The organism is Leisingera sp. ANG-Vp (assembly GCF_000813725.1).
Classification (GTDB): domain Bacteria; phylum Pseudomonadota; class Alphaproteobacteria; order Rhodobacterales; family Rhodobacteraceae; genus Leisingera.
This window is the reverse complement of the sequence record NZ_JWLD01000002.1, coordinates 1-57,671: the sequence shown is the minus strand read 5'-3', so window position 1 is coordinate 57,671 and position 57,671 is coordinate 1. Positions and strand designations below refer to the sequence as shown.

The window sequence follows — 57,671 nt, the reverse complement described above, 5'->3', positions numbered from 1 at the left end:
GATCACAGCAGCGCTCATCGTTTTCCCCGCGGGCGCCTGCCTGGCCGAAACGACCTGGAACGAGCCCGGCAAGGGCACCGGGATTCTCAAGGCCTCCTCTGTGGAAATTGCCCGAGACCATACCCTGATGCAAATCAGCAGCACGTACGACGCCCTTGAAATGCAAAATCCCAGCCATCCGCTGCACGGCGCTTCCGGCCCCTGCTTCGGTGCGGTGGAAGTTCTCGGGAAAACCGTTTCAGGCAGCGGTGTCTGCGCCTTCACCGACCGCAACGGAGACAAGGCTGTCCTGCGCTGGACCGCAGAGCGCCTGGGCACAGATGGCGCCATGTCCGGCCGATGGACCCTGACCGGCGGAACCGGCAACTGGGAAATCGCGCAAGGCAGCGGAACGTATTCCTCGCTCGCCGATCCTGCCAGCGGAGCGCTGACCAACAAATTCACTGGCCGCGTGACTTTTCCCTAGGCCCCCGGCAGCGACAGAGCCAGCAGCCGGCCGGCTCTGCCGCTGCCGGTATCATTTCCGGCTGTGCTGGCGCGCGAAACTGAGCAACGCGCAGGTAGAGCCGTCCTTGCCCTCTGCAGGAGTGCCCCCTGAAAGCATCGGCAGCAGTGAATCTGCCAGCTCCTTGCCCAGTTCCACCCCCCATTGGTCAAAGGAATTGATGCCGAGGATCACCCCTTCGGCAAAAACCCTGTGCTCATAAAGGGCAATGATCTGCCCCAGAACATACGGAGTCAGCTGCGGGTACATCAAAGTGGTGGAAGGCCGGTTTCCGGGAAAGACCCGGTGTCTGGCTTGCTGCTCCAGTTCGGCTCCCTCATAACCGGCGGCCTGCATCAGCTTTCTCGCCTCTTCCAGGCTCCGCCCGCGCATAAGCGCCTCGGACTGAGCCAGGCAGTTCACCACCAGAAGCTGGTGATGCGGCTCCAACTCGGGCTCATGCCCCTTGGCTGCTACCATGAACTCAGCCGGCACAACCGAGGTGCCCTGATGCAAGAGCTGGTAAAACGCGTGCTGGCCGTTGGTTCCAGGCTCGCCCCAAACAACCGGGCCGGAACTGTAAGACAAGGTCTCGCCGTCCATGGCGACGGATTTGCCATTCGACTCCATCTCCAGCTGCTGCAAATAGGCAGGCAGCCGCCGCAGGCGCTGGTCGTAGGGAAGCACCGCGCGGGTCGGGTGTCCGCAAACCTGATTGTGCCATATCCCGGTCAGCGCCAGCATCACCGGCATGTTCTGTTCCCAGGGCGCGGTGCGGAAATGATCATCCATGGCTTTGCCGCCGGCCAGGAAGTCCCGGAAATGCTCGGGCCCGACGGCCAGCATCACACTCAGCCCGATTGGACCCCAGACCGAATAACGGCCTCCAACCCAATCCTCGAAACCGAAAACATGCTTCGGAGGGATTCCAAAGGCACCGGTTTCCTCTTCGGAGGTCGACAAGGCCAGAAACTGGCGTGCAGGTTCACCGCCGCCGCGCTCAACCCAGCGCCGGGCCGTCGCCGCGTTTGTCATTGTCTCGACCGTTGTAAAGCTCTTGGAAGAAACGATGATCAAAGTTGTCTTGGGATCAAGCCGCTGCAGGATGTCGTGAATGTGGGCTCCATCCACGTTCGAAACAAAATGGCAGCGCGGGCCGTCGTGATACGGTGCCAGTGCCAGCGCGGCCATAACCGGCCCCAGATCGGAGCCGCCGATTCCGATGTTGATGACATCGGTGAAGGTCCCCCCCGGTGCGGCCAATTCGCCGGAACGCACCCGGCGGGCCAGCTTCTCCATACGCTGCAAAGTCCGGCGCAACGGCGCCCGGACATCCTGCCCGTCCACCAAAAGCTCCGGCCCCTCCGGATCTCGCAAGGCCGTATGCAGGACCGCGCGCTGTTCTGTTTCATTGATCCGGCCGCCTTGGAACATCGCTGCGCGCCTGTCCGCAACTCCCCGGCTTTCGCAGAGCGCAACCAATTCCGCACGCACCTCGGCAGTGATCCAGGTTTTGGAATAGTCAAACAGCAGCGAGTCGTGCCGCACGCTGAAATCTTCAGCGCGGTGCGGATTTTCTTCAAACAAATCAAACAATTTTCCGCTGCAGTTCTTGGAGTGCAGCGCTTTCAACACCGTAAACATGTATTTCTTTCCTGAATTCAAGGCGCCCAATGGACGGAAGCCTCGGACAAAACCGCTTGGATGGGCGCATTTTCCGGAGGCATCGACATCGCCCGCTCCAGCGCCCGTCTCTTGGCATCGCCAAAGATGACAAGATGTTTGGCAATCGCCGCGTCCAGCACCCGGGCTGTCAGGCTGACACGCGCTTCAGGCTGACTGTCCGGCCGCATCACTGCCAGCACCGGAGCGTCCGGCGCCAAAGCGGCCTCAATCCCCATTGCTCCGGGAAACAGCGATGCAGTGTGCATGTCTTCACCCATTCCCAGAAGCAGCACCGACAGCGGCAAATGCGGCGCCACTTTGCTTTCCAGTTCAGCCGCCGCATCCTCGGGCGATTGGCCCTCGGTATGAAACGGCAGAAACTGCGCAGCGGCGGCCCGGTCCTGCAGCAGCCGCGATTTGATCATCCGCGCATTGGACCGGTCACTGTCCACGGGCACCCAGCGTTCGTCAGTGGCCAGAACCTGCACCCGGTCCCATTCCAGATCAGCCGCGCAAAGATCATCAAAAACCGGCCCTGGCGTCGACCCGCCCGCCACCGCAAAGGAGGCGCCGTCGTGGTGGAAAAGGTGAGTCTTCAAATCACCTGCGATTTCATTTGCCACTTCGATCGCCAGCATATCCTGATCAGGGTATTCGTTGAATTTCATGGGTTTATCCCCCTCCATTCACGCCCGTCCCGGCGCATCAGCAAATCGGCATCGCCGGGTCCGGTGCTGCCGCTTTCATAGGGTTTAGGCACATCTCCGCGGGACTTCCAGCCCGCAATCACCGGATCTGTCCAGGCCCAGGCCGCCTCCACCTCGTCGCCCCTCATAAACAACGTCTGGTTGCCGCGCACAACATCCATGATCAAGCGCTCATAAGCATCCGGCGGGTCTCCGCCTTCCGGCCCCAGCGCCTCGGCAAAGCTCATATCCAAAGGCACGTCGACAAGCCGCATTCCGCCCTGCCCCGGCTCCTTGATCGTCACACTCAAGGTGATGCCCTCGTTCGGCTGCAGGCGGATCTTCAAGTGATTGGCGTGCCGCCCTGCTTCAGCGCCGAAAATGGAATGCGGCGCATCCTTGAACATCACGTTGATCACCGATGACCGGTTCACCAGCCTCTTGCCGGTACGCAGGTAGAACGGTGTGCCCGCCCACCTCCAGTTGCTGATATGCGCCTTCAGTGCCACGTAGCTTTCGGTGGTGCTGCGCGGGTTGCTGACCAGTCCGCGGTAAGAAGGGTGCGGATCTTCAGGGTCCAGCCGGGCCTGATACTGGCCGCGCACGATGTGGTGCGGCTCCACCGGATCCAGCGCACGGATTACCTTCAGCTTTTCGTCGCGCACCGCATCGGGATCGAATTTCGCAGGTGGCTCCATAGCTATCAGGCATAAAAGCTGCATCAGATGATTTTGCATCATATCGCGCATGGCGCCTGCGCGTTCGTAATACTCCTCACGCCCTTCTACACCGACGGTTTCCGCGACAGTAATTTGGATATGGTCGACATATTGGCTGTTCCACAGGGGCTCGAAAAGCATATTGCCAAACCGCACCGCCATCAGGTTCTGCACAGTTTCTTTGCCCAGGTAATGGTCGATCCGGTAGATCTGCCCCTCGTGGAAATGGCTGGCCAGCGTCCGGTTCAGTTCCTGCGCCGAGCCGAGATCGCGGCCAAAAGGCTTTTCCACAACGATCCGGGTGTCATCCTTTGCCAGCCCATATTTCTGGAGACGCTCGGCAAGAGGTCCAAACAGCCCCGGCCCGACCGAGAAATAGAACAGGCGTACTGGTGCATTGTCTTGGGTGTTCAATTCCGTCGCAAGCGCGTCCCAGCCCTCGTCACCCAGTGCATCCAGCGCAACATAGCTGACCCGGTCCAGGAAGCTTTCCAGGGTGCCGCCTCCGCAGGCCTTGGGACCGGCGTGGCTGCGAATGGCTTCGGCCACAATGGTGCGGTACTCAGCGCTGGTCAGCGCAGTGCGCGCAGCGCCGATGACCCGCTCACCGCCCGGCAGCTGGCCTGCGCAGTGGCGGCGGAACAGCGCCGGCAGGATCTTGCGCTGCGCGAGATCGCCCGTACCGCCAAAAATTACCAGGTCGAACGGATCAACCGGTATGACTCGCGAAACCATTCCTACTTCTTCCCGCGTTGGTCCGGTGCAGAGGCGGCACACTGCCGCTCACATCCCTGTCATATGCCTGCCCGGCTGCTTTCATTTCCTGCCCAGTATAAGGTAGCTTCCTGCGAAAGGAACTGCCCCAGAGGACATCCGCATGAAAGACCTGCAAAAATCCGTCGCAAACTTAGGCAAGTTTCAAGACGCCTTTGTGACGGCCAATGGTCAGGAGCGCGCCTCTGTCCCGCTCAGCAACCCGGAAACCTTGTGGTTCAATACCGGCACCCTGTGCAATATCGAGTGCAGCAACTGCTATATTCTGAGCTCCCCCACCAATGACGCTCTGGTCTATCTGACCGAGGCAGAAGTGCAAAGCTATCTGACCCAAATCACCGAGCGCAACTGGCCGGTGCGGGAAATCGGCTTCACTGGCGGCGAGCCTTTCATGAATCCAGAAATGATCGCCATGACCCGCGCGGCCCTGGAGAGCGGGTTTGAAGTTCTGATCCTCACCAACGCCATGCGCCCGATGATGCGCAAAACCGTGAAAGCCGGCCTTCTGGAGCTGCGTGAAAGGTTCGGAGACAAACTGACCTTGCGGATCTCAGTCGACCACCACAGCGAGGCGCTGCATGACAAGGAACGGGGTGCAGGCAGCTTTGCCAAGACCATTGCAGGTATGGAATGGCTGCGCGACAACGGTTTCAAAATGGCCGTCGCCGGACGCACTGTCTGGGAGGAAAGCGAAGCGGAAGCACGCACCGGCTACGCTGCGCTGTTTGCCAAGCACGGTTTCGCCATAGACGCGCAGAACCCAGGCCAGACCGTACTATTCCCCGAAATGGACGAGACTGTTGAAGTTCCCGAGATAACAACCGCTTGCTGGGGAATTCTTGGCAAATCACCGGACAGCGTCATGTGCGCTTCTTCGCGCATGGTGGTCAAACGCAAAGGCGCTGAAAGACCGGCTGTTCTGGCCTGCACATTGCTGCCCTATGCACCGGAGTTCGAAATGGGCGCCACCCTGGCAGATGCCGAACTGCCGGTGCAGTTGAATCACCCGCATTGTGCCAAGTTCTGCGTATTGGGCGGGGCCAGCTGCTCGGCGTGACCGGCGCGGCACCTAATGGATCTGAAATTCTCCGACAACATTGCGCCACTCGCCCGGGCCAATCATCTTGCGGTGGGTAAACCTCACTGAATGCAGGGGACCTTCGATCTCCCGCTGCCAGAATTCGATGAACTCAAACAGCCTTGGGTGATCCGGCGCCAGATCGTATTCCTGCCAGACAAAAGTATTCAGGACATGGATGTAGTCAGGCATGCGGTAGGTGAATTCCGCCGTGGTCAGCCCATATCCTTTTAGCATCAGTTCGGTTTCGCTGCTCTCCATTTTCAGCCTCCAATTTTTGCCCTCTACTTATGATGCTAGGCTGCAAATGGTTAATTTCCGCAAAAACAGTGCGTTACCCCAGCGTGAACGCTTTGACGACGGCCTCCCGGGCTGTTTGCTTGCGCCCCATATACGGTATCTGATAGGGTGCAAACACAAGATATAGACCTCAGAAGAAGAGCAGATATCCAACGTGAGCGATACGCCGGAAACTCCTGAAAACATGGAAGAAAATCTGCCGGAACGTCCGGCGTACGATGGCCCCACTGTGTCCATCGAGACAGAGATGCGCAATTCGTATCTCGACTACGCGATGTCGGTCATCGTCAGCCGCGCGATCCCGGATCTGCGCGACGGGCTGAAACCGGTGCACCGCCGCATTCTCTATGCCATGCACGAATCCGGCAACACCCATGACAAGGCCTACCGCAAGTCGGCCCGCCCGGTTGGCGACGTGATGGGTAAATACCACCCACATGGCGATAGCGCGATCTACGACGCGCTGGTTCGGATGGCACAGGACTTCTCGATGTCGCTGCCGCTGCTGGATGGCCAGGGCAACTTCGGCTCGATGGACGGCGATAACCCGGCGGCAATGCGTTACACAGAAGTGCGCATGGACAAGCCGGCCGCGGCGCTGCTCGCGGATATCGAAAAAGAGACCGTCGATTTTCAGGACAACTACGACGGCAAGGACCAGGAGCCGACCGTTCTCCCGGCCCGGTTCCCGAACATGCTGGTCAATGGCGCCGGCGGTATCGCGGTGGGCATGGCCACCAACATTCCGCCGCATAACCTGGGCGAAGTGGTGGACGCCACTCTGGCGCTGATCGAAGAACCGGATCTAACCAGCGAACAGCTGATCGACTATATCCCGGGTCCGGACTTTCCGACCGGCGGCGTGATGCTGGGCCGCTCCGGTGCCCGCAAGGCCTATCTTGAAGGCCGCGGCAGCGTGATCATCCGCTCGAAAACCCGGGTCGAGGAGATCAGGAAAGACCGCTATGCCATTGTTGTGGATGAGATTCCCTATCAGGTCAACAAGGCCGCAATGATCGAGAAAATCGCGGAGCAGGTCCGTGAGAAGAAGATCGAAGGCGTCGCCCACGTGCAGGACGAATCCGACCGCAACGGCGTGCGGGTTGTGGTGGAGCTGAAACGCGATGCAACGCCTGAGGTGGTGCTGAACCAGCTTTACCGCTTTACCCCGATGCAGACCTCCTTTGGCTGCAACATGCTGGCGCTGAATGGCGGCCGGCCGGAGCAGTTGACCCTGCGCCGGTTCCTCACCTCCTTCATCGACTTCCGCGAGGACGTTGTTGCCCGCCGCACCGCGCATCTCCTGCGCAAGGCGCGCGAACGCAGCCACATCCTGTGCGGCCTGGCTGTCGCAGTCTCCAACGTTGATGAGATCGTCGCCACCATCCGCTCTTCCGCTGACGCGGCTGAAGCGCGTGAAAAACTGATGACCCGCCGCTGGCCGGCGGCCGATATTGCGGATTACATCCGCCTGATCGACGATCCGACCCACACCATGAACGACGACGGGACTTATAACCTGTCGGAAACACAAGCGCGTGCCATCCTGGAACTGCGCCTGCAGCGCCTGACCCAGATTGGTGTGAAAGAGGTTACCGACGAACTGGAAGAACTGGCAGCCAAGATCAAGGAATACCTTGAGATTCTGTCTTCCCGCGAACGCATCATGGGCATCATCGGCGATGAGCTACGCGAAGTGCGTGACAACTTCGCCGTGCCCCGCCGCACCCAGATCGTCGACTGGTCCGGCGACATGGAGGACGAGGACCTGATCGAGCGCGAGGACATGGTGGTGACCGTGACCTCCGGCGGCTACATCAAGCGCACTCCGCTGGCTGACTTCCGCGCCCAGAAGCGCGGCGGCAAGGGTGTCTCGGGCATGCAGACCAAGGAAGAGGATGTGATCACCACCCTCTTCGTGGCCAATACGCATACCCAGCTTCTGTTCTTCACTACCGACGGCATGGTCTACAAGCTGAAGACCTGGCGCTTGCCGCAGGGCGGCCGTACCTCCAAAGGCAAGGCGATCGTCAATATCCTGCCGATCCCGACCGGGGTTTCCATTGCCGCCATTATGCCGGTCGATGTGCCGGACGAGGAATGGGAAAACCTGCAGGTGGTCTTTGCGACCTCCGGCGGGGATGTGCGCCGCAACCGCCTGTCAGACTTCACCAATGTTCGCCGCAACGGCAAGATTGCCATGAAGCTGCCCGAGGACGGCTCCGTCCAGCTGGTCAATGTGCGCATCTGCTCGGAAGACGACGATGTGATGCTGTTCACCAACTCGGGCCGCGCCATCCGCTTCCGCTCCACTGACGTGCGCGTGTTCAACTCGCGTGAGTCGACCGGCGTGCGCGGCATCAAGCTCAGCGGCGAAGACCGCGTGGTGTCGATGTCGGTGATCCGCCACTTCACCGCCAGCCCGGAAGAGCGCGCCGCCTATCTCAAGATGCGCCGTGCGGTAGCTGGTATTGCCGATGACGGCGAGACGGATGAGGAAGAGGCCGCGCCCGGCCTGATTACTCAGGAACGCTATGCCGAGATGTCGGCGGCGGAAATGCTGATCCTGACGATCACCACCGGCGGTTCCGGCAAAATGTCTTCCTCGCATGACTACCCGGTGCGCGGCCGCGGCGGTATGGGTGTCACCGCGATGGACAAGGCGATGCGCGGCGGCGAGATCGTGGCCTCCTTCCCGGTCGAGCTGGATGACCAGATCATGCTGGCAACTTCCAAGGGCCAGTCGATCCGGGTTCCGGTGGATGGCATTTCCTTCCGCTCCCGCTCGGCCGGCGGTGTCCGCGTGTTCAACACCGGCAAGGGCGAAGAAGTTGTATCGGTCGCCTGGATTGCCGAGAATGGCGATGATGAGGAAGAAGAGAGCTAAGGCTTTCGCTCGCATGCTTATGGCGCCGCCCTCCTTTAGGGCGACGCTTTGCGTTTAACCGCAGCCTAATCTTTTTCTGCCAGACTGCCCCTTGAGTTGTTTTTCAAGGGGACGTGTGATGAACCTCTACCATTGCTCCATCGATCTGCATCATGAAGCCAAAGCGCTGAGCTTTGCCAGCGCGGTTGATCAATGGATGAGTTATTTGCAGGAACGCGGCGTTGTGCTTGGCTGGCGCTTGCTGCGGCGCAAGCTGAACATGGCCAGCGACACTTGCCGGGACTTTCTGCTGGAGATCGAATTCAAGGACATGACGCAGCTCGACCAGGCCTTCAGGGTGCTGGGAGAGCACGACGAAGAAGTTGAACGTCTCTATTCAAACGTCTCGGCCCTGATCGCCAAGGCTGAGACCGGTCTCTACCGTCCGTTCCCGGACCCTGAGAGGGCGGAACGGATGGCCTTGATCTGAGAACGAAGCGCCCTCAGATCAGGGTCGGCGCCAGCACAAAGCTGGCAAAGATCAGGTATGATACGGCTGTATGCATCGGTTCACTCTCTTACTCACATCCCCATGAGTTTCAGAGAATATACTTAAAATGCGGCATTTCCGGGGCAGCGGCATTTCCGCCGCCCCGCTGCCTTGGACAGCCTGTCGTCAGAGCCCGTAGATCAGGCTGAATTTCTCTTCCAGATAGGCCAGCAAGGGCGCGTGCCCGGGTTCTGCGCCTGCAGCGTGAATGATGGTATCGCGGGGGCTGCGCAGGCCTCCATGCTGCTGGAGGTTTGCCTTCAGCCAATCCGTCGCACCAGAGGTGTCACCGCCGGCCAGCTGCGCATCCAGCCCCGGCACGTCCCGGCGCAGCGCTTGATACAGGCAGCCGGCATAGACATTGCCCAGACTGTATGTCGGGAAGTAGCCGAACAGGCCCACTGACCAGTGAACATCCTGCAGGCAGCCGTTGGAAGGCTTATCCACGGCATAGCCGAAATCCGCCTCGAACCGGTCGTTCCAGGCCGCTTCCAAGTCCTGCACCTGCAGGTCGCCGCTCATCAGCGCGCGCTCCAGGCCGAAGCGCAGCATGATGTGCAGGTTGTACTGCAATTCATCGGCTTCAGTACGGATGTAGCCCTTATGCACCGCGTTCACCGCGGCATAAAACTCATCGGCATCTGAGATGCCGAAATCTCCAAAGGCTGTTTTCATCTCCTCAAACAGCCATCCGGTGAACGCCCGGCTGCGGCCGATCTGGTTTTCATAGATCCGGCTCTGGCTTTCATGCACGCCCATCGACACACCGCTGCCCAGAGGGGTCAGCAGGTAATCGCGGCTGATGTTCTGCTCATAAGCGCCGTGACCGACCTCGTGGATGGTCGAATAGAAACAGTTGAACGGGTCGGTTTCGCTGGTTCTGGTAGTGATCCGCACATCCAGCCCCGAGCCTGAGCTGAATGGATGCACCGCCTTGTCGACGCGGCCATGGGCCATGTCGTAGCCGAAGGTTTTGGCAATCTTGCGGGTAAGCTTCATCTGCGCAGCTTCGTCAAAGCTGCCCTCCAGCCCCTTTGGCGCAGGCTTCTCAAGCACCTTGGCGCGCAATTCAACCAGACCGGGGCGCATGGCATCAAAGATCTCTGCGATCCCTGCCCCGGTCATGCCCTGCTCATAATCCTCGACCATGGCGTCATAAACGTCACCGCCGGCCGCCAGCGCCTGGCCTTCCTCGCGCTTCAGCGCAACAACCTCTTCCAGCACCGGCAGGAAGGCGGCCACATCCTCATCTGCGCGAGCGGCAGCCCATTTGCCCTGTGCCTCGGATGTCACCTGAGCGATTTTCTTGGCCAGATCCGCAGGAACTTTGAAGGTGCGCTCATAGCTGCGGCGGATTTCCCGCAGCTGGGCGGCCCCGGCTTTATCCGGGGCTTCCGCCTTCTCAAGCCACTCCGCCACCCGCGGGTCGGAGCGGCGCGCATGCAGAACAGCCTCAATTGCGGCCATTTCCTCGCCCCGCTGCGGCGCTGCTCCGCGCGGCATCATGGTTTCCTGGTCCCAGCCCAGCCGGCCCGCAATCTGTCCCAGCGCCTGTGTTTCACGCTGGAAGGCCATCAGTTCGTCAAATGCGCTCATCAATCAATGATCCTTAATCGAGGTTGCAATCGGATAGGCAGACAGGAAACGCGCCCGCAGGATCAGCGCCCAGATGCCAATCGCCACAATCTGATGGGTGATCGCCGCGTGCAGCGGGGCTGCGTAGACCACGGTAAAGATCCCAAGGAGAACCTGAACAGAAAGTGCCGCAAAGACTGCGTTAAAAGCGAAACGGGTGCGGGTGTGGGCCGAACCGCGGCCGCGCAGCCAGGCCACCACGCCAAAGGCAAACAGCAGATAGCCCGCCATCCGGTGGATGAACTGCACCAGGCCAGGGTTTTCAAAGAAATTCTTCCACAGCGGCTCGATCATGAAAGGGTTCGGCGGGATCACTTGCCCGCCCATCAGCGGCCAGTCGGTATAGGAACGGCCCGCGTCGATGCCAGCGACCAGCGCGCCCAGCAGGATCTGCAGGAAGGCGAAATGCATGAGGCCCGTGGAGAGGCTGAACAGCTTGGCTTCTTTGGCCCGGCGCGCTTGCATCAGTTCGCGTTCTTCCCGGCCCAGCATCAGCACATACCAGGCGATGAAGCCGAGGATCACAAAGGCAAGCCCCAGATGCACCGCAAGACGGTAAGAGGCAACCGCCGTCATCCCCTCCCCCTGGGTCACACCGGAGGCCACCATCCACCAGCCGATGGCGCCCTGCACACCGCCCAGGATACCGGGCAGCGCCAGGCGGGTGGTCCAGCCCGCAGGTATCTTGCGCGCAACAAGGAAGCCGAGAAAGCCAATGGCCCAGATCAGGCCCATAACACGGCCGAGCTGCCGGTGTCCCCATTCCCACCAGTAGATTTCTTTGAAATCAGACAGTTCCATCCACTGGTTCTGGATTCGCCACTGGTCGATCTGCTTGTACTTGTCGAACTCCGATTGCCATTCGACCTCGGACATCGGCGGGATAGCCCCGGTCACGGGCCGCCACTCGGTGATCGACAGGCCGCTATCCGTCAAGCGTGTCAGGCCGCCCACAACGATCATCGCCACCACCAGCGCAAACAGCACCATCAGCCAGGCACGGATCGCCTTGCGGGCGCCGCCGCGGCCGCGGTCAATCAGACCCGGCTGCACTGCGGGCGTGTCTTTCTTCTCGCCCTCGACCTCTTCGAAAATGCTGCGCTTGCTCATGCTTGCCTCGTCTTCTTTGCTGCCAAGCTAGGGGCGGAATTGGATAGGGTCCAGTGCGGTTTACTCGCCGCCGCGTTCTTTCCAGCGGACCATCTGCCGCATGACCCCGTGCAGCATCTGCACATCAGAGCGGGTCATCCGCATCCGGGACCACAGGTTGCGCAGGTTGGTCCTCATGCCCACGGCCTTTTCCGGCGGGTAGAAGAAGCCCGCTTCTTCCAGCCGGTCCTCGTAGTGTTCCACCAGTTTCTCAACCTCAACTCCGGTGGCCCAGTCGCCCTTGCGGCCCAGGTCCGTGGTCTCATGCACCACCTCGCCGGATTGGCGCATCCATTCGTAACCGGTGAGCAGCACGCATTGGCCCAGGTTCAGCGAGGCATAAAGCGGGTTCACCGGCACCGAGATGATGGCATTTGCCTTGGCAATATCGTCGTTCTCCAGGCCAGCGCGTTCCGGGCCGAACATCACGGCGACCTTTTCGCCTGCGGCAATCTTTTCCGCCGCGATCTGCATGGCGCGTTCGGGGCTGTAGACCGGCTTGGTCAGCCCGCGCTGGCGGGCAGTGGTGGCAAAGACATAGGTGCAGTCGCCCAGCGCCTCGGGCACATCGGCGCAGAGCTGCGCCTCGTCCAGCAGGCGGCCCGCACCCGAGGACATGGCAACCGCCTTGGGGTTCGGCCAGCCATCGCGCGGCGCCACGATGCGCATCCGGTCCAGGCCGAAGTTCCACATCGCCCGCGCGGCGGCGCCGATATTCTCGCCCATCTGCGGGCGGACCAGGACAAAGGCGGGCTGTGGCGTATCGGTGGGCATTGCGGCAGGCATCCGTTGGTTGGCGCGTAAAATCCGCCCTGCTGTAATCCCCGCAAGCGCCCGGGGCAAGGTCCGGCACCCTGAACAGCGGCATTTACTGCCTGCCGCAGGCCTGCAAATCCTTGCGTCCTGCAGCAGATGCGCTAAACACCGGCAAATGCCTGAACAATGGAGCACCGCCATGGGAAGCCCTGCTGAAGCACCCGAGCAGCCGCAGATCTATCTGATCTCCCCGCCGAGTTTCGAGCTGGGCAAATTTCCCGGGCTTTTGGCACGCGTGCTGGATGAGGTCGATGTGGCCTGCGTGCGCCTGGATCTGGCAAGCCGCGACGAGGACACCCTGAGCCGTGCGGGCGATGCGCTGCGCGAAGTCACCATGGAGCGGGACGTTGCGCTGGTGATCTCGGACCACCAGATCCTGGCCGAGCGTCTGGGACTGGACGGCGTCCACCTGACGGATGCCTCCAAATCCGTGCGCGCTGCACGCAAGGCGCTGGGTCCGGATGCCATTGTCGGCTCTTTCTGCGGTGCGTCGCAGCATGACGGCATGGTCGCAGGCGAAGCAGGCGTGGACTACGTGAGCTTTGGTCCCGTAGGTACCTCCGGGCTTGGCGATGGTGCGCAGGCCGAAGCGGATCTGTTTCAGTGGTGGTCGCAGATGATCGAAGTGCCGGTGGTTGCCGAGGGCGGCCTGACCGAAGAGCTGGTGCGCGAGGTCTCTCCCTATACCGACTTCTTTGGCATTGGTGACGAGATCTGGCACGCCGAAGACCCGCTGGCCGCGCTCAAGGTGCTGATGCGGGCCATGGGCTGAAATCCTCGCTGGACTTCACTGGCGGGCGTTTACAGGAACACCCGCTCCACAAACCAGTAGCTGCCAATCATCGCGATGGTAACCGAGGCCGGAATCGCCACCCGGCCACGGTATTTCGGGTGCCGCCCGAACCATAGCCGAACACCCAAATAGGCCGCTGCAATCACGGTAAGCTGGCCAAGTTCCACGCCCACGTTGAATCCGATCAGAGCGGGCAGGAATTGACTGGGCGGCAAGCCAAACTCTCCCAGCACCGAGGCAAACCCCAACCCGTGCAGCAGTCCGAAACCGAAGATGACAAAAGTCCGCCAGCTGTGCAGCCTGCGGACGAAAATGTTCTCGACCGCAACAAAAACAATCGACAGCGCAATCAGCGGCTCGACGATGCCAGGGTTCACATTGACCATGCCCAGCGCGCCCAGTGCCAGGGTGATGGTATGGGCAACGGTGAACACGCTCACCTGCAGCAGCAGCGGCCGAACCCGCGGGCTGAGGAAGAACAGCCCCAGCACAAACAGGATATGATCCAGTCCCATTGGCAGGATATGGGTGAAACCCACAGGAATGTATTCCAAGAAGGCTTCGACCGGTGTTTGAGCAGAACCGCCGCCTAGGGCAATCGGCGGCGAGGTCTCACCCCCTTGCAGGTAACCGGTATAGGGCGCCTCCACCCCGTTCTGCCGCAGGACCACACCACCGGATCCAACAGGCCATGCAATGCGCAGGCTTCGGGCATCTGCAGGGAGCTCTCCGGTCAGTTCCAGAAAAGACGCGCGCGGCAGGTTGGCGTCCCCGACATCCGGAATGGTGATCGTTGAAACGTTCAGCTCAACCGGTCCGCCCGCCTGCAATGAAAAAGTTGACAGCCATTCCTCGGTAAAGAGGCGCACCATCGGCTCCAGCTCGCGGGCATCCAAGGTGCGCAGTTCGTCGTAGTCGGCGGATTGCTCTGTCTGGTTGGTGTCCGACAGCCCGTCCAAATTGATCCCGGCGACAAAGGCCTCAACATTCAGGCGGAGGTCCAGGGTGATCTTCCCCTCCTTAACCGAGAAGTCAGCAACGGCGGGCGTCACCTCATGCGCCCGGGCACCGGCGGCAGCTATTGCAACTGTGCAGAACACCAGCGCAAATAGAAACTGCAGCCAAGTCAGGCACCTGCCGGCAATCAAGGAAACTCTCATGCAATCCCGCCTGTTTTGCTCAATACTTTGTGCCGGCCTGACTTTGGGGTCCGCCCCGCTGTTATCCCACGAGTTTTGGATTGAGCCGGAAAAATATCAAGTCGATTCCGGTGAACCGCTTGTGGCAAGGCTGCGCAACGGGCAGGAATTCAACGGCGCAGAGCAGCCCTATCTTGATCATCGCATTGCCCGGTTCGAGGTGATGCAGAGCAAAGCGGCAGCCCCTTACCATGGCCGGATGGGCGACATGCCCGCCTTCACCGGGGACGCCGTAGGGGATGGGCTTGCTGTCCTCATTCATCAGACCCAGCCGCAAACGCTGACCTATGACACTTGGGAAGAGTTTCAGGCCTTCATTGACCACAAGGGATTTGAAGGCGTCCGGCCGCAGCACGAAGCACTTGGCCTGCCCAAGGCCGGGTTCACGGAGCAATATACCCGCCACGCCAAGGCGCTGGTTGCGGTTGGCAGCGGCCAAGGCAGCGACAGCAACACCGGTCTTGAAACGGAAATCCTCGCCCTCGCCAACCCCTATACCGATGACCTGGCCAATGGCCTGCCTGTACGGGTCCTCTATCAGGGCGCCCCGCGGCCGCAGGCTCAGGTTGAGATATTTTCAAGGGCGCCAGACGGCACTGTCTCAGTCACCACCCAGTTGACGGATCCGCAGGGCGAGGCCTCCATTCCCGTTGCTCCGGGCCATGACTACCTGTTGGATGCAGTGGTGCTGCGTCCCGCCCCTAAAGGCAAAGATTACGTATGGGAAAGCCTTTGGGCGTCGCTCACCTTTGCTGTCCCCATCCGGTGATGCGGCTTGAAGTGCCCGCCCAAAGGCGGCAATAGGTCATTATGACACAAGCTTCAGCCCCTCAGTCTCCCGGCATTCTGTGCATCGGGTCCGTCCTTTGGGATATCATTGGCCGCTGCACCACGGAAATGCAGCGCGGTTCCGACATGCCAGGCCGTATCACCCGCTTGCCCGGCGGCGTCGCCATGAACATCGCCATGACACTCTCCCGTTTCGGAATGAAACCGGCGCTTCTGACCGCCGTGGGCCGCGACCCGGAAGGCGATGAACTGATCAATGCCTGCGGCCACTTCGGCCTGATCACAGACTATGTCTACCGCTCTGAGGATCTGCCCACTGACCGTTATATGGCCGTGGAAGGCGCCAACGGGCTGATTGCCGCGATTGCCGATGCCCATTCGCTGGAGGCCGCAGGCGACAAGATCCTGCGCCCGCTGTCCGATGGCACTCTGGGCACCGAAGCCGCACCTTTTGCAGGCCAGGTTGCCCTGGACGGAAACCTGACGCTCTCGCTGCTGGACGACATCGCCGCCAGCCCGGCCTTTGCCAAAGCTGATCTGCGCGTGGCCCCAGCCTCACCCGGCAAGGCAGAACGGCTGCGCCCCTTCCTCAGCCGCACCCGCGGCACGCTATATGTCAATCTCGAGGAAGCCGGCATCCTCTGCCAGTCTGAATTCACTGACAGCGAAACTGCCTCCAAAGTGCTGCTGGATCGCGGCGCGGCCCGGGTACTGGTCACAGATGGCGGCAGTTCCGCTACAGAAGCCACTTCGGAAGGCGCCATCACTCTTATCCCTCCCCGCGTCACGGTTGCCCGCGTAACCGGCGCCGGAGATACCTTCATGGCCGCCCACATCGCCGCAGAAGCGCGCGGAGAGGACCGCCAATCCGCATTGGCTTCGGCGCTCAAGGCCGCAGCCACTTACGTTTCAGGAGAACCCCCGCTGTGATCGAGATCCAGTATTCGTCCGAAGTCCAGGCCGCCAAGGCCGAGGGCCGCGCCATTGTTGCGCTGGAAAGCACCATCATCACCCACGGCATGCCTTATCCGCAGAATGTCGAGGTGGCGGCGCAAGTCGAACAGGACATCCGCGAAGCTGGCGCCGTGCCTGCAACAATGGCGGTGATGAACGGTGTATTGCATGTGGGATTGGACCCCGATCAGCTGCAGTCGCTGGGCCAAGCCAAGGGCGTTGCCAAGATCTCCCGTGCCGATATGCCCGCCTGCATCGCCACCGGCAGCACCGGCGCCACAACCGTCGCCGCGACCATGATCGCAGCCCGCCTGGCTGGCATCGGTGTTTTTGCAACCGGCGGCATTGGCGGCGTGCATAAGGGGGCCGAAACCACTTTCGACATTTCCGCCGACCTGATGGAACTGGCGCAGACGCCGGTCACCGTTGTGGCAGCGGGTGCGAAGGCAATTCTCGACCTGCCGAAGACGCTGGAAGTGCTGGAAACCCAGGGTGTGCCGGTGATCGCCTATGGCCAGGACAGCTTCCCTGCCTTCTGGTCGGCGCAATCGGATCTGAAAGCGCCTTTGCGGATGGATGACCCCGCCCAGATCGCCCGCGCCCACGCCACCCGCCAGGCGATGGATCTGCCCGGCGGCCAGCTGATTGCCAACCCGATCCCGGCAGACGCTCAGATTGCTGCTGAAGATCTGGCTCCGGTTATTGCCCAGGCCCAGTCCGAAGCCGACGCACAGGGTGTCACCGGCAAGGACGTCACGCCGTTCCTGCTGCGCCGGATCTTCGAGCTGACCGAAGGCCGCTCGCTGACTGCCAACATCGCCCTGGTGCGCAACAACGCCCGGCTGGCGGCAAAGATCGCACAGGAACTGAACAAACTGACACAATGACTTGATTTTCCGGACCAATGCCATTGCTTGGCACGGCATCAGTGCCTAGGTTCCCCTCGAATTTCCTGTAAAGCAGACCGATGACCACGCCTTTCGACGAAGAACCGCACCGCCGCCCCGGGTTGTTTGCCAGCCTGCGCGCCTCCTTCTTTACCGGCATCGTGGTCATCGCACCGGTGGGGCTGACGGTCTGGCTGCTGTGGTCGGTGATGGGCTGGATCGACAGCGTGGTGCTGCCGCTGGTGCCCACCACGTTCCGCCCGGAGCAGTATATCGGCATCAACCTGCGCGGCGTCGGGCTGATCATCTTCCTCTTGTTCACGATCGTGGTCGGCTGGATCGCCAAAGGCATCCTCGGCCGCTCGCTGATCAGTTTTGCCGAAAGCCTGGTGGACCGGATGCCGGTGGTGCGCACAGTCTATTCCGGCATCAAGCAGATCTCGGAAACCGTCTTTGCCCAGTCTGAACGCAGTTTTGAAAAAGCCTGCCTTGTGCAGTACCCGCGCAAGGGCATCTGGGCCATCGGCTTCATCTCCACCAACGCCAAGGGGGAAATCGCCGAGCGGGCCGAGACCAGCGGCGGGCTGGTGAGTGTCTTCCTTCCGACCACCCCGAACCCGACCTCGGGCTTTTTGCTGTTCGTTCCCGAAGAGGACGTGATCGAGCTGGAAATGTCGGTGGAAGATTCTGCCAAGCTGGTGATCTCGGCAGGGCTTGTCTATCCCAACCCCAAGGACCCGACCCAGCCGCCGGTGATAGGCAAGTAAGCCTCAGCCGAACATAGCTGGCAGGTCCACCGAGGACTGCACGCCAAGGTTTGCCCTGTCCCGCGCCAAAAAGCGCTCTGCCGCCTCCCGCCCTGCTGCCTTGAGCCGCGCCAGGATCTGGGGGACCGGGATCAGCTTGGTGCTGACTGACAGCTGCGTCATCAGGGCATCGTCCGCAATCATATGCACCCGCACCTGCTTCATCCTTCCGGGCTCCAGCGTGCCGTCCTCAAGCAGCCGTTGAACAAAGGAAATTGCCCTGAGTTCGCGCAGCAGCGAGGAGTTGAAGCTGATCTCGTTCACCCGGTTGCGGATCTGCTGCGGCGTCTTCGGAATCTCGTCCCGCTCAAGCGGATTGATATTCACGACCACCACATCGCCCGGCAAGCCTTCGCGGAACAGCGGAAACAGCGCCGGGTTTCCGGTAAAGCCGCCATCCCAATAGGCTTCCAGCCGCCCGGTCTCCGGATCCTTGATCTCCACCGCCTGAAACAGATCCGGCAGGCAGGCCGAGGCCAGAACCGCATCGGTGCTGATTTCAGCTCCTTCAAACACCCGGATCTTGCCGGTGCGCACACAGGTCGCACAAATGAACAGCTCCGGCCCTGCCCCGGCGCAGACGTCATCAAAACAGAATTGCGCCACCACCTCGCGCAGCGGATTCTTGTAGAACGGGCCATAGTGATAGGGTGAAATCACCTGCCCCATGGTTTCCATCGGCGAAAACGGCATCATTGCCTCCAGCGCACCGGCCCAGGCAACGGCATCCAGCTGCGTCAGCCAGTTGGCAAACCGCATGTCGCCGACTGCGCCCATCCGCTGCCACAAGCTGTCCAGCGCCTCCCTGGCGCCGCCGCGGCCGCCTTGCACCATGCCGGACTTGAAGGCAGCCCCATTCAGCGCCCCGGCAGAGGTGCCTGTAATCGCTGCCACCTCGACGTCTTCGTCCTCCAGCAGCCTGTCGAGCACACCCCAGGTAAACGCCCCGTGCGCGCCCCCGCCCTGCAGAGCCAGATTAATCCGTTTCACCATAAAGCACCTGCCAATTTCACCTTTGTCAAAATACTCCGGGGGTGAATTGCCTCGCAGGGGCAAGAGGGGGCCGGCCCCCTCCCGCCTTCTCCGTCTGCCGCCTACAGCGCAGTCCAGCCGCCATCGACACTGAGCGTGGTTCCAGTGATCTGGGCAGCCGCATCCGAACACAGAAACACTGCCGTGCCGCCCAACTGCTCAACCGTGGCGAACTCCCGGCTCGGCTGCCGTTCCAGCATCACCTTCTTGATCACCTCCTCGCGGCCCATGCCGTATTTCTCCATGGTGTCCGGAATCTGCGCCTCCACCAGAGGTGTCAGCACATAGCCCGGGCAGATCGCATTGCAGGTGATCGGCTCCTCAGCGGTTTCCAGCGCCACAGTCTTGGTCATCCCGACAACACCGTGTTTGGCCGCCACATAGGCCGCCTTGTAAGGCGAAGCCGTCAGGCCGTGCGCCGAGGCGATATTGACGATCCGTCCCCAGCCGGCCGCGCGCATCCTGGGCAGAGCGGCCGCCATAGTGTGGAAATTCGAGTTCATGTTGATCGCAATGATCGCATCCCACTTGCCCTGCGGGAACTCATCAATCGGCGCCACATGCTGGATGCCTGCATTGTTGATCAGAATATCGCAGGCGTCCGCCTTTTCGACCAGTGCCCGGCAGTCCTCCCCCTTGGACATATCAGCTTGGATGTACTGGGCCTTGACGCTGAATTCACGGGCGATGGCTTCTGCCAGCGCGTGATCCTCCTCGCGGTCAGTGAAAGAATTCAGCACCACGTTTGCGCCCGCGCGCGCAAGCTCGCGCGCGACGCCGAGGCCGATGCCGGAGTTCGACCCGGTGACTACGGCTGTCTTTCCTTGCAAGGACATGTCTCTCTACCTCTCAGCTGACTGAAACTGGCCGCACTGTGCCATGCTGCAGATGCAAAAGAAACGCGTAAGACTACGGAGCCGCGGCGCCTTTACGCCGGGGCATTTTCAGTCAGCGGTGGAAAGGAACTGCGCAGAAAAAAACGCCCGCACAAGGCGGGCGTTAGTTATTGAGGCAGGTTTCATACAGGCAAGAAACCTATCGAGCAGTGATCCCTTTATAAGCAATTTCCGGCTTTCGTCCAAGCTAAAAGTTTGAAAAGACGAAAAGGCGCGCGTAGCGTGCCTAGTCAAGAAAATAAGGGCAGAGCGGGATTGTTGGCAAAATGAGAAAAGAAAATTTCCCGAAACTGCGCATGGCACTGGCCGGAATCACTTGTCTCGCCGGGGTTAATTTTGCGCAAGCAGAATCAGCCCATGGCATAGCTATGTACGGAGCCCCCGCCCTGCCACCGGATTTTGTGTCTTTACCCTATGCCAACCCGGATGCGCCAAAGGGCGGCAAGGTGGTTTTCGGCAATACCGGCGGCTTTGACTCGCTGAACCCCTTCACCCTCAAAGGCACCGTTCCATGGCAGCTGAGGTTCTGGAGCTATGAAAGCCTGATGGGCCGGTCCTGGGACGAACCATTCTCGCTTTACGGGCTTTTAGCCGAATCGATTGAGGTGCCCGAGGACAGATCCTGGGTCGAATTCACCCTGCGGGAGGAGGCCCGATTCTCCGATGGCAGCCCGGTCACGATCGATGATGTGATATGGTCGTATGAGGTTCTTGGAACCCAGGGCCACCCCCGCTACCGCGGATTCTGGGGCAAGGTAGACCGCATTGAGCAGACCGGCCCGCGCAGCCTGCGCCTGACTTTCAACACCGAAGACCGGGAGCTGGCACTGATCGCCGGACTGCGCCCGATCCTCAAGAAAGCGCAATGGGAGGGCAAGGAATTCGGCAGCGGCAGCATTAGCGGCGCTCCAACCGGCACCGGCGCCTATGTGGTAACAGATTTCGAGCCGGGCCGCTTTGTCAGCCTGACCCGCAACCCAGACTATTGGGGCAAAGATTTGCCGTTCCGCCGCGGCACTCAGAACTTTGATGAATTGCGCATTGATTTCTTCGGCGATCAGACAGTTCTGTTCGAGGCTTTCAAAGCGGGCGAACTAAGCGCCGTGCGCGAGTTCAATGCCGACAAATGGGACAGTACTTACAGCTTCCCCGCCGTCACCCGCGGCGACGTGGTTAAAAGCGAGATTCCGCACCAGCGCCCTTCGGGCATGACCGGGCTGGTGATGAACACCCGCCGTTCGCCTCTGGATGACTGGCGTGTGCGCGAGGCCTTGCTGCTGGCCTTCAACTTTGAATACATCAACGGCACCGTGACCGGCGGCGTTCAACCTCGTATCACCTCGTATTTTTCCGGCTCGGAACTCGGCCTGAAGCCCGGTGCGGCCGACGGTAAAGTCCTGGCGCTTCTGGCGCCTTTCCATAACAGCCTGCTGCCAGGGACATTGGAAGGATACACGCTGCCCAAGGGCGATGGCAGCAAACGCAACCGCGGCAACCTGCGCAAGGCGATGAAACTTCTTTCCGATGCGGGCTGGACCGTCGCAGACGGCGTGCTGCGCAACGCAGAAGGCGCCCCCCTGGAACTCCGCCTGCTGATCCGGCAGGGCGATGGCGAGATGAAGACAGTCTCGGAAATCTATGCCCGCGCACTGGAACGGCTAGGCATCGTCTTGATCCCGGAAACCGTTGATAACGCGCAATTTGTTGAACGGCAAAACGCCTATGAGTTCGATCTCACCCGCTACCGCCGCGAGTTATCGCTAAGCCCCGGCAATGAGCAGCGCTACTACTGGGGCAGCGACGGAGTCACTCAGCCCGGCAGCCGCAACCTGATGGGCATGGACAGCCCGGCGGCTGAAGCGATGATAGACGCTATGCTGACTGCAAAGGATCCGGCAGATTTCACCGCGGCCGTGCGGGCCCTGGACCGGGTGCTGACCGCCGGACGCTATGTGATCCCGTTCTGGAAGTTCGACGCAGGCCGGATCGCCCATGTCAAGGAAATGCGTTTTCCGGACAGCTTGCCGGTATACGGCGACCGGACAGGCTTCATGCCCGACGTCTGGTGGTACCAGGCCGATTGACAGATTGTCCGCCGCATTGCCGGCTGCTTTATTGACACGAGCTTGCTATCTCCGTATTTCATGAATTATGGAAATAGAGGTCACAGACAAACTTAGCGCCCTGTCGCATCCAAACCGCCTTGCGCTGTTCCGCCTGCTGATGCGCCGGTATCCGGATGGCGTGCCCGCGGGCGAGATCGCCTCGGCGCTGGAATTCAAAGCCAATACCGCCTCCGCTTATCTGTCAGTTCTGAAACAGGCTGGGCTGATCTCCCAGCAGCGGACTGGTACCACACTGATGTACACCGCCGATCTTCCCGGCCTGCGCGGCATGTTTGACAATCTGCTGTCCGGCTGCTGCCAGAACCGGCCAGACATTTGCATGCCAGTAAAGAGTGAAGAGAAGATCATGCCGTCAATTGAACGCCCACTGAACGTCCTGTTCATTTGCACCGGAAACTCGGCCAGATCCCTTCTGGCCGAAGCCGTCCTGAACCAGGAGGGCGCAGGCAAGTTCCGGGCTTATTCGGCCGGCACCCGCCCCTCGCCCGGCCCGCGCCCCGAAGTAACCGCGCTGTTACAAGCCAAGGGTTACGACACCGCTGAACTGCACTCCAAGGATCTGGACACGTTTTCCTCAGAAGATGCGCCGCAGATGGATTTCATCTTCACCGTCTGCGATCACGCCGCCAACGAGGAGTGCCCGGCCTGGCCCGGCCAGCCGATGAGCGCCCATTGGGGCCTGGCCGACCCGGTCAAGGCTGAGGGCACTGACGCCGAACGCCGCCTTGCCTACCAGCAGGCTTACGGATTGCTGCGAAACCGGATCAAAGCCTTTGTCGAACTGCCCTTCGAAACCCTCGACCGCATGTCGCTCCAGCATCAGGTGGACGGTATCGGCCGCGTGAATTCTTCCGAATAACCTCTAAGAACGGTCACATCCATGAACATTCTCGTCCTCTGCACGGGCAACTCTGCACGTTCCATCCTGTTGGAATCGATTTTCAACACCCTCGGCGGGGGCCGCGTCCGCGCCTATTCCGCCGGTTCCAACCCGACCGGCAAAGTCCACCCGCAATCCCTGGTGCTGCTGGGCGAACTGGCCCATGACACCAGCGGTGCCCGGTCCAAAAGCTGGGATGAGTTTGCTGAAAACGATGCGCCCGAGATGGATATTGTGGTCACCGTCTGTGCCTCTGCAGCCGGCGAGACCTGCCCGGTCTGGCCCGGCGCACCGGTGCGCACTCATTGGGGCGTTGAAGACCCTGCAGCCGCCGAGCAGCCGGAATGGGATCAGGCCTTCCGCACCGCCTATGCGACGCTGGAGAAACGGGCGAAGGCGCTTCTGGAGCTACCGTTCGAAACCATGAACGCAAACGAGCTGACCCAGCAGCTCAAGCGGATCGGAGAAATTGCATGACCGCGCAGAAACTGCTGGCCGAAGGTCTCGGCACCGCCATGCTGCTGGTCGGAGTGGTCGGCTCCGGCATCATGGCTGAAAATCTGGCTGACGGGAATGTCGCTCTGGCGCTGCTGGCCAATGCCATTGCAACCGGCTGTATGCTCTATGCCATCATCACCACTCTGGGACCGGTTTCCGGAGCCCATTTCAATCCCGCCGTCACAATTGCCTTTGCGCTGCGCGGTGAGCATCCCTGGAGTGCGGTTGCCCCTTACATCCTGGTGCAGATCGGCGGCGGCATCCTTGGTGTCTGGGCCAGCCACATCATGTTCGATCTTGCAATTTTGCAAAGCTCGGCCACGATGCACCGCACTGGCACGGCCCAGTGGTTCTCGGAAATCCTGGCGACTTTCGGCCTGCTGTTCGTAATCTTCGGCGGGCTGCGTTCGCGCCCGGAAGCTGTGCCTGCGCTGGTCGGCCTCTATATCACCGGCGCCTACTGGTACACATCCTCCACCAGCTTTGCCAATCCGGCAGTCACCATCGCGCGCGGTTTCACCGACACCTTCGCAGGCATCTATCCTGGCCATATTCCGATGTTCATCCTGATGCAGCTTATTGCCGTCGGCATCGGCCACGTAGTGCTGACCCGGTTGTTTGCGGTACCATCCGATCCGGCAGAATCCCGCCCAGCCAGACAGGCCTGAAGACCGGGACACGCCGCAGCGTTACAAAAATGCGCAAAAAGTGCTACCATGGGGGGCCAAGAACCATAAAACAGTTTGTCAGGGAGTGCCCCCCATGCCTGTACAAGCAGCCGCTGCCAGCTGGATTGACAGGATGCCTCGCATCAAACAGCGCTTTCCGCATTTGAAAGCCAGCAACGCGCCATCGCTATTGGATGACCGGGACAAGTTCGTCGCCTATCTGGCCCGGACCCACCACCTCACCTTGAACGAAGCCAAGGAGGAGGTGGACGACTTTCTGTACATTGAAAGCCTCCTGAAAGAACTGGACGGCCGCCCGCACTGAGCCGGGCCGTCACGCCAGCGATGTCACCCAGAGGATCATTGCGTCTTCGGGGCTGACGGAGATGACGTTGTGCCCCATGGCCGCGTCATAATAGGCGCTGTCCCCGCGGCGCATTTCGATCGGCTCGTAGAATTCCGTGTAAAGCTTGACCACCCCGGTCAGAACATAAAGGAATTCCTCGCCGTCATGGCGCACCCAGCCGTCAAATTCTTCCATTGCCCGTGCCCGGACCCGCGCCCGGTACGGCAGCATCTGCTTGCGCGACAAACCATCTGCCAGCAACTCGTGCTCATATGTCGCAGTGGCATGGGCGGCTCCGTCGCCGGATTTGGTTACGGTCATCCGGCCATTCACCTGGTCCCGCTGCGGCGGGGTGAACAGCTGCGGCACTGAGATCTGCAGGCCCACGGCCAGCTTCTTCAACGCGTCGTAAGTCGGTGACATCTGGCCATTTTCGATCTTGGACAGGGTCGAACGCGCCAGTCCTGCCTGGTTGGCAGCATGTTCCAGTGTCCAGTCCCGCGCCTTGCGCAGTTCCCGCACGCGGGCGCCCAGGTCCAAAGGTTCGGCTTCGTCTTCGCCTCCGCTCGCGCGGGCGATGGTGATCAGGGATTTGGGGTCGCGGCCAGTCATAGCCATTCTATAAGCCGCGCTCACGCCGCTTGCAACGCAGGACGGTGCGGGCTAGCCAATTGCCATGCTGTCGATTTTTGATCAGGGGCCCTTTGCGCCCTGCCCTGCGCCCTTCAATCTCGCCGCCCATGTGCTGCGCCATGCCGCGCGTCTTGGCAGCAAAACCGCGCTGTCGGTTCTGGACGGTGCAGCCTGTGAAGACTGGAGCTACGCCCGTCTTGAGGCGGCGGTGCGCGGCACCGGCACCGGGCTGCTGGCCGCGGGGCTGCAGCCTGGGGACATCGTGCTGATGCGGCTCGGGAACACAGTTGAGTTTCCCATTGCCTACCTCGGCGCCATCGCCGCGGGGCTGGTGCCTGTTCCGACCTCCGCCCAGCTGACCGTGCCGGAAACCGCCCGGATGATCGCCGACCTGAACCCGGCAGCAGTCTTGCGCGACCCTTCTGTGGCTTGCGCGAGTCACCCGCTGCAGATCAGCACAGCCGACTTGTTGAAAATGCACGCGTTGCCCCCTTGTGAGTACGCCTTTGGCGACCCGGAGCGGCTGGCCTATGTGGTCTACACATCCGGGACAAGCGGAAATCCGCGCGCCGTCGCGCATGCGCACCGGGCGGTTTGGGCGCGGCAGATGATGGTCGACGGCTGGTACGGCCTGACAGAGGGCGACCGGCTGCTGCACGCGGGTGCTTTCAACTGGACCTACACGCTGGGCACCGGGCTGATGGACCCTTGGGCTGCCGGAGCCACCGCGCTGATCCCCGCCCCCGGAACACCGCCCGAGAAGCTGCCTGCCCTCTTGCGCGAACACCGCGCGACGATCTTTGCGGCGGCCCCGGGAGTCTACCGCAAGTTCCTGCGCGGCGGCCGTCTGGAATTGCCCGCCCTGCGGCACGGGCTTTGCGCAGGTGAAAAGCTCTCTGCAACTCTGCATGAAGCCTGGTCGGACGCCACGGGCTGCGGACTTTATGAAGCCTTCGGCATGTCTGAATGCTCCACCTTCATCTCCTCCTCCCCTTCGGCCCCGGCCAGAGAGGGCACCTTGGGGCAGCCGCAGAACGGCCGCAAGGTCGCTATTATGGGGCCAGAGGGGCCGGTTCCCTTAGGAGAGGAAGGCACCATTGCCATCCATCGCTCCGATCCCGGGCTGATGCGGGAGTACCTGGGCGCACCTGAAGACACCGCTGTCCGCTACCAGGGCGACTGGTTCCTGACCGGCGATCAGGGCGCGATGAGCAAAGACGGGCAAATCCGCTATCTGGGCCGCAGCGACGACATGATGAATGCAGGCGGATACCGGGTCTCTCCGATCGAGGTGGAAACAGCACTTGCAGCCCATCCCGGTATCACCCAGGCCGGCGCTGCCGCCGTCGAGGTGAAAGCGGACACCTATATCATCGCCGCCTTCTACACCGGTCCCGAAGAGTTGAACGCGGCGGACCTCGGGGCCTTTGCATCCGAACGCCTGGCCCGCTACAAGCAGCCGCGCGCCTTTGTCCATCTCGACGCCCTTCCCACGGGCGGCAATGGCAAACTGCTGCGCCGCGCTCTGCCTGCCCTGTTCAAAGGATGACCCCAATGGCCACCGTCAAGCTCGACATCCTGTCCGACCCGATCTGCCCCTGGTGCTATATCGGCAAGACCCATCTGGACAAGGCGCTGGCCGAAGTGCCGGACCATCCCTTTGTCATCGAGTGGCATCCGTTCCAGCTGAACCCCGACATGCCGCGCGAAGGCATGGACCGGCGTGAGTACCTGGAGCGCAAGTTCGGCGGCAAGGAAGGCGCGGTGAAGGCCTATGCCCCGGTGGTCGAACACGCCGAAAAGGCTGGGCTTTCGATCAATTTCGAAGCCATGAAGCGTACGCCCAACACGCTGGACGCGCACCGGCTGATCCATTGGGCCGGGATAGAAGGCAAGCAAACAGAAGTGGTGGATGCTCTGTTCCAGGCCTATTTTGCCGATGCCAAAGACATCGGCGACCACGCGGTGCTGACAGGCATTGCCAAGGATGCAGGTCTTGACGCTGACGCTACAGCCCGGTTGCTGGAAGGCGACAGCGATGTGGAAGCCATCCGCGACCGCGACGCCCACTCCCGCAAGATGGGCGTGAGCTCGGTGCCGACCTTCATCGTTGCGAACCAGCACGCGGTGCCAGGCGCCCAGCCGCCGGAGCTGTGGAAACAGGCAATCGAAGACATCCTGCAGCAGCTGAAGGCCGCCGAGGCCGAGTAGGCGCAGGCAAATTACTTAGCATCGCAACAATGCACATACTCCTGTGCAGCCGGGCGCTGGCCCGGCTGACGGATTCATGATAGCGGAACCGGACGGCTCCCAGACCGGCCCCGCTCCCGGGGGACCGCCTGCAGTGCTGTTAGAGGTTTCAAATGTCACAGTCCCAGGACCAAACGCCGGCCCATGGCATGGCCAAGGCGGAGTTCATTGCGCTGATCGCGATGATGTTTGCCACCATTGCCTTGTCGATAGACGCCATGTTGCCCGCCCTGCCGGAAATCGGCCAAACGCTCAGCCCGGATAACATCAACCAGGCGCAGCTGGTGCTGACCTCCTTTGTACTTGGCATGGGCCTTGGCACGTTCTTCACAGGTCCCTTGTCGGATGCCTTCGGCCGCAAGCCGGTTGTCGCTGCGGGCTGCGTTCTCTACGTCGCATCCGCTCTGACTGCCTGGCTGTCGCCTTCGCTGGAGGTGCTGCTGATCTCCCGTGTGCTGATGGGGATCGGCGCCGCCGGCCCGCGCATCGTGGGTGTTGCCGTTGTCCGCGACCTCTATTCGGGCCGCGAAATGGCCCGGCTGATGTCGATCGCCATGATGATCTTCATGATCGTCCCGGCCATTGCCCCGCTGATGGGGGCAGGCATCATCGCGATCTCCAGCTGGCGCGCGATTTTCCTGTCTTTTGCGCTGTTTGCCACAGTCATTGTCCTGTGGACCAGCTTCCGCTTGCCGGAAACACTGGCGGTGGAAGACCGCCGCGCCTTCCGCACGCCCCTGCTGATGGCCGCCGTCAAGGAGATGATGGCGCATCCCACCGTCCGCCTGTCAATCTTTGTCCAGACGCTCTGCCTCGGCATGCTGTTCACCATGCTGACCATGGTGCAGCCGGTTTATGACATTATCTTCGGCCGCGCTGACAGCTTTCCCTACTGGTTCGGGCTGGTCGCAGCGATTTCCGGCACAGCCAGCCTGCTGAACGCCGCAATCGTGGTTCGTATCGGCATGCGCCGCATTGTCACCGTCTCGCTGGCGGCGCAGATCCTGATCACAGGCGCGATACTGCTGATCAGCGGCTGGAGCCTGCCGGATCCGTGGATGTTCGGGCTGTTTGTCGCCTGGCAGGCCAGCGTCTTTTTCATGGTGGGCACAACCGTTGGCAATCTCAATGCCATGGCGATGGAGCCGATGGGCCATATTGCCGGCATGGCGGCCTCGGTCATCGGCGCGATCTCCACTGTTCTGGCCGCCGCAATTGCCGCGCCCGTGGGGCTGCTGTTTGACGGCTCGTTGGTGCCGCTGGCAGCGGGGCTGCTGATCATGGCCTGCATCGCATTCCTCCTGATGCTGCAGATGGCCAAGGCCGAGGCACGGCTGCCTGCCGAATAACCGCCTTGCCCGGCACTGGCAGCCCTCATAACCTCTCCAAGAGATTGGGGAGGTTTTTTTCATGGCATACGATTTCGATCTCGGCAGCTATTCCTGCCCGGTGACAACCGCCGCGCCTGAGGCCCAGGCCTGGTTCGACCGCGGCCTGATCTGGACCTACGGCTATAACCACGAAGAAGCCATCAAGTGCTTCCAGAAAGCGCTGGAGCACGACCCGGACTGCGCCATGGCCCACTGGGGCGTGGCCTACGCAGCCGGCCCTAACTACAACCTGCCCTGGGCCTTGCGCGATGACCGCGGCCGCGCCAAGGCGCTGGCCGAAGCCTATGACGCCGCCCAATCTGCACTGGCCTTCTCGGGCAGCTGCACGGACCCTGAACAACAGCTGATCCAGGCGCTCCAGGCCCGTTACCCCCAGCGCGAAGCAGCGGAGGATATGCATGCCTGGGACTATGCCTTTGCCGATGCCATGCGTGCCGCCTTTGCCGCCTGTCCGGATCATCTGGATCTGCGCACGGTCTACGCCGAGAGCCTGCTGAACCTCACCCCCTGGCAGATGTGGGATTTGAAATCAGGCCAGCCGGCCGAGGGCGCCGCAACCCTGGAAGCCCAGGAAACCCTTGAATGGGCCATGGAGAATGCGCCCAATGCCATGCAGCACCCCGGCCTGCTGCATCTCTATGTTCACCTGATGGAGATGTCGCCCGCACCGGAGAAAGCCCTGAAGGCCGCGGATGTCCTGCGCACGCTGGTACCGGATGCCGGCCACTTGGTGCATATGCCAACCCATATTGACGTGCTCTGCGGCGACTATCACAGCGTGGTGCATTGGAACCGGAAAGCAATTGAAGCAGATCTGAAGTACTACCAGCGTGAAGGCGCCTTCAACATCTACACAGGCTACCGGCAGCACGACTACCATTTCGTTATCTACGGGGCGATGTTCCTGGGCCAGATTGAGCCCGCGCTGCAGGCCAATCAGGGCATTCTGGATACCACCCCGGAAGAGATGCTGCGCATCGAAAGCCCGCCGATGGCCGACTATTTCGAAAGCTACATGGCGATGCATCCGCACATCCTGGTGCGCTTTGGCCGCTGGGAAGAAGCAAAGGCCCTGGAATTGCCCGCGGATCCGGATCTGTTCCGGTCACTTACGGCCAACACCCATTACGCCCGTGCCATCGCCTTTGCCGCGACCGGCCAAGTGGCTGAGGCGGAATCCGAAGAGCAGCTTTTCCTGGCGGCCAAGGCCCGGGTGCCGGACAGCCGGCTGATGCATAACAACCGGGTGGTTGACCTCTTGGACATTGCCAGAGAAATGCTGCGCGGTGAAATCGAGTACCGCAAAGAAAACTATGATGCGGCTTTTGCCCATCTGCGCCGCTCAGCCGAACTGGATGACAACCTGCCTTATGACGAGCCCTGGGGCTGGATGCAGCCCACCCGCCATGCGCTGGGGGCGCTGCTGTTCGAGCAAGGCCGGGTGGAAGAAGCCGAGGCTGTCTACCGCGCCGACCTCGGGCTGAATGACACCCTGTCACGCGCCTCCGTGCATCCTGGCAACATCTGGAGCCTGAAGGGCCTGCACGATTGCTTGAAAGCCCGAGAAGAAACAACTGAAATCAAGCACATAAAGCAGAAACTTGATCTTGCGCTGGCACGGGCGGACCAAGCCCTCGGCGCCTCTTGCTTCTGTGCCCAGGCCGCGATGGCGCCCAGCCCCTGCTGCGGGTGAGCAAATTTCTTACAAAGAAATTTGCCAAGGAAATTTGAATTTCCTTGGCGCCCCTTAGCCTGCCTTGGCTTTTTTCTTCTCAGCCACGACCTTCTCTGCCAGATCACGGGCAATGGCAAAGGCACCCTTGATCTTGTCAGCATCCTTCTTCCAGTCCCGGCGCACGACAATCTTGTTGTCCTTCACCTTGGCCAGCCCGTTTTGACCCTGGATGAACTCCACCAGCCCCTGCGGAGAGGCGAATTTGTCGTTGTGGAACTGGATTGTCGCGCCCTTGGGCCCACCGTCCATCTTGGCAATGCCTGCGCGTTTGCACATCGCCTTGATCCGCACCACCAGCATCAGCGTATTCACTTCCTTGGGCAGCTTGCCAAAACGGTCGATCAGCTCCGCCGCAAAGCCCTCCAGCTCCACCTTGGTCGCAAGCGACGACAGACGCCGGTAGAGCCCCAGGCGCACATCCAAATCCGGCACATAATCCTCGGGGATCAGCACCGGAACGCCAAGGTTGATCTGCGGCGCCCATTGGTCGTCCGCGTCGGAGAGGCCTTCCATCTCACCTGCCTTGATCTTGGCAATCGCCTCCTCCAGCATCGACTGGTATAGCTCATAGCCCACGTCGCGCATCTGGCCGGACTGTTCCTCGCCCAGCAAATTGCCCGCGCCCCGGATATCAAGGTCTTGAGAGGCTAAGGTAAAGCCGGCGCCCAGCGTATCGAGCGAGCCAAGCACCCGCAGCCGTTTTTCCGCTGCCGGTGTCAGCCGCTGGCGCGGTTTGGTGGTGAGATAGGCATAGGCACGGGTTTTCGAACGCCCGACCCGCCCCCGGATCTGGTAAAGCTGCGACAGGCCGAACATATCGGCCCGATGCACCACCATCGTGTTGGCTGTCGGAATGTCCAGGCCGGATTCCACAATCGTCGTCGCCAGCAGCACGTCATATTTGCCGTCATAGAAGGCGTTCATTCTGTCATCAAGCTCACCGGCCGCCATCTGGCCATGCGCGACGACATAAGTGAGCTCCGGCAGTTGGGCCTTGAGGAATTCCTCCACATCCGGCAGGTCGGTGATCCGCGGCACCACATAGAAGCTCTGGCCGCCCCGGTAGTGCTCGCGCAGCAGAGCCTCGCGGATGGTCACAGAATCGAATTCGCTCACATAGGTGCGGATTGCCAGACGGTCGACCGGCGGCGTGCCAATGATCGACAGATCCCGCACGCCGGTCAGCGACAGCTGCAGGGTGCGCGGGATCGGCGTCGCCGTCAGCGTCAGAACATGAATGTCGCTGCGCAGCTGTTTCAGGCGTTCCTTATGCGCAACACCGAAATGCTGCTCCTCGTCGATGATCAGGAGACCCAGGTTCTGAAACTTGATGTTCTTGGCCAGCACCGCGTGGGTGCCGACCACGATATCGACCGTTCCCTTGGCCAGTCCTTCGCGGGTCTGGCTGGCTTCCTTTGATGAAACAAAGCGCGACAACTGCCTGACAACCAAGGGAAAGCCGCGGAAGCGTTCAGCAAAGGATGCCGCATGCTGCCGCGCCAGCAGCGTGGTCGGTGCCACCACCGCCACTTGCAGCCCCGACATCGCAGCGACAAAAGCCGCGCGCATCGCCACCTCGGTCTTGCCAAAGCCCACGTCACCGCAAACCAGCCGGTCCATCGGCAGGCCGGAATGCAGGTCCTCCATCACATCTTCGATGGCGCGCAGCTGATCGTCGGTCTCCTGATAGGGGAACCGGGCGGAAAACTCCTCCCAGGCATGCGGCGGCGGGTCCATCACCGGCGCCTTGCGCAATGCGCGCTCAGCCGCGATGCGGATCAGCTTGTCCGCCATCTCGCGGATGCGTTCCTTAAGCTTGGCTTTCTTTGCCTGCCAGGCACCGCCTCCAAGGCGGTCCAGCAGCCCCTCGTCGTGCCCGTATTTGGACAGCAGTTCGATGTTTTCAACCGGCAGGTAGAGCTTTGCCTGTTCGGCGTATTCCAGCAGGATGCACTCATGCGCCGCGCCGGCGGCGGTCACCACTTCCAAGCCTTTAAAGCGGCCAATGCCGTGGTCGACATGCACGACAAGGTCGCCCGGGCTAAGCGACTGCGTCTCTGTCAGGAAATTCTCCGCCTTGCGGCGTTTCTTCGGCGCCCGGATCAGCCGGTCGCCCAGCACGTCCTGCTCCGAGATCACCGTCATATCCGGCGCCTCAAACCCGTGTTCCAGCGCCCAGACCGCCAGATGCAGGCCGGATTTGCCGATACGGGTGCCATCCATCACCGGGATCGCTTCGGCCAGGCCTTCGTCTTCGATCAATCCGGTAAGGCGTTCCCGCGCCCCTTCCGAATAGGACGCGATGAGGACCGGACCCTCTTGCATCCGCGCCTTAATATGGGCAGCCAGGGAGCCGAAAAGGCTGATGTTTTCCTGCTGTCGCTCAGGTGCAAAGTTGCGTCCGATCCGCCCGCCGGCATCCACCGTGCCGGGCCCCGAGGCCTGCGGCAGCGGATGCAGCTGCACCACCCGGTGCTCAGACGTTGCCGTCTCCCATGCGGCGTCATCAAGATACAGCAGCCCTGGAGGCGTGGGTTTGTAGACTGTGTCGATCCGCCCCTTTTGCTCCATTGCGTGCTTGCGGGTCTCGTACTGATCCTCGATGGTGTCCCAGCGCGCCAGCCGGGCGGGCGTGACCTGGTCATCCAGCGTCACCGTGGCCTGCGGCAGGTAGTCGAACAACGTCTCCAGTTTCTCATGGAAGAACGGCAGCCAGTGCTCGATCCCCTGATGCTTGCGGCCGGCGCTCACCGCCTCGTACAGAGGATCATCGGTCCCGGCGGCGCCAAACTCGATCCGGTAGTTTTGGCGGAACCGGGTTATCGCGGCCTCGTCCAGGATCACCTCAGACACCGGCGCCAGCTCCACCACTTCCAGCTTCTCGGTGGTGCGCTGCGACACCGGGTCAAACCGGCGTGCGCCATCCAGCACATCTCCGAACAGATCCAGCCGGACCGGGCCGCTTTCCCCCGGAGGGAAGATATCGATGATGCCGCCGCGCACCGCGTAGTCGCCCGGCTCCATCACCGTCGGGCTTTGCGTGAATCCCATACGCACCAGGAACTTGCGCAACGCATCCTCATCCACCCTATGATCGACACGGGCGGTAAACGCGGCCTCGCGCAGAACTTCACGCGCGGGCACCCGCTGGGCAGCGGCGTTCAATGTTGTCAGCAGCACAAACTGCTTGGGCATCTGATGCACCAGCGCGGCCAGCGCGGCCATCCGCGCTGCGGAAATATCCGCGTTTGGCGACACCCGGTCGTAGGGAAGGCAGTCCCACCCCGGAAAGTCAAAAACCGGCATGTCAGGGGCAAAGAAAGCAAGTGCAGCGCGCATCGCCTCCATCCGCTTGTCATCGCGGGCCACGTGCAGAACAGGTGCGCCGGATTTCTGCACTTCCTTCAGGATCAGCCGGGCGTCAAACCCTTCGGGCGCGCCGCCCATGGTGATTGCACGCTGTGCCATTTCCTATCCTCTCCAGGAACCCCTGGGGCGTTTCCGCCCGCCTGTCAAAACGCTCCGATCGTCAGGTTCTGATACATGCCCCAGAAGGCGGTGACCACAATCGAAATCACCCCGACAAACTGGACATAGAGCCGGCAGAAGGCCAAGCGTTTGCGCAGCGTCTCGCCCGTTGCAGCTTCGCCTGCAATCCGGCGCGCTGTGAAGTAGCTGATCAGCCCCACCACAGCCATGGGAAACGCCAGCAGGAACACGGCCTGGGCAATCTCCAAAAGAAAAACAAAACCAAGCGTGGCGAGTGCCGACAGCGCAAAACAGCTGAGCGCCACCAGCCAGGGGCCGGACACCTCGGCGATGTAGAGCATCCGGTTCACATTGACCCGGGTGATATCCTCCAGATCGCGCTCCGCCTGGCCGCCTTTGCGCTGCGCCCGATGGACCATGTCGTAAGGCACCCCAAGGATCCAGTGGCTGGCCGAAGACCACAGCACCGCCAGCGCGATCCAGTACCACAGATTGGAGAATGACCGCAGCTCAATCATCTCATAGATAATGTGAAGCAGATCCACGCCAGCCCCCTTCTTGCGGCCGCAGGCCTGCGGACCGGAATTTCCTCAACCGGCCCTATATCCACCGGGAAACCGGCACAGGCAAGCCTGCATAGCGTTTAAGTTTTCCGGCGCGGCGAATGTGCCTCTTGTTCCCGGGGCTGCTTCCATGCCACCCATGTGCAAACCTGAAAGAGAGACCGCCATGAAGCCCACCGTTGCGCCCTTTCCCGCTGCCCGCCTGCGCCGCACCCGTGCCAGCCAGGCCATCCGCGATCTGGTCCGTGAAAACACCCTGACGCCTGCAGATTTCATTTGGCCGGTCTTTGTCCGCGACGGCGAAGGCATGGAGGAACCCATTTCTTCAATGCCGGGCGTGATGCGCCGTACGGTCGACAAGATTGCCGAGGCCGCGGTTGAAGCGCAGGCGCTTGGCATCCCGGCGATCTGCCTGTTTCCCTATACCGATGCGTCGCTCAAGACCGAGGATTGCGCCGAGGCCTGGAACCCGGACAATCTGACCAACCGCGCCATCCGCGCCATCAAGGATGCAGCGCCGGACATTGCGGTGATGACCGATGTGGCGCTGGACCCCTATAACATCAACGGCCATGACGGCTATGTCGTGGACGGCGAGATCGTTAACGACGCAACGGTCGAGGCTTTGGTGAAGATGACCCTTGCCCAGGCAGAAGCCGGTGCCGACATCATCGGCCCCTCCGACATGATGGACGGCCGCATCGGCGCCATGCGCGGCGCGCTGGAAAAAGCAGGCCACCACAATGTGGCGATCCTGTCCTACTCCGCCAAATACGCCTCAGCCTACTACGGGCCTTTCCGGGATGCGGTCGGCGCTTCGGGTGCTCTGAAAGGCGACAAGAAGACCTACCAGATGGACCCTGCCAACAGCGACGAAGCTCTGCGGCTGATCGAACGCGACCTGCAGGAAGGTGCCGATATGGTGATGGTCAAACCCGGCATCGCCTATCTGGACATCTGCCAGCGGGTGAAATCCGCCTTTGGCGTGCCGACCTATGCCTATCAGGTCTCCGGTGAATACGCGATGATCCAGGCCGCAGCGCAAAACGGCTGGATCGACGGCGAAAAGGTGATGATGGAAAGCCTGATGGCCTTCAAACGCGCGGGCTGCAACGGCATCCTGACCTATTTTGCACCTGCCGCCGCCAAACTGCTGAACGGCTGAACCGGACCGGGACGCCGGAACCTGATCACTTCAGCGGGAAGCCGCCAGTATCCGCATTGCAGCAGATGACAGGCAGCGGTTTTCCGCGTATACAAAGCCCCAGAGCCGGATCTAACCGGCCTCAAAGCAAATCATTACAGGCACCTGAGAAATGAGCAGTTTTTCCTCTTCCCGCATGACCCGCCGCGGCTTTGCCCTGGCCGCGCTTGCAGGCGCCGGCGTGACCGCCGCTTGCGGCAACGGCGTCGGCAACAGCAACGCCGCCAAGATCGACGCGCGTGTTGATGCCACGCTGAACCAGATGTACAGCCAGTACCCCAACACCCGCACACTGGCGGACAAGGCCACCGGCATGCTGGTGATGCCGCTTGTGACCGAAGCCGGCTTTGTTTTTGGCGGGGCCTTCGGCCGCGGCGCCCTGCGGATCAACGATGTGACCGTGGACTACTACTCCACCGTCAAGGGCAACGCGGGCCTGCAGATCGGCGCCCAGCAGTATGCCCATGTGCTGTTCTTCATGACCGAAGACGCGCTGGCCGGCTTCCGCCGCTCCACCGGCTGGGCTGCCGGCGCTGATGTGGAATATGTCATCAAAGACGAAGGCAATGCGCTGACCGCGGATACCAACACCCTGACCTCCCCCGTGCTGGCAGTGGTATTCGGCCAGGCCGGGCTGCGCGTGGGCGCCACTCTGGAAGGCACCAAATACACCCGCATCATCCCCTAAGCCTGACAGCAGACCCTGACAGGGCTGACAGGGGCGGCACAGCGCCCCAGCTTCTTTCTGGCCGAAATACCCCCGCCGGAGGCATGGCCTTTCCATTCGGAAAGGCCATTTTCTTTGCTCAGCCCTCAGACTGCAGCGCATCCAGCGCGCGCAGCCGCTTGAACAGCGACGAGGTGTCCCAGCGGCCGCCGCCCATCTTCTGCACGTCCTTGTAGTACTGATCCACCAGCGCCGTCACCGGCAGGCTGGCGCCGTTGCTGTTGGCCTCATCCATGCAGATGCCCAGATCCTTGCGCATCCAGTCCACCGCAAATCCGTGATCGAAATGATCCTCCAGCATGGTCTCATGCCGGTTCGCCATCTGCCAGCTGCCCGCAGCGCCCTGGCTGATCACCTCAACCACCGCACGCCCGTCCAGTCCCGCCTTCTCTGCAAAATGCAGCGCTTCGCTCAGCGCCTGAACCAGGCCTCCGATGGCAATCTGGTTGCACATCTTAGTCAGCTGCCCGGCACCGCTTTCACCAATGCGGCGGCAGATCTTGGAATAGGCGTCAATCACCGGCTCGGCCCGGGCGTAGGCGCCTTCGTCACCGCCGCACATCACCGACAGCACACCGTTCTCGGCACCAGCCTGACCGCCGGAAATCGGCGCATCGACAAAGAACACGCCTTTTTCCTGCGCTGCGGCGTTCAGCTCCCGGGTGACGTTTGCCGAGACCGTGGTGTGATCGACAAAAACCGAACCGGCGTCCATCCCGGCAAAGGCCCCATCCGCGCCCAGGCAAACTGAACGCAGGTCGTCGTCATTGCCCACGCAGGCCATCACAAACTCAGTGCCTGCTGCCGCGGCCCGCGGGGTTGCCGCAAAACTGCCGCCGTGTTCTGCCACCCAGGCCTTGGCCTTGGCTTCGGTGCGGTTGTAAACGATGACCTCGTGGCCTGCCGCCTGCAGGTGGCCCGCCATCGGGTAGCCCATGACACCCAGCCCCAGAAACGCGATTTTTGCCATTTGCTTTTCCCTTGATCTCACTTCGCCTATGTTGGCGCCGACCCTACCACCGCCGCTGCCGGGTGCAATCTGCCCCGGCGCGGAAATGACAAAAAACCAAGGGGAAACAACCGCCGATGGGACAACTTTTCCGCTGGCTTCTGCGCATTGCAGCCGGGCTGATTCTGCTGAGCGTGCTGGCCGCGCTGCTGGTCTACTACCTTGCCTCGCAATCGCTGCCTGAATACGAAAAAGAGATCGCCCTGCCCGGCCTCTCCTCGCCTGTTGAGATTGTGCGCGACAATGCCAATGTACCGCATATTTTCGGCAGCTACGGCGCCAGCGACGAGGATGTCTATTTCGGCCTCGGCTATGCCCATGCCCAGGACCGGCTGTGGCAGATGGCTGTCATGCGTCGGACCGCCAAGGGCCGCCTGTCTGAGATTTTCGGCACCCGTACGATAGAGACCGACACCTACCTGCGCCGCTTGGATATCTATGGGCTGGCCCAGCAGTCCGAAAAGGTGCAGTCACCCGAGGCGATGGCCGCACTTGAGGCCTATGCTGCAGGCGTCAACGCGCGCCTGCAGGAAATCAATGAAAACGCCCTTGGCCGCGGTGCGCCTGAGATGTTCGTGTTCAACATGCCAGTTTCCCCATGGCAACCCGCCGACAGCATCGCGATCATGAAGCTGATGGCACTGCAACTGTCCGGCCATATCAAGGAGGAAATCCTGCGCGCCCGCACCTCGCTGGCCTTGAACGATGAAACACGCCTGCAGGACATCATGCCTGACGCACCGGGCAAAGGCCTGACAGCTCTGCCGGAATACGCCGAGCTTGTGCCCGGCATCTCCGGCAGCCGCCAGTTTGCATCGGCCGGCGAAGCAGAGAAGGACAGCCTGCTGTTTCCGGTTGCCCCACGCGGGCTGGCCGGGGCATCCAATGCCTGGGCTGCCGCCCCCAGCCGCTCGGCCGCAGGCGGCACGCTGCTGGCCAATGACCCGCACCTTGGCCTGACCGCCCCCGGCGTCTGGTACCTGGCCCGGCTGGAACTGGGATCCGGCGGCGTGATCGGCGGCACCATTCCCGGCATTCCGGCAGTGATCACCGGCCGCTCGGACAAGCTGGGCTGGGGGGTAACCTCGTCCTACCTGGATGATCAGGACCTCTTCATAGAACAGCTGAACCCGGAAAATCCGCAGGAATACCTGAGTGTTGACGGATTCAAAAAATTCATCTCCCGCCCGTCGATCATCAAAATCAAGGACCAAGCCCCCGTTACCCTGACCCTGCGCTGGACTGACAACGGGCCGGTGCTGCCCAGCTCAATGTTCAACCTCGCGGACATCACCCCGCCCGGCCATGTTGTGTCGCTCGGCTGGACCGTGCTCAGCCCCCGAGACACTTCGATGACCGCAGCCATCAACCTGATGCGCAGCACATCGGTTGAAGAGGCCATAACCGCGGGCGAGGACTTTGTTGCTCCATCGCAGAACCTGACCCTCGCTGATCAGGAAACAATCGCGCTGAAAACAGTCGGCGCCTTCCCGGCGCGCGATGCGGCGCATCAAAGCAAGGGCCGTCTGCCCAGCCAGGGCTGGCGGCCGGAAAACCGTTGGCAGGGCCGCCTGCCCTATGCAAGCAATCCAGAGTTCTTCGCCCCCGCCGGCGGAATCCTCGGCAACACCAACAACAAGATCCTCGACCGCCCCTTCCCCAACCATGTCTCCTTTGACTGGGGCGATACCCAGCGCATTCACCGCTGGGAAAAGCTGATGCAAAACCGCGAGGTGCACACCCGCGACAGCTTTATCGAGGCGCAGCTGGATACCGTGTCTTATACCGCCCGCACTCTGCTGCCGCTGATCGGCGCCAATTTGTGGTTCACCGGCGAGGCCGCAGCGTCCGGTACCCGCGAGCGCCAGCGCCAGATTGCGCTCACATTGTTGTCAGAGTGGAACGGCGAAATGAACGAGCACCTGCCGGAGCCGCTGATCTACGCCGCCTGGCTGCGCGCCCTGCAGGCACGGCTGATCACTGACGAACTCGGCCCCGTCGCCAAAAGCTTCCGCCACGTAGAGCCATTGTTCATTGAGCGGGTGTACCGCAATATCGATGGCGCCGCGGCCTGGTGCGATGTCCGGCAAAGCGCACCAGAAGAATCCTGCACCGATATGGCCCGGCTGGCGCTGGATGACGCATTGATCTGGATCGAGGAGCGCTATGGGGACGCACTGGAGTCCCTGCGCTGGGGCGACGCCCACCAGGCCGCACAGGACCACCCGGTTCTGGGCAAGGTGCCGGTGCTGCGGTACTTCGTGAACATCCGCCAGTCCACCAGCGGCAGCAGCAACACCCTGCAGCGCGGCAAGAGCTCGGGCAAAGATCCCGATCCGTTCCAAAACGTGCATGCGGCAGGCTACCGCGGCGTCTATGACTTTGCCGACCCTGACAGCTCGGTCTTCATTGTCGCCACCGGCCAGTCCGGCCATCCCTTGTCGCGCTACTATGACGACATGGCCCAGCTATGGCGCCGCGGCGAATACATTCCGATGTCGCTGGACGAGGAACTGGCCCGTGCCGCAGCCGTCGGCATCACCCGGATCACTCCCAGGCAATAAAAAACGGGCGCTTCAGCGCCCGTTTTTTTGGATTAGAGCATCCTGTCAGAGCTTAAGAAACTTGGCTTTTTGCCGCTCGGTCCACAGCACGGTGATGTCAAAACCGGTTTCGGTTTGCGCCTCGGACTGGATCAGATCCTGCTGGAACAGCCAGGCCCGCTGCTTGCCTTCTGCAAAAGTGAGGCTCAGCACTTCCTCATGCCGCACGCCCTGCAGCTGCTCAGCGATATCTGCCAGAAGTGCGTCCAGCCCTTCGCCGGTCAGCGCTGAGATCGCATGGATGCCATCTTCACGCGCCGCACGCTGGCGGCGGGCTTCGGCCTCTTCCTCCGGCAGCTGGTCCAGCTTGTTCCAAACCTCGATCCGGGCGCGGTTCTCATCGACACCCAGCGAGTTCAGGATCGCTTCCACGTCCTCGGCCTGGTGCTCGCTTTCCTCATGGCTGATGTCGCGCACATGCAGGATCACGTCCGCCGCCAGAACCTCCTCCAGCGTGGCGCGGAAAGCAGCAACCAGCTCGGTCGGCAGGTCGGAGATAAAGCCCACGGTGTCGGACAGGATCACTTCGGGCCCGTCAGGGATCTGCACCCGGCGCATGGTCGGGTCGAGCGTGGCAAAGAGCATGTCCTTGGCCATCACCTCAGCCCCCGTCAGCCGGTTGAACAGCGTCGACTTGCCAGCGTTGGTATAGCCGACAAGTGCCACAATCGGGTACGGCACCTTGGCCCGCGACTCGCGGTGCAGCGTCCGCGTCTTTACCACCTTGTCGAGCTGTCGGCGCAGCCGCACCAGCTGATCGTCAATGGCACGGCGGTCGGCCTCGATCTGGGTTTCGCCGGGTCCGCCGACAAATCCCAAGCCGCCGCGCTGGCGTTCCAGGTGGGTCCAGGCCCGCACCAGCCGGGTCCGCTGATAGCTGAGCGCCGCCATCTCCACCTGCAGCACGCCTTCGCGGGTGGCCGCCCGGTCCGAGAAAATCTCCAGGATCAGGCCCGTCCGGTCCAGAATCTTGACCTTCCAGGCTTTCTCAAGGTTGCGCTGCTGCACAGGTGAGACCGGCCCGTCGATCAGGACCAGCTCAATCTCTTCCGCTTTCAGGATGCCCGCCAGCTCTTCGATCTTGCCGGAGCCGAACAGCATGCCCGCGTGCGCCTTGGGCAGGCGCACCACGTTTGAGCCGATCACATCCAGATCGGGCAAGGCCGCGGCAAGCGCAACGGCTTCTTCCAGCGCAGGACCTGCGTCCCGGCGCCCTATGTCTGACTTGATTTCCGGATGCAGCACCCAGGCCCGGGTGCGCTTCCTGTCGTGCTCCATCAAGAGGCGTCTTCACCCTCATAGAGGCTGATCGGCTGGGCCGGCATGATGGTCGAGATCGCATGCTTGTAAACCAGCTGCGACTGTCCGTCGCGGCGCAGGAGCACGCAGAAATTGTCGAACCAGGTGATCACACCCTGCAATTTGACCCCGTTGATCAGAAAAATTGTAACTGGAACCTTGGTTTTGCGAACGTGATTCAGGAAGGCATCCTGAAGATTCTGTCTGTCCGAAGCCATTTTTTATTATCTCGCCTTTGTTCTTGCCACGCGCTGCGGACCAGCACGCACGTTAAGGATCACTATGGACGCAGAAATTATAAGTTTCCACCCGAAAAACACTTTTCACCCTCAGGGGGGCTCAGCTGCGCCAAAGGTTCGGCGACAGAAGCGCGATGAAGGCCAGTGTCTCAAGGCGCCCCAGAACCATGGCAACACAGAGGATAAGTTTGGCCGGTGTGGTCAGCAGGCTGAGCACAATCGGGTCGCTGCCTGCGATTTCGGTCAGCGGGCCGGTGGTAGCAAGCGCTGCAACCGCCAGCACCAAAGACTGTTCGAAATCCGTCCCCACCGCAGCCAGCGCTGTGCTGACCAGCGCCAGCGACAGAGCAAACAGCATGAAAAACACCCATGCCACAAAGGCACCGTTCTTTTGCAGCCGCTTGGTCCGGTCGCCTTCGCCGCTGACTGAGCTGGGGTGCACAAGCCGCTCCATCTCGCGCAGCCCGTTGAGATAAAGGGCATAGACCCGCAAAAGTTTGACGCCGCCCGCGGTGGTGGCCACACCTCCGCCGAACACTGCCAGCCCCAAAAGGATCATTCCCGGTGTTTCCAATCCTGACCAAGCCTGGGCAGCTTCCCAGTGCATGCTTTCGAACCCGGTGGTGGACAGAAAGGACATCACTGTAAACAAGGTGCCCCAGAAGGCCCGCAGCGCCTGCAGGAAATCCTCGGCAGCATCCACCTCAAAGGCTGCTACCCAATGGCGCAGAAACAGCAGCAGCGGCACGCCAAAGACAATCAGCAGCCCGGTGCGGAATTCCGGATCCTTGTCCAGCCGCCCCTGTCCCGAGGTTACCGTATCGCTGGAAAACGTCAGCCGCGACAAGGCAAAGAACATGAACAGGAACATCACCATTTCGCCGGCCAGGCCGCTGCCCGCATTCTCAACCCCGCCCGTGGCGGAAATGCCCGACGTCGCCATCACCGACATTGCATGACTGAGCCCCGCAAGCGCGTCTTCTCCGGTGATCATCAGCAGAAGCCACAGTACCATCGTCAGCCCGCCGTAAACCGGGGCCAAAGTCCTGGTGACCAGAACCAGCTGGCGCCGGGGGTCGGCCCTTTCCATATGGGCCGGTGCAACGGATCCGCCGCCTGGCTCGCCTTTGGCGGTGACTTCAAACCCGCCAAGCGACATCGGCGCCAGAACGGCCGAGGCGGCAATCCACATCAGCAAACCGCCCAGCCAGCCGACAATGGACCGCCACAGATGCACGCTCGGCGGCACCCGGCCGGGATCCGCCCAAATATCGGCGCCGGTGGTGGTGATGGCACTGACCATGTCGAAGTAAGCGTTCAGAAACCTTGTGCTGACCAAGGCGTCCTGCACCGGCACCGCCAGGAACAGCGGCAGCACGGTGAAGGTCGCCAGCAGGGACAGCAGTTGGCCGGGCATCCCGTAGCGCGGCACCTTGTTGCCGATTGACAGGCCAACCAGCACCACCAGCATCAGCCCTGCCACACCCGCATAAAAGAAACTGCGTGATGTGTGGTGGTCGTCCAGTACCAGCGCATGTACGGCAGGCAGCCACATCGCCAGCGCAAAAATGCCCCAGATCAGCAGGAACAGCGGCAGGCGCAGCACGCCGATAGGAGCTTGGACCGGACGGCGCATCTAGAAATAGTCGATCGATACCTGCAGCAGGCGCTCGACCTCGGGCACATCGTCAGCCATGGCAAAAAGCGCGATGACATCGCCCTCCTCGATCCGGGTTTCGCCCATCGGCCGCAGCATCTCGCCATTTTTCAGAACGCCGCCAACCAGGACCCCTTCCGGGAAATCGGTTTCACGGATCATCTGCCCGGCAATCGGCGAAGTGGACAGCACCTCTGCTTCGATCATCTCAGCTTCGGCATCCCCCAGCGAGTAGACCTGCCGGACCCGGCCGTACCGGATGTGGCGCAGGATCGAGCTCACGGTGGTGGAGCGCGGGTTGATATAGGCGTCAATCCCGAGGTGCGGCAGCAGCGGCACCAGGGTCGGGTCATTGATCAGCGCAATCGCCAAGGGGCAGCCTTCGGCCTTGGCACGCACCGCCGCCAGCATGTTGGTCTTGTCGTCATCAGTGACCGCCAGCATCGCGTCGGCCTTGTCGATGCCTGCTTCGATCATCAGCGACCGGTCCAGCCCGTCGCCGTTCAGCACAATCGTGCGCTCCAGCGTCTCAGCCGCACGTTCGGCGCAGGCGCGGTCGCGCTCGATCACCTTGGAGCGGATCCGGGCAGTACTGCCCTCCAGCGCCTTGGCAACCTCAAGCCCGACATTGCCGCCGCCGACCAGCACCACGCGGTCCTGGCGCTTTTCATGCTTGCCGAACACCTCGATGGTGCGCGCAACATCGTCGGCGTGGCTGAACACATAGCAGCTGTCGCCCACAAACAGCTGGTCACCCGCTTCCGGCGCAAACAGCGTGCCTTCGCGCCGCACCCCCACAACAATGGCCCGCAGCGTCGAAAACAGATCCGTCAGCTGCCGGAGCGGTGTGTTCACCACCGGGCAGTCCTCATCAATCTGGATGCCCAGCAGCTGCGCCCTGCCCTCCATGAAAGTCTCGGTGTCAAAGGCAGCCGGCGCTGACAGCCGCTGCATCGCCGCCGCGGCCACTTCCCGCTCCGGGCTGATCACCACGTCGATCGGCAAATGCTCGCGCTGATACAGATCGGAATAGATCGCAGTCAGATAGCTCTTGGCGCGCAGCCGGGCGATCTTGCGCTGAATCTTGAACACCGAATGCGCCACCTGGCAGGTCACCATATTGACCTCGTCCGAGTGGGTGGCCGCGATGATCATGTCGGCATCGCGTGCGCCGGCCCGGTCCAGCACGTCCGGGTATGAGGCAAAGCCGTGAATGCCCTGCACATCCAGCGTATCGGTGGCGCGGCGCACCAGTTCCGGGTTGCTGTCGACAACGGTGACGTCGTTGTGCTCCCCGGACAGATGCCGGGCAATCTGCCAGCCGACCTGGCCCGCACCGCAGATAATGACCTTCATATGCGTATCCCCTGGAGGCTCCCCTGGCGGCGTTTCGCCCAAAGTGAATGACAGAAGCCGCATTCACGGTCAATTTAATTGTAACTTCCTCTGTTTGCAGCCATTCTTAGGCCATGCGCAGGGATGTCACGATCATGGCGGGCCTTACCCTGCTGCTTGCCGCAGCAGCCTGCGGCCCGCTTCCGGTATATTACAAGCAGGGGGCTGAAGTGTCCCGTCTGCAAACGGACGAGCTGAGCTGCGCTACGGTGGCGCTCAAGGACGCGCCTGTTGCCAATGAAATCCGCCAGCATCCGCCCATTTACCATCCCGGGCGCAAAGTCTGCCACAACGGCAGCTGCTATTACCGGCCCGGCTATTGGGTGCCTGGCAGCTTCTACACGGTGGATGTGAACCGGCCGCTGCGGCAGAGGCTGGAAAAATCCTGCATGGCCTCCAAGGGATACCAGCAGATTGCGCTGAAACGCTGCACCCAGCGCGGCGCCGTCCTGCCTGCGGGCCCGCGGCTGGCACCGCTGACAGAGACCTCCTGCGCGCAGCGCAACCGCGACGGCAGCATCAGCATCCGTCCCGACGGCTGATGCTGTTGCCTTGCCGAAGTTTTGCGGCAGGCTAGCTTTGATTTGCGCCACCGGATCAAGTAGACTCGAGCCCGGATTGTTTGTTCATCAGTTTTTTCCAAGAGAAAGGTACCCGATGCGGATACATTTCCTGATCGCCGCACTGCCGATTGCCGCTGTCACCGCAGCCTGCGAACCCTTGGCCCCTATCGCACCGCCGCCAGCCGCCGCACCGGCCCCTGCGCCTGCACCGGCAACGTACCGGGCTCCGGCACCGGCGCCGGCAACCCGTCCGGCTCCCGCGGCCGCCACACCTGCTCCGGCGGCAACAACAGCCGCGGTCGAGACACCTGAACCTTCCGGCGGCGGCGGTGGCGGCGGCGGTGGATCCGGCGGTGGCGGCGGATCCGGCGGCGGAGGCGGAGGCAGCTGGTAATGCCCTGTTTGCCTGACACCGGCCTGACGCGGGCCCTGTTCGGGTCCACAGCCCGGATTGCTCTGGCCTGCGCAGCCCTGCTGCCGGGCCAGGCTGTGCATGCCGCCTATGAAACCCAGGAACGGAACACTGCCGGCGAAACGGCGATCGTCGTCGGAATTCAGGACTACGACCATGTCTCCGACCTGACCAACACCCGCAACGACGCGGCTGCAATGGCCGAGATGCTGCGTTCCTTCGGCTATTCGGTCTACGAAGGCTACGATCTCGACAAGCGGGGCTTTGAAGCGCTGCTGCGGCAGGCAGCGCTGAACATCCGCGAAGGCAGCCAGGTCTTTTTCTACTATGCAGGCCACGGGATCCAGCTGGGGCGTCGGAATTACCTGCTGACCAGCGATGCCGAGCTGAGCGGCATCAATGATCTGCCGTTCCAGTCTGTAACGCTGGACCAGATCTCGGCCATTCTGGGCGGCAAGGCAGGCAGCCAGATCCTGATGCTGGATTCCTGCCGCGACAATCCCGTCCCTGACGCCAAGCTCAATGCCGAAGTCGGCGCCCAGCTGTATGAGGCCCGCGAAGGGTTTGACGTCTTCCGGCCGCCGCTCAACACGCTGGTGGCCTTTTCAACCTCACCCGGAGCAACCGCGCTGGATGGTGAACCTGGCGGCAACAGCCCCTATACGGCCTCAGTCGTCCGGCAGTTCCCTGCCCGGCCGCAAGAGGACGCAATGACCGTGCTGGCAGCAATCCGGGGCGATGTTTACGCAAGCACCGGAAACATTCAGGTGCCTTGGGAAAGCTCAACCCTGATGCAGAAGATCTACCTGCGTCCGCCGCAACAGACCCTGAACATCGCGCAAAGCGAGCCCGCAGCCACGCTGGCCAGCCTGGACCAGCTGCCTGCCGAGCTGTCGGTAAAAATCCCGCTGGGCCGCTCGCTGGAGCTGGCATCGGAAATCCAGCCCTATGTCGGCGCAGGCACCACCGTGTCGATTGTCGAAACATCGTCCGCCGGAGTGACCTCGCTGCAGTCCGGAGATGGTGCGGCACTCAGCCTCAATTACGCTCCGCAGCTGAACGAACTGCCCGCCCGCAAGGATGGCGGCCAGGTGCGCACCGACCGGATGGTTCTGCGGCTGGCCCAGGGCGAGGCGGTGCGCGATGTCACCCTGAACCTAGAGATGATCGCCCGGCAATGCGACCTGGAAGCCGGGGATCTCCTCGACCTGCAGGGCGTCGGCCTGTACCGCTATCCAAATGAAATCAACCTGAAAGCGGCAGAGGACGCATGCCAGCAAGCTGCAGACACGGCGCCGGAAATCGGCCGTTTCCACTATCAGCTGGGCCGGGCATTGCTTGGGCAAGGCAATCTGACCGGCGCCTTCAGCAAATTCCAGCAGGCGGCCGATCTGGGCCACGTCCGCGCCTATCACGCGCTGGCCAAGCTCTACACCAGCCCGAACATCGACCGCCAGGCCGTGGCGATCCCGCTGGACCCGGACAAGGCTGCCAGCCTGTGGGAACGGGGCATAACGGCGGGTGATCCCTTTGCGATGCATTCCCACGGCAAACGGCTGCTGCACAGCACCCAGCGGCCGCAGGACCGCGAGCGGGGCTTTGACCTGCTCAGCCGGGCGGTGGAGCTGGGCCATACCTATTCCATGAACGAGCTGGGCGTTTTCTTCCTGTGGAGCGGTGCTGAACTGGCACAGCCCCAGCGCGGCCTTTCGTATCTGGAAGCCTCCGCCGGGCGCGGCGACATCTACGGCACCGCCAACCTGGGTTATGTCTATCGCGACGGCGGTGCGGGCAAATCCGTCGACAAAGACAAGGCCCGTGCGCTCTTTGCCGAAGCCGCGCAGCTTGGCCACCCCAGGGCCCCGGGTGAAATCGGCCGCATGATCATGCGCGGCGATCTGCCGGGCAGCGACGCGGCTGAAGCGCTGGAATGGTATGACATGGGACTGTCACGCGGCGACGCCTGGGGCGGCGCCAACGGCGCCTGGGTGGCGCTGAACAAGCTGGCAGACCGGATCCCCGCGCATGCAGCCGCCGCCCGGGCCGGCAAGGCGATGGCACTGAACGACGACGAAGCACGCGCATCCGCCCGGGAGCTGCTGTCAGCGATGCCGGAGACAGATGTGGCCGCCGGCACGCAGTACATCCTGCGGCAGCTTGGCTCCGGCATTGCCATAGACGGGCAGTTCGGCCCGGCATCCCGCAAGCAATTGGCAAATTGGGCCCGCGAGGCAGGCCTGCCTGACACGGTTCCTGCGGATGCCATTGGCCAGCTGCAGCTGGCCGGCCAGATCCATTTTGCGCTGAACCCGATCCGCCAGGACCTGTTCTGATCTTCCCTGCGCCCGGTTTCGCCGGGCGCAGCTGAGCAGATCAGGCCTGCTCTTCTTCGGTTTCCACATGCGCCACCCGGGCGCCCGCTTTGTTGGAGGTCACCACCCCCAGCGACTTCAGTTTGCGGTGCAGCGCCGAACGCTCCATACCGACAAACGAGGCGGTGCGGCTGATATTGCCGCCAAAGCGATTGATCTGAGTCAGCAGGTATTCGCGCTCGAACGCTTCCCGCGCCTCGCGCAGCGGCAAGGTTGCCAGCGCGCCGGACAGCACCACCCGGCCCTCTTCCTGCGGCTTCTCCTCTTCGCGCGGCAGATCCTTGGCTTCGATCGGACCGGTGCCATCGCCGAGGATCAGCACCCGCTCCACCAGGTTCTTGAGCTGGCGCACATTGCCGGGCCACAGCATGGTCTGCATCAGCGCCACCGCCTCTTCGGTCAGCTCGCGCAGCGGCAGGCCCTGAGCCTCGTTGAACTGCTCGATGAAATGCCCGGCAAGCAGCGGGATATCCTCGCGCCGGTCAGCCAGCGACGGCACCGCCACCGGCACCACATTCAAGCGGTGATAAAGCTCCTGGCGGAAAGTTCCGGCTTCGATCTCGGCGTCCAGGTCCTTGTTTGTGGCAGAAACCACCCGCAGGTCGACACGGATCTTGTCCGAGCCGCCCACCCGCTGGAACTGCTGGTCAACCAGCACCCGCAGGATCTTGGACTGGGTGCCCAGCGGCATGTCCGCGACCTCGTCAAAGAACACCACCCCGCCATGGGCCTGCTCCAACAGGCCCGGCTCCACCCCGCGTTCAGCGGATTCGCGGCCAAACAGGACTTCCTCCATCCGGTCCGGTTCGATACTGGCGCAGTTCACCGTGATGAACGGCGCCGAGGCCCGGTTCGAATTGGCATGGATATAGCGCGCCGCAATCTCCTTGCCGCTGCCCGCCGGACCGGTCAGCATCACCCGGCCGTTTGATTTGGTCACCTTGTCCAGCTGCCCCACCAGCGTCCGGTAGGCCGCAGAGGTGCCGATCATTTCTGCAGGTCCGGAGTCCTTGCGCTTGAGGTCGGTGTTCTCCCGGCGCAGGCGCGAGGTCTCCATCGCGCGGCGGATTACCACCATCAGCTGATCGATGTTGAAGGGCTTTTCGATGAAGTCGTAAGCCCCCTGCTTGATTGCCGCGACTGCGATCTCGACATTGCCGTGACCCGAGATGATCACCACCGGAATATCCGGCGTGTCGCGCTTGACCGCTTTCAGGATGTCGATGCCGTCCATCTGGCTGTCCTTCAGCCAGATATCGAGGATCATCAGCGCAGGCTCGGCTTCCTCCAGCCGGGCCATGCATTCGTCGGAACTGCCGGCCTTGCGGGTGGCATAGCCTTCGTCCTCCAGAATGTCCGAGATCAGCTCGCGGATATCGCGTTCGTCATCTACAATCAGAATGTCACTCATGTCAGACCTGCTTTCACTGTGCTCTTGTTTGGCGCCGCCGCTTTGGCCGCGGCAGGCAGGCGGATCACCGCCATCGCGCCGCAATGCGCGTGTCCCTCGAACATGGGGGCATCTTCCAGCGTCAGCGTGCCCCCGTGCTCTTCGATGATTTTCTTGACTATAGGCAGTCCCAGCCCGGTGCCCGCATCACGCGTGGTCACATAGGGTTCAAACAGCCGCGCCCGGTCCTCGGGCAGACCGATGCCATTGTCGGCAATCCGGACTTCGTAGAAATTGCCCGCCTTGTCCGCCGACACCCGGATTTCCGGCACCAGCGCGACAGAGGGGTCCTTGTTTTGCAAGCTTTCAATGGCTTCGCCTGCGTTCTTAATCAGATTGGTCAAGGCCTGGCCAATCATCGTTGCGTCCAGGTCGGACGGCATCTCTGCCTGAGGCAGCGCAGTCTCGATCCGGACGCCCGGCTGGCCCTGCTGCTGCAGGATCACCGCGTCCCGCACGAGTTTGACCAGATCCTCCTCGCGCCGCTCCGGCTCCGGCATGCGGGCGAATTTCGAAAACTCATCGACGATCCTGCGCAAGTCATTGGTCTGGCGCACGATCACGTCGGTCATGGATTGCAGCTGGTCGCTGTTTTCCTCGCCCAGTTTGGGCGCGAATTTGCGTTTGATCCGTTCGGCGCTCAGCTGGATCGGGGTCAGCGGGTTCTTGATCTCATGCGCAATCCGGCGTGCCACATCGCCCCAGGCCGCCATCCGCTGAGCGCTGACCAGATCGGTCACGTCGTCAAAGGCCACCACATAGCCCTCCAGCCCGCCCTCTTCCGAGCGGCGCGGCGACATCCTGACCAGCAGATTTTCCAGCTGCCCCTGGCGGGTCACCTTGATCTCTTCCTGCACCACCTCGGCGCCGGTGCCGATCAATTCAGCAAACAGCGGCCCGAACTCTGGCACAGCCACTGCCAAGGCCAAAGACTGCTGGTCCTCCTGCCAGTCCAGCAGCCGCTCGGCAGAGCGGTTCACAAAGGTCACACGGCCATCAGCATCCAGCCCCACAACACCGGAGGTGACGGATGACAGCACCGAGTCAAACAGGCGGCGGCGGCGTTCGATCTGCCGGGTGTTGTCGATCAACCGCCCGTGCTGGGCCTTAAGCTCCCGGGTCATCTGATTGAAGTACTCACCCAATTGGGCGATCTCGTCACCGTCGCGCTCGACCGGCACCTGCACATCCAGATTGCCTGCGCCGACCCGCTGTGCGGCCACCGTCAACCGTCCGACCGGGCGCGACAGCCGCTCGGCAAACCACATGCCCAGCCACATCGCCGCCAGGATCAGGATCACCGCAAAGCCGATGTACAGGAGTGCAAATTCGAACAGCACCCGTCCGCGTTCGCTTTCCAGCTGCTGGTAGAGATGCGCGGTTTCCTGGGTATCATCCAGCAGGTTCAGCAGTTCGCCATCCACGTCGCGGCTGATGTAGAGAAACCGGTCAACAAAGGCCTCCAGCTGCACAAGGGCGCGGAATTCGCTGTTGTCCCAGTCTTCGATCAGCAGAAAGCCGTCCTCGCGTGCAACCCCGATCTGCCTGTCGTTCGGCTTTTCAAAGTCAAACTCATAGGAGCGCTCGCCCCGCGCCCGGATCAGCCCGGCACTGTCGACGATATAAGCCTCCCGCAGCCCCCGCTGAATTTGCAGCTGGCCCTGGGTCAGCACCTGGCGAAGCTCTGCATCGTTGATGAAAAAACTGCGCGACCGGCTGTTGTCGAGGTATCTTGCCAAAGCACGGGCGTCCTCGGTCAGGTCCTCCTTTTGCTGCGACTGATAGGCTTCCGCCGCGGCCAGCGAGCTGCCGATCACCTGGCGCACCCGCTGCGAGAACCAGCCCTCAAGCCCCACATTCACCGTCAGCACGGCAAAGACCGCAACAATCACAGTCGGGATAAGCGCCAGAAACCCAAAGGCCCCGATCAGGCGCAAGTGCAGGCGGGAACCTGCCGATTTGGACCGACGCGCAGCAAACAGCCGCACGATCTGGGTCATCACCAGCGCTGCAATGGTCAGGATATAGACCAGGTCCGCCAGCAGAATCAGCCGCAGCGGCCGGGACGAGGCGCCCTGCCCGAAAGGCCCGATAATCAGGAAAGTCACCAGCGCCAGCGCCGGCCCCAGCAGAACCAGGCCAATGGTGCCGATATTGCGGGCCTTGCGGGTTCTCCGCCACCGGTCAAAGGCCGCAAAAGGCCCGTATGCCGCCCTCAGATGTGACTTATGCGCCACTGACTGCCCTCATCCTGATGTGCGACTCTTTGCGAGTCACCGCCATATCTCGTGGCCTAGCCTAGGAAATTCACAGCAAGGCCACATTTCTGTGGCGATATTACATCAGTTTGCGGCGGCGTGTCACCTCAATATCCAGATCGGTGATCTTCTTACGCAAGGTATTCCGGTTAATCCCCAGCAATTCAGCACATTTTGCCTGGTTCCCGCCGGTCGCCGCCAAAGCGATTTCGATCAGCGGTGTCTCCACTTCGCGCAGCAGACGCATATAAAGCCCCGGCGGCGGCAGCAAGTCGCCATGCAGATCAAAGTAGCGCTGCAGGTGGCGGGCAACGGACTCCGACAGCTTTTCACTGGCGAGCCCCGCCACAGCCGGCTCCGGACCCGTTTGCGGTCCCAGAACAGCGGCAGCATCCGCCTGGCTGATCTCTTCGCTGCGGGCCGTCAGCGCCAGCCGCCGGACGGTGTTCTCCAGCTGCCGCACATTCCCCGGCCAGCCGAAGTGGCGCAGCACCTCGCGCGCGCCCTCGCTCAACTCCCGGTGCGGCGCACCCTCATTCTCTGCCTTGATCAGGAAATGCTCTGCCAGCAGGGGAATATCCTCCACCCGCTCCCGCAGGGCAGGCACATGCAGCGCCGTGCCGCAGATCCGGTAATACAGATCCTGGCGCAGATCCCCGGCCTCCATCGCCGCCGTCAGGTCTTTCTGGCTGGAAGCTATGAACCGCGGCGCATGTTCGCCCGGAGCATCCATCATCCGCACCAGCCGCGCCTGCGCTTCCTCCGGCAGGTCGGCCAGTTCATCCACAACCAGCGTACCGCCCTTGGCCTGCGCCAGCAGCCGGGCCGGGCCTTCCAGCTCGATCAGGCTCCCCGCATCAGCATGTACCAACGGCAGGGTGCGCCGGTCGGAGAAGTCGTGAATAGCCTGCGCAATCAGCGACTTGCCTGTACCGCTTTCGCCGGTGATCAGCAGGGGCAAATCCGTGTTCATCACCCGTGCGATCAGCCGGTAGAGCGCCTGCATCACTTCGCTGCGCCCGATCAGCGGCAATTCCTCCGGACGCTCCTGCGATCCGTGTTTCGGCGCTGAGGGCGCAATCCGCTTTGCTGCCAGCGCCTTGGCAGTGCGCTTCATCAGCTCCGGAAGATCAAAGGGTTTCGGCAGGTAGTCATAGGCTTCTGCCTCCTCCGCCTTGATCGCCGTCATGATGGTGTTTTGCGCCGAGATCACAATCACCGGCAGCCCCGGCCGGTCGGCCTGGATCTTGGGCAGCATCTCCAGCCCGTTCCCGTCCGGCATCATCACATCCGAGATCACCACGTCACCCTTGCCTTCGCCCACCCAGCGCATCAGCGTTGTCAGCGAGGAAGTCGCATGCACCTTGCACCCCGCCCGTGTCAGCGCCTGGGTCAGAACAGTGCGGATGGTGCGGTCGTCATCAGCGACCAGAACGGTGCCGTCCATGGATCAGCTCTCCTGCTTGGCGTCACGCGGAACGCGCGACAACGACAGCCGGAACACCGTGCGCCCGGGAACCGAGCTTACTGAAATCCAGCCATTATGCTCCGAGACGATCTTGCTCACCAAAGCAAGGCCGAGCCCGGTGCCGTTTTCCCGGCCCGAGACAAACGGGTCGAAAATGTCATCTTTGATCTTGTCCGGCAGTCCTGGCCCGTCGTCGCAGATTTCGATCTGCAGCGGCAGCAGCTTGCCGGTTCCATCGCTGCGGCGCAGCCTAAACGAATGCTCGTAGAAGGTGCGGATATGGATGTGCCCACCTTTAGAATCAGCAGCTTCCGAGGCGTTCTTCAAAAGGTTCAGAACCACCTGAAGCAGCTGGTCGGCATCGCCCCAGGCCATCGGCAGCGACGGATCGTATTCCTCGCTGATGGTCATATGGGCACCAAAACCCAACAGCGCCGAGCGCCGCGCCCGGTCCAGCACGTCGTGCAGGTTGACCGGTTTGAAGCCCGGTTCCGACAGGTTGCCGAACTGCTCAACCTGCTCCAGCAGCTTCACGATCCGGCGGCTTTCGCTGACGATCAGGTCGGTCAGTTCCAGATCTTCGGGGCCAAGATTCATACTCAGCAGCTGCGCTGCGCCAGTGATGCCCGCCAGCGGGTTCTTGATCTCATGTGCCAGCATCTCTGCCATGCCGATGGCAGAGGCGGCAGCAGACTTGGCAGAATGGGTCTGCGTCATCCGCCCGGCCAGCTCGCGCGGGCTGACCATCAGCAGCATCACGCCCTCCTGCCCCTGCAGCGGCGACACCTGCACCCCGCATTGCAGCGGCGCACGGCTGCCGGAGCCAACGTCGATATCGTTTACAAAGAGGGGCGTGCCTTGCTCCCGCGCACGGGCAAAGGCCTCCTCGATCGGCGCATCAATTGCCAGCGTGTCCCAAACCGGCTGCCCGGTCAGTGCCTTGCGGGAGGCATTCAGGAACCCCTCACCGGCGGCATTCACATCGGCAATCCTGTCCTCAGCATCAATCAGAAACGCAGGCACCGGCAAGGAAGCCCAAAGGGCGGCACTGTCCATCATGCAGCAGCCTCCGGTCGTTCAGTGCTCAGCGCCTCGGGCAGCAGAGCCAGCACCTCTGCCGGGTTCTTTTCCGTCAGCACGGCGCGGCGCGTCACCGGGCCGGTTCCGGCCTCATCCATGTACCAGCCCAGATGCTTGCGCGCGACACGCACGCCCAGATCCAGCCCGTAGAAGTCGAGCATCGCCCGGTAATGCTCTGATACCATTTCTATAAATGCTTCACCCGCCGGCACTTCAGGCGCCGGAGTGCCCCACAAATGATGCGCCACCTCTGCCAGCAGCCAGGGCCTTCCCTCGGCGCCGCGCCCTATCATCACGCCATCCGCACCGGACTGCTCCAGCGCTTGCCGGGCGGTCGCGGTGCCGACAATATCGCCATTGGCCAGCAGCGGCACACTGACGGCCTCCTTAACGGCGCGGATCGCCGCCCAATCGGCTGAGCCCTTGTAGAACTGGCAGCGGGTGCGGCCGTGAATGGTCACCATCTGCACACCGGCTTCGCAGGCCCGCCGCGCCACATCCGGGGCATTCAGGCAGTTGTCGTCCCAGCCCAGCCGGGTCTTCAGCGTCACCGGCACATCCACCGCGCTAACAACTGCCTCAATCAGCTTCAGCGCGTGATCCGGTGTCTTCAGCAGCGCCGAGCCGGAGTATCCATTGGTCACCTTCTTCGCGGGGCAGCCCATGTTGATATCAATTATCCGGGCGCCCTGTCCGGCAACGTGTTTGGCGGCTTCTGAAATCCAGTACTCATCCCGCCCGGCCAGCTGGACCGCGGTATTCTCAACGTCGGCGCTCAGCTCGGCCCGCTCACGCACCCCGGGCTTGGCCTGCACCATCTCCTGGCTCGCCACCATTTCGCTCACCATCAGCCCCACCCCAAAGGACCGGACCAGATCCCGGAACGGGCGGTCGGTGATTCCGGCCATGGGCGCCAAGGCGATCGGCGGCGACATCGAGGTGGTTCCAAGCGTAAAGGACAACTGCCTAATCCTTGTGCAACTGGGGCGTTTTTACCCGAAGCCCTTGCTATGCAGCAACGAAACAGCCCTTTGCAAGGCAACTAAAATCATCGTTTGCCTATTTTTTAAGCAGGTTTCGCAGGGTGATTGCCACTTCCGGCGCCACCTCATAAACAATGCGGGAACTTCTTATGAGATCCGCATGACCACAGCAGCCTTGATCGTCGCCGCAGGCCGCGGCACCCGTGCAGGCGGCGGCACGCCCAAGCAGTGGCGCCCCCTGAAGGGCCGCCGGGTCATCGATTGGACGCTTGCCGCTTTTGAAAAAGCGGGCGTGGACCTCACCGTGCTTGTCCTGTCTGCTGATGACCTGCCCGCTTGGGCGGAATTTTCCGGCAGGCCTGGCGTGGTTCTGGCAGAAGGCGGGGCCGAACGTGCAGCCTCTGTCCTGAACGGGCTAAGGGCGCTTGAGCCGCATCATGTGGACAAGGTACTGATCCATGACGCGGCCCGCCCCTGTGTCAGCCCTGAACTGATTCACAGCATTATCAATGCCCTGGACGAAACATCTGCGGCAGCCCCGGCGCTTGCGGTGACCGATGCCCTGTGGACCGGAGTGCAAGACAGCGTGACTGGAACCCAGGACCGGACCGGCCTGTTTGCTGCGCAGACCCCGCAAGGCTTCCGTCTGGACGCAATTCTCGCCGCACATAACAGCCATCCGGGCGGCGCCGCGGATGACGTCGAGGTTGCCCGGTCTGCAGGGCTTGACGTCCGCATCATTCCGGGCGAGCCGGACAATATCAAAATCACCCGCCCCGAGGATTTCGCCCGGGCGGAACGAATTCTGGGAGCAGAGATGGATATCAGGCTTGGCAATGGCTACGACGTGCACCGGTTCGGTCCAGGCAGCAGCGTGAGCCTTTGCGGGGTGGAAATCCCGCACGAGAAAACCCTGCAAGGCCATTCAGACGCGGATGTCGGTATGCACGCCGTCACCGATGCGATCTATGGCGCGCTGGCGCGCGGCGACATCGGCCAGCATTTCCCGCCCTCCGATCCTCAATGGAAGGGCGCCGCCAGCGAGATTTTCCTGCGGCATGCCGCCGATCTGGCGCGCGAGATGGGGTTCACGATCTCCAATGTCGACTGCACGCTGGTCTGCGAATACCCCAAGGTCGGCCCCCATGCCGCAAAGATGCGCGAAGTCATGGCGGGCATCCTTGGAATCGATGCAGACCGGGTCTCGATCAAGGCCACAACTTCCGAACGCCTTGGCTTCACTGGCCGCAGCGAAGGCATCGCAGCGCTGGCCACGGCCGCATTGGTGAAAGCATGACTGCGGCGCGGCTGATCGGCACGGTTGGCGGCGTCGGATATCTGCGCCCTGCGCCTGGCACTTGGGGTTCGCTTGCAGCACTGCCGCTGGCCTATGTGCTGCATCAGCTTGGCGGCTTCCCGCTCTTGGCCCTGGCAACGCTGGCCAGCATCCCCGCCGGTCTTTGGGCGACCAAAGTCATGACCGCAGGCAGCGCCAACCACGACCCTTCGGAAATCGTGGTGGACGAGGTCGCGGGCCAGTGGATCGCGCTTTGGGCCATTTCCTTTCCCGCCTGGAGCAAGGGTATCGAAATCACCGCGCTCTGGCCCGGCTGGATTGCCGCTTTCGTGCTGTTCCGCCTGTTCGACATCTGGAAACCCGGCCCCGTTGGCTGGGCGGATCGCAAAAAGGGTCCGTTCGGGGTAATGATGGATGATGTCATCGCCGGCATCATGGCCGCCATCGGTGTGGTCCTGCTGGCCGGTTTCTCGCACGGGGTTTTGGGGTTATGAGCATCGACGCGGCCAAGCTGATCGAACGCGCCAAGGCGGCAGGCGTCACCATCGCCACGGCTGAAAGCTGCACCGGCGGCATGATCGCAGCGGCGCTGACCGATATCCCAGGCTCCTCAGCCGTTGTGGACAGGGGCTTTGTCACCTATTCCAACGCCGCCAAGATGCAGATGCTGGGCGTGCGGCTCGAAACGCTGGAAACCGTTGGTGCCGTCAGCGAAGAGGTTGCGTCCGAGATGGCGGAGGGCGCGCTCCGCAATTCCGGCACCGCCCTGGCGGTTTCGGTCACCGGCATCGCGGGCCCAGGCGGCTCAGAGTTCAAACCCGAAGGCCGCGTCTGTTTTGGCCTCGCATGCGCGGACCGCAAAACTGTCACCGAGACCGTCGAGTTCGGCGCCCTGGGCCGCGCCAAGGTGCGTGAAGCCGCCCGCAACCATGCGCTTTCGCTGCTGATGCAGGCACTTTCGTAAACCGGCCGCATTCCGGGCACCGCCCGCCCAAGCC

49 protein-coding genes (1 of these 49 running past the window's edge) are annotated in these 57,671 nt (G+C 62.0%); 26 read left to right on the top strand and 23 right to left on the bottom strand.

The annotated features are described in order from the left end of the window. Window positions 1-466: the 3' portion of a hypothetical protein gene (locus tag RA20_RS24480; RefSeq protein ID WP_052248757.1), read on the top strand. 17 nt of this gene lie to the left of the window's left edge; the window shows 466 of its 483 coding nt (coding positions 18-483); its start codon lies beyond the left edge, outside the window; the stop codon is at window positions 464-466. A 51-nt stretch (window positions 467-517) separates the two neighbouring features. Here RA20_RS24480 and pgi read toward each other — a convergent pair whose 3' ends face one another. From pgi to zwf, 3 genes are read right to left on the bottom strand one after another with little or no spacing between them, the layout of a single operon-like run. Then, a complete protein-coding gene (gene pgi, locus RA20_RS00455) occupies window positions 518-2,128 on the bottom strand; it encodes a glucose-6-phosphate isomerase (protein WP_039123640.1) in 1,611 nt (536 codons plus the stop codon). Window positions 2,129-2,145: 17 nt separating this feature from the next. Further along, complete coding sequence (gene pgl, locus RA20_RS00450) at window positions 2,146-2,817, bottom strand: 6-phosphogluconolactonase (RefSeq protein WP_039123639.1); 672 nt, start codon at window positions 2,815-2,817, stop codon at window positions 2,146-2,148. Beyond that, window positions 2,814-4,289 carry a glucose-6-phosphate dehydrogenase gene (gene zwf / locus RA20_RS00445; protein WP_039123638.1) on the bottom strand — a complete coding sequence of 492 codons (1,476 nt, stop codon included), beginning with the start codon at window positions 4,287-4,289 and terminating at the stop codon, window positions 2,814-2,816. The genes pgl and zwf overlap by 4 nt, the downstream gene beginning before the upstream one ends. 142 nt (window positions 4,290-4,431) lie before the next feature. Between zwf and RA20_RS00440 the strand changes: the two genes are divergently transcribed. Further along, window positions 4,432-5,385 (top strand): radical SAM protein, encoded by a 954-nt coding sequence (locus RA20_RS00440; RefSeq protein WP_039123637.1) that lies wholly within the window; start codon window positions 4,432-4,434, stop codon window positions 5,383-5,385. A 12-nt stretch (window positions 5,386-5,397) separates the two neighbouring features. Here the strand turns inward: RA20_RS00440 and RA20_RS00435 are convergent, their stop codons facing one another. After that, on the bottom strand, window positions 5,398-5,667 hold the full coding sequence (locus RA20_RS00435; RefSeq protein WP_039123636.1) for an usg protein: 270 nt from the start codon (window positions 5,665-5,667) through the stop codon (window positions 5,398-5,400). Between the two features lie 223 nt (window positions 5,668-5,890). Between RA20_RS00435 and gyrA the strand changes: the two genes are divergently transcribed. Both gyrA and RA20_RS00425 read left to right on the top strand, forming a co-directional pair. Further along, window positions 5,891-8,593, top strand: coding sequence for a DNA gyrase subunit A (gene gyrA / locus RA20_RS00430; RefSeq protein ID WP_241482191.1), 2,703 nt, complete (start codon window positions 5,891-5,893; stop codon window positions 8,591-8,593). 118 nt (window positions 8,594-8,711) lie between these two features. Next, the gene (locus RA20_RS00425; RefSeq protein WP_039123634.1) at window positions 8,712-9,062 is read left to right on the top strand and encodes a DUF6614 family protein; all 351 of its coding nucleotides are present in this window, start codon (window positions 8,712-8,714) and stop codon (window positions 9,060-9,062) included. Window positions 9,063-9,248: 186 nt separating this feature from the next. Here the strand turns inward: RA20_RS00425 and RA20_RS00420 are convergent, their stop codons facing one another. The 3 genes from RA20_RS00420 to RA20_RS00410 are packed head-to-tail and all read right to left on the bottom strand — an operon-like array spanning window position 9,249 to window position 12,680. Further along, on the bottom strand, window positions 9,249-10,718 hold the full coding sequence (locus RA20_RS00420) for a carboxypeptidase M32 (RefSeq protein ID WP_039123633.1): 1,470 nt from the start codon (window positions 10,716-10,718) through the stop codon (window positions 9,249-9,251). 3 nt (window positions 10,719-10,721) lie between these two features. Continuing rightward, window positions 10,722-11,867, bottom strand: a complete 1,146-nt coding sequence (gene ctaA, locus RA20_RS00415) for a heme A synthase (RefSeq protein WP_039123632.1) — start codon at window positions 11,865-11,867, stop codon at window positions 10,722-10,724. Between the two features lie 60 nt (window positions 11,868-11,927). Continuing rightward, window positions 11,928-12,680: an RNA methyltransferase gene (locus tag RA20_RS00410; protein ID WP_039124015.1), complete on the bottom strand. Its 753-nt coding sequence runs from the start codon at window positions 12,678-12,680 to the stop codon at window positions 11,928-11,930. 181 nt (window positions 12,681-12,861) lie between these two features. Here RA20_RS00410 and RA20_RS00405 point away from each other — a divergent pair, with 181 nt between their 5' ends. Continuing rightward, the gene (locus RA20_RS00405; protein ID WP_039123630.1) at window positions 12,862-13,494 is read left to right on the top strand and encodes a thiamine phosphate synthase; all 633 of its coding nucleotides are present in this window, start codon (window positions 12,862-12,864) and stop codon (window positions 13,492-13,494) included. Between the two features lie 29 nt (window positions 13,495-13,523). On the opposite strand, the gene RA20_RS00400 is transcribed toward RA20_RS00405, so the two are convergent. Then, complete coding sequence (locus RA20_RS00400; RefSeq protein ID WP_039123629.1) at window positions 13,524-14,675, bottom strand: HupE/UreJ family protein; 1,152 nt, start codon at window positions 14,673-14,675, stop codon at window positions 13,524-13,526. Here RA20_RS00400 and RA20_RS00395 point away from each other — a divergent pair. The 4 genes from RA20_RS00395 to RA20_RS00380 all read left to right on the top strand — a co-directional run bounded on the left by RA20_RS00395 (window position 14,674) and on the right by RA20_RS00380 (window position 18,111). Continuing rightward, entirely contained in the window at window positions 14,674-15,483 is an 810-nt protein-coding gene (locus tag RA20_RS00395) for a DUF4198 domain-containing protein (protein ID WP_039123628.1), read from the top strand. The two genes, RA20_RS00400 and RA20_RS00395, sit on opposite strands and share 2 nt — an antisense overlap. A 41-nt stretch (window positions 15,484-15,524) precedes the next feature. Further along, the gene (locus RA20_RS00390; RefSeq protein WP_039123627.1) at window positions 15,525-16,433 is read left to right on the top strand and encodes a PfkB family carbohydrate kinase; all 909 of its coding nucleotides are present in this window, start codon (window positions 15,525-15,527) and stop codon (window positions 16,431-16,433) included. Further along, on the top strand, window positions 16,430-17,344 hold the full coding sequence (locus tag RA20_RS00385; RefSeq protein ID WP_039123625.1) for a pseudouridine-5'-phosphate glycosidase: 915 nt from the start codon (window positions 16,430-16,432) through the stop codon (window positions 17,342-17,344). The genes RA20_RS00390 and RA20_RS00385 overlap by 4 nt, the downstream gene beginning before the upstream one ends. 80 nt (window positions 17,345-17,424) lie before the next feature. Next, window positions 17,425-18,111, top strand: a complete 687-nt coding sequence (locus RA20_RS00380; protein ID WP_039123624.1) for a DUF502 domain-containing protein — start codon at window positions 17,425-17,427, stop codon at window positions 18,109-18,111. Between the two features lie 3 nt (window positions 18,112-18,114). Here RA20_RS00380 and RA20_RS00375 read toward each other — a convergent pair whose 3' ends face one another. Beyond that, complete coding sequence (locus tag RA20_RS00375; protein WP_039123623.1) at window positions 18,115-19,143, bottom strand: patatin-like phospholipase family protein; 1,029 nt, start codon at window positions 19,141-19,143, stop codon at window positions 18,115-18,117. A gap of 101 nt (window positions 19,144-19,244) precedes the next feature. Then, entirely contained in the window at window positions 19,245-20,018 is a 774-nt protein-coding gene (locus RA20_RS00370) for a 3-hydroxybutyrate dehydrogenase (protein ID WP_039123622.1), read from the bottom strand. Between the two features lie 326 nt (window positions 20,019-20,344). Here RA20_RS00370 and RA20_RS00365 point away from each other — a divergent pair, with 326 nt between their 5' ends. The 5 genes from RA20_RS00365 (at window position 20,345) to RA20_RS00345 (ending at window position 24,575) form a co-directional block, all read left to right on the top strand. Then, window positions 20,345-22,162 carry an extracellular solute-binding protein gene (locus RA20_RS00365; protein WP_039123621.1) on the top strand — a complete coding sequence of 606 codons (1,818 nt, stop codon included), beginning with the start codon at window positions 20,345-20,347 and terminating at the stop codon, window positions 22,160-22,162. 67 nt (window positions 22,163-22,229) lie between these two features. Further along, on the top strand, window positions 22,230-23,063 hold the full coding sequence (locus RA20_RS00360) for an arsenate reductase/protein-tyrosine-phosphatase family protein (protein ID WP_039123620.1): 834 nt from the start codon (window positions 22,230-22,232) through the stop codon (window positions 23,061-23,063). Window positions 23,064-23,084: 21 nt separating this feature from the next. Beyond that, window positions 23,085-23,561 (top strand): arsenate reductase ArsC, encoded by a 477-nt coding sequence (locus tag RA20_RS00355; protein WP_039123619.1) that lies wholly within the window; start codon window positions 23,085-23,087, stop codon window positions 23,559-23,561. Further along, the gene (locus RA20_RS00350) at window positions 23,558-24,250 is read left to right on the top strand and encodes an aquaporin (RefSeq protein ID WP_039123618.1); all 693 of its coding nucleotides are present in this window, start codon (window positions 23,558-23,560) and stop codon (window positions 24,248-24,250) included. The genes RA20_RS00355 and RA20_RS00350 overlap by 4 nt, the downstream gene beginning before the upstream one ends. A gap of 133 nt (window positions 24,251-24,383) precedes the next feature. Further along, window positions 24,384-24,575 (top strand): hypothetical protein, encoded by a 192-nt coding sequence (locus tag RA20_RS00345; protein ID WP_446720146.1) that lies wholly within the window; start codon window positions 24,384-24,386, stop codon window positions 24,573-24,575. 9 nt (window positions 24,576-24,584) lie between these two features. Here the strand turns inward: RA20_RS00345 and RA20_RS00340 are convergent, their stop codons facing one another. Beyond that, a complete protein-coding gene (locus RA20_RS00340; RefSeq protein WP_039123616.1) occupies window positions 24,585-25,208 on the bottom strand; it encodes a helix-turn-helix domain-containing protein in 624 nt (207 codons plus the stop codon). Window positions 25,209-25,272: 64 nt separating this feature from the next. Here RA20_RS00340 and RA20_RS00335 point away from each other — a divergent pair, with 64 nt between their 5' ends. The 4 genes from RA20_RS00335 (at window position 25,273) to RA20_RS00320 (ending at window position 30,563) form a co-directional block, all read left to right on the top strand. Then, window positions 25,273-26,778, top strand: a complete 1,506-nt coding sequence (locus tag RA20_RS00335; protein ID WP_039123615.1) for a class I adenylate-forming enzyme family protein — start codon at window positions 25,273-25,275, stop codon at window positions 26,776-26,778. A 5-nt stretch (window positions 26,779-26,783) separates the two neighbouring features. Continuing rightward, complete coding sequence (locus RA20_RS00330) at window positions 26,784-27,440, top strand: DsbA family oxidoreductase (RefSeq protein ID WP_152618397.1); 657 nt, start codon at window positions 26,784-26,786, stop codon at window positions 27,438-27,440. Between the two features lie 152 nt (window positions 27,441-27,592). Beyond that, window positions 27,593-28,828 (top strand): multidrug effflux MFS transporter, encoded by a 1,236-nt coding sequence (locus tag RA20_RS00325; protein WP_082017871.1) that lies wholly within the window; start codon window positions 27,593-27,595, stop codon window positions 28,826-28,828. A gap of 61 nt (window positions 28,829-28,889) precedes the next feature. Beyond that, a complete protein-coding gene (locus tag RA20_RS00320) occupies window positions 28,890-30,563 on the top strand; it encodes a tetratricopeptide repeat protein (protein WP_039123612.1) in 1,674 nt (557 codons plus the stop codon). A gap of 54 nt (window positions 30,564-30,617) precedes the next feature. Here RA20_RS00320 and mfd read toward each other — a convergent pair whose 3' ends face one another. After that, complete coding sequence (mfd, locus tag RA20_RS00315; protein WP_039123611.1) at window positions 30,618-34,073, bottom strand: transcription-repair coupling factor; 3,456 nt, start codon at window positions 34,071-34,073, stop codon at window positions 30,618-30,620. A gap of 44 nt (window positions 34,074-34,117) precedes the next feature. After that, on the bottom strand, window positions 34,118-34,639 hold the full coding sequence (locus RA20_RS00310; RefSeq protein WP_039123609.1) for a hypothetical protein: 522 nt from the start codon (window positions 34,637-34,639) through the stop codon (window positions 34,118-34,120). Between the two features lie 184 nt (window positions 34,640-34,823). Between RA20_RS00310 and hemB the strand changes: the two genes are divergently transcribed. After that, the gene (gene hemB, locus RA20_RS00305; protein WP_039123608.1) at window positions 34,824-35,822 is read left to right on the top strand and encodes a porphobilinogen synthase; all 999 of its coding nucleotides are present in this window, start codon (window positions 34,824-34,826) and stop codon (window positions 35,820-35,822) included. Window positions 35,823-35,973: 151 nt separating this feature from the next. Continuing rightward, window positions 35,974-36,549, top strand: a complete 576-nt coding sequence (locus RA20_RS00300; protein WP_039123607.1) for a lipid-binding SYLF domain-containing protein — start codon at window positions 35,974-35,976, stop codon at window positions 36,547-36,549. 118 nt (window positions 36,550-36,667) lie between these two features. Here the strand turns inward: RA20_RS00300 and RA20_RS00295 are convergent, their stop codons facing one another. Next, complete coding sequence (locus tag RA20_RS00295; protein ID WP_039123606.1) at window positions 36,668-37,558, bottom strand: NAD(P)-dependent oxidoreductase; 891 nt, start codon at window positions 37,556-37,558, stop codon at window positions 36,668-36,670. A gap of 116 nt (window positions 37,559-37,674) precedes the next feature. Here RA20_RS00295 and RA20_RS00290 point away from each other — a divergent pair, with 116 nt between their 5' ends. Continuing rightward, on the top strand, window positions 37,675-40,161 hold the full coding sequence (locus RA20_RS00290) for a penicillin acylase family protein (RefSeq protein ID WP_039123605.1): 2,487 nt from the start codon (window positions 37,675-37,677) through the stop codon (window positions 40,159-40,161). 45 nt (window positions 40,162-40,206) lie between these two features. On the opposite strand, the gene hflX is transcribed toward RA20_RS00290, so the two are convergent. The 4 genes from hflX to trkA form a co-directional block, all read right to left on the bottom strand. Further along, complete coding sequence (gene hflX / locus RA20_RS00285) at window positions 40,207-41,478, bottom strand: GTPase HflX (RefSeq protein ID WP_039123603.1); 1,272 nt, start codon at window positions 41,476-41,478, stop codon at window positions 40,207-40,209. Beyond that, window positions 41,478-41,717: an RNA chaperone Hfq gene (hfq, locus tag RA20_RS00280; protein WP_008204623.1), complete on the bottom strand. Its 240-nt coding sequence runs from the start codon at window positions 41,715-41,717 to the stop codon at window positions 41,478-41,480. Before hfq ends, hflX begins: the two co-directional genes overlap by 1 nt. Window positions 41,718-41,838: 121 nt before the next feature. Further along, on the bottom strand, window positions 41,839-43,374 hold the full coding sequence (locus RA20_RS00275; RefSeq protein ID WP_039123595.1) for a TrkH family potassium uptake protein: 1,536 nt from the start codon (window positions 43,372-43,374) through the stop codon (window positions 41,839-41,841). Beyond that, window positions 43,375-44,751, bottom strand: a complete 1,377-nt coding sequence (gene trkA / locus RA20_RS00270; protein ID WP_039123593.1) for a Trk system potassium transporter TrkA — start codon at window positions 44,749-44,751, stop codon at window positions 43,375-43,377. A 134-nt stretch (window positions 44,752-44,885) separates the two neighbouring features. Here trkA and RA20_RS00265 point away from each other — a divergent pair, with 134 nt between their 5' ends. Together RA20_RS00265 and RA20_RS00260 are read left to right on the top strand one after the other, a co-directional pair. Further along, window positions 44,886-45,332 carry a hypothetical protein gene (locus RA20_RS00265; RefSeq protein WP_241482181.1) on the top strand — a complete coding sequence of 149 codons (447 nt, stop codon included), beginning with the start codon at window positions 44,886-44,888 and terminating at the stop codon, window positions 45,330-45,332. A 414-nt stretch (window positions 45,333-45,746) separates the two neighbouring features. Continuing rightward, complete coding sequence (locus RA20_RS00260; protein WP_082017869.1) at window positions 45,747-48,098, top strand: caspase family protein; 2,352 nt, start codon at window positions 45,747-45,749, stop codon at window positions 48,096-48,098. Window positions 48,099-48,138: 40 nt separating this feature from the next. Here RA20_RS00260 and ntrX read toward each other — a convergent pair whose 3' ends face one another. The 5 genes from ntrX to dusB form a co-directional block, all read right to left on the bottom strand. Beyond that, complete coding sequence (ntrX, locus tag RA20_RS00255; RefSeq protein WP_039123589.1) at window positions 48,139-49,548, bottom strand: nitrogen assimilation response regulator NtrX; 1,410 nt, start codon at window positions 49,546-49,548, stop codon at window positions 48,139-48,141. Further along, complete coding sequence (locus tag RA20_RS00250) at window positions 49,545-51,824, bottom strand: sensor histidine kinase NtrY-like (protein WP_039123587.1); 2,280 nt, start codon at window positions 51,822-51,824, stop codon at window positions 49,545-49,547. The genes ntrX and RA20_RS00250 overlap by 4 nt, the downstream gene beginning before the upstream one ends. A gap of 100 nt (window positions 51,825-51,924) precedes the next feature. Then, window positions 51,925-53,292: a sigma-54-dependent Fis family transcriptional regulator gene (locus tag RA20_RS00245; protein ID WP_039123582.1), complete on the bottom strand. Its 1,368-nt coding sequence runs from the start codon at window positions 53,290-53,292 to the stop codon at window positions 51,925-51,927. A gap of 3 nt (window positions 53,293-53,295) precedes the next feature. Further along, window positions 53,296-54,372: a two-component system sensor histidine kinase NtrB gene (locus RA20_RS00240; protein ID WP_039123580.1), complete on the bottom strand. Its 1,077-nt coding sequence runs from the start codon at window positions 54,370-54,372 to the stop codon at window positions 53,296-53,298. Further along, the gene (gene dusB / locus RA20_RS00235; RefSeq protein ID WP_039123579.1) at window positions 54,369-55,355 is read right to left on the bottom strand and encodes a tRNA dihydrouridine synthase DusB; all 987 of its coding nucleotides are present in this window, start codon (window positions 55,353-55,355) and stop codon (window positions 54,369-54,371) included. The genes RA20_RS00240 and dusB overlap by 4 nt, the downstream gene beginning before the upstream one ends. Before the next feature lie 181 nt (window positions 55,356-55,536). Here dusB and RA20_RS00230 point away from each other — a divergent pair, with 181 nt between their 5' ends. From RA20_RS00230 to RA20_RS00220, 3 genes are read left to right on the top strand one after another with little or no spacing between them, the layout of a single operon-like run. Beyond that, the gene (locus tag RA20_RS00230) at window positions 55,537-56,673 is read left to right on the top strand and encodes a bifunctional 2-C-methyl-D-erythritol 4-phosphate cytidylyltransferase/2-C-methyl-D-erythritol 2,4-cyclodiphosphate synthase (RefSeq protein WP_039123578.1); all 1,137 of its coding nucleotides are present in this window, start codon (window positions 55,537-55,539) and stop codon (window positions 56,671-56,673) included. After that, window positions 56,670-57,167 carry a phosphatidylglycerophosphatase A family protein gene (locus RA20_RS00225; RefSeq protein ID WP_039123577.1) on the top strand — a complete coding sequence of 166 codons (498 nt, stop codon included), beginning with the start codon at window positions 56,670-56,672 and terminating at the stop codon, window positions 57,165-57,167. The genes RA20_RS00230 and RA20_RS00225 overlap by 4 nt, the downstream gene beginning before the upstream one ends. After that, window positions 57,164-57,637: a CinA family protein gene (locus RA20_RS00220; RefSeq protein ID WP_039123576.1), complete on the top strand. Its 474-nt coding sequence runs from the start codon at window positions 57,164-57,166 to the stop codon at window positions 57,635-57,637. Before RA20_RS00225 ends, RA20_RS00220 begins: the two co-directional genes overlap by 4 nt. Window positions 57,638-57,671 lie beyond the last annotated feature (34 nt).

Coding starts and splice junctions, on each gene's coding strand:
- RA20_RS00325 (WP_082017871.1), top strand. CDS start 27,593: ATGTCACAGTCCCAGGACCAAACGCCGGCCCATGGCATGGCCAAGGCG.
- ntrX (WP_039123589.1), bottom strand. CDS start 49,548: ATGAGTGACATTCTGATTGTAGATGACGAACGCGATATCCGCGAGCTG.
- RA20_RS00390 (WP_039123627.1), top strand. CDS start 15,525: ATGACACAAGCTTCAGCCCCTCAGTCTCCCGGCATTCTGTGCATCGGG.
- ctaA (WP_039123632.1), bottom strand. CDS start 11,867: ATGAGCAAGCGCAGCATTTTCGAAGAGGTCGAGGGCGAGAAGAAAGAC.
- pgi (WP_039123640.1), bottom strand. CDS start 2,128: ATGTTTACGGTGTTGAAAGCGCTGCACTCCAAGAACTGCAGCGGAAAA.
- RA20_RS00395 (WP_039123628.1), top strand. CDS start 14,674: ATGCAATCCCGCCTGTTTTGCTCAATACTTTGTGCCGGCCTGACTTTG.
- hflX (WP_039123603.1), bottom strand. CDS start 41,478: ATGGAGCACGACAGGAAGCGCACCCGGGCCTGGGTGCTGCATCCGGAA.
- RA20_RS00360 (WP_039123620.1), top strand. CDS start 22,230: ATGGAAATAGAGGTCACAGACAAACTTAGCGCCCTGTCGCATCCAAAC.
- RA20_RS00330 (WP_152618397.1), top strand. CDS start 26,784: ATGGCCACCGTCAAGCTCGACATCCTGTCCGACCCGATCTGCCCCTGG.
- RA20_RS00265 (WP_241482181.1), top strand. CDS start 44,886: ATGGCGGGCCTTACCCTGCTGCTTGCCGCAGCAGCCTGCGGCCCGCTT.
- gyrA (WP_241482191.1), top strand. CDS start 5,891: ATGGAAGAAAATCTGCCGGAACGTCCGGCGTACGATGGCCCCACTGTG.
- zwf (WP_039123638.1), bottom strand. CDS start 4,289: ATGGTTTCGCGAGTCATACCGGTTGATCCGTTCGACCTGGTAATTTTT.
- RA20_RS00300 (WP_039123607.1), top strand. CDS start 35,974: ATGAGCAGTTTTTCCTCTTCCCGCATGACCCGCCGCGGCTTTGCCCTG.
- RA20_RS00435 (WP_039123636.1), bottom strand. CDS start 5,667: ATGGAGAGCAGCGAAACCGAACTGATGCTAAAAGGATATGGGCTGACC.
- RA20_RS00425 (WP_039123634.1), top strand. CDS start 8,712: ATGAACCTCTACCATTGCTCCATCGATCTGCATCATGAAGCCAAAGCG.
- RA20_RS00365 (WP_039123621.1), top strand. CDS start 20,345: ATGAGAAAAGAAAATTTCCCGAAACTGCGCATGGCACTGGCCGGAATC.
- RA20_RS00340 (WP_039123616.1), bottom strand. CDS start 25,208: ATGACTGGCCGCGACCCCAAATCCCTGATCACCATCGCCCGCGCGAGC.
- RA20_RS00320 (WP_039123612.1), top strand. CDS start 28,890: ATGGCATACGATTTCGATCTCGGCAGCTATTCCTGCCCGGTGACAACC.
- RA20_RS00440 (WP_039123637.1), top strand. CDS start 4,432: ATGAAAGACCTGCAAAAATCCGTCGCAAACTTAGGCAAGTTTCAAGAC.
- RA20_RS00345 (WP_446720146.1), top strand. CDS start 24,384: ATGCCTCGCATCAAACAGCGCTTTCCGCATTTGAAAGCCAGCAACGCG.
- pgl (WP_039123639.1), bottom strand. CDS start 2,817: ATGAAATTCAACGAATACCCTGATCAGGATATGCTGGCGATCGAAGTG.
- RA20_RS00290 (WP_039123605.1), top strand. CDS start 37,675: ATGGGACAACTTTTCCGCTGGCTTCTGCGCATTGCAGCCGGGCTGATT.
- RA20_RS00420 (WP_039123633.1), bottom strand. CDS start 10,718: ATGAGCGCATTTGACGAACTGATGGCCTTCCAGCGTGAAACACAGGCG.
- RA20_RS00350 (WP_039123618.1), top strand. CDS start 23,558: ATGACCGCGCAGAAACTGCTGGCCGAAGGTCTCGGCACCGCCATGCTG.
- RA20_RS00260 (WP_082017869.1), top strand. CDS start 45,747: ATGCCCTGTTTGCCTGACACCGGCCTGACGCGGGCCCTGTTCGGGTCC.
- RA20_RS00355 (WP_039123619.1), top strand. CDS start 23,085: ATGAACATTCTCGTCCTCTGCACGGGCAACTCTGCACGTTCCATCCTG.
- RA20_RS00245 (WP_039123582.1), bottom strand. CDS start 53,292: ATGGACGGCACCGTTCTGGTCGCTGATGACGACCGCACCATCCGCACT.
- RA20_RS00295 (WP_039123606.1), bottom strand. CDS start 37,558: ATGGCAAAAATCGCGTTTCTGGGGCTGGGTGTCATGGGCTACCCGATG.
- RA20_RS00400 (WP_039123629.1), bottom strand. CDS start 14,675: ATGAGAGTTTCCTTGATTGCCGGCAGGTGCCTGACTTGGCTGCAGTTT.
- trkA (WP_039123593.1), bottom strand. CDS start 44,751: ATGAAGGTCATTATCTGCGGTGCGGGCCAGGTCGGCTGGCAGATTGCC.
- RA20_RS00230 (WP_039123578.1), top strand. CDS start 55,537: ATGACCACAGCAGCCTTGATCGTCGCCGCAGGCCGCGGCACCCGTGCA.
- RA20_RS00375 (WP_039123623.1), bottom strand. CDS start 19,143: ATGGTGAAACGGATTAATCTGGCTCTGCAGGGCGGGGGCGCGCACGGG.
- RA20_RS00220 (WP_039123576.1), top strand. CDS start 57,164: ATGAGCATCGACGCGGCCAAGCTGATCGAACGCGCCAAGGCGGCAGGC.
- RA20_RS00275 (WP_039123595.1), bottom strand. CDS start 43,374: ATGCGCCGTCCGGTCCAAGCTCCTATCGGCGTGCTGCGCCTGCCGCTG.
- mfd (WP_039123611.1), bottom strand. CDS start 34,073: ATGGCACAGCGTGCAATCACCATGGGCGGCGCGCCCGAAGGGTTTGAC.
- RA20_RS00405 (WP_039123630.1), top strand. CDS start 12,862: ATGGGAAGCCCTGCTGAAGCACCCGAGCAGCCGCAGATCTATCTGATC.
- RA20_RS00410 (WP_039124015.1), bottom strand. CDS start 12,680: ATGCCCACCGATACGCCACAGCCCGCCTTTGTCCTGGTCCGCCCGCAG.
- hfq (WP_008204623.1), bottom strand. CDS start 41,717: ATGGCTTCGGACAGACAGAATCTTCAGGATGCCTTCCTGAATCACGTT.
- RA20_RS00370 (WP_039123622.1), bottom strand. CDS start 20,018: ATGTCCTTGCAAGGAAAGACAGCCGTAGTCACCGGGTCGAACTCCGGC.
- hemB (WP_039123608.1), top strand. CDS start 34,824: ATGAAGCCCACCGTTGCGCCCTTTCCCGCTGCCCGCCTGCGCCGCACC.
- RA20_RS00240 (WP_039123580.1), bottom strand. CDS start 54,372: ATGATGGACAGTGCCGCCCTTTGGGCTTCCTTGCCGGTGCCTGCGTTT.
- RA20_RS00225 (WP_039123577.1), top strand. CDS start 56,670: ATGACTGCGGCGCGGCTGATCGGCACGGTTGGCGGCGTCGGATATCTG.
- RA20_RS00380 (WP_039123624.1), top strand. CDS start 17,425: ATGACCACGCCTTTCGACGAAGAACCGCACCGCCGCCCCGGGTTGTTT.
- RA20_RS00335 (WP_039123615.1), top strand. CDS start 25,273: ATGCTGTCGATTTTTGATCAGGGGCCCTTTGCGCCCTGCCCTGCGCCC.